This is a genomic window from Paenibacillus sp. D9, assembly GCF_001188365.1.
GTDB classification, from domain to species: Bacteria; Bacillota; Bacilli; order Paenibacillales; family Paenibacillaceae; genus Paenibacillus_O; species Paenibacillus_O humicus.
In genome coordinates this window covers 5,387,346-5,440,356 of record NZ_JZEJ01000001.1, presented here as the reverse complement: position 1 = coordinate 5,440,356, position 53,011 = coordinate 5,387,346, and the positions used below count along the sequence as shown (strand labels likewise).

Sequence of the window (53,011 nt, the reverse complement as noted above, 5' to 3'; positions counted from 1 at the left end):
GGCGAGCAGTACATTCGGGTGAAGAGCGATGATATCCGGCATGACCCGCAGCAGATGATGGACGCCCTTGAGCGGTATGATCCTTCCCATGAACAGAAGCACGTCCCTGTCCTGCCAGCCTCTCGCCAGTCTCAGCGCTTCCCTGCGCGCGGCTCCCTCCGGCTCCCAGCGGGAAAGAAATCGCGCCGTGTCCACGCCGATATGCACGACTCTCAGCTTGTGCGCGGCCTCGGGAACCCGGCCTTCCACCGTATCCCGCAGGAATTCGCTGTTGACGATGATTTTTTCCGCGGCCGCAAAGCTCCTCTTCAGCCTATCCCTGCTGATGGCTTTCGGTCCAATGAAGGAGGAGGAGTGCAGGTTGATCCATATTCTCGCATCGGGATGGCTCCGCTTCATCTTGAGCGCATAGCCGGGACGATTTTCCACTTCGATGAGATCCGGGCGGAACAGGCGAATCGCTCGGCTTACGCAACGGAGGTAAACGGCCTTGTCGCGGGCGGGAAACCGTTCGCAGCGAACGCCTCCAATCTGTCCGACAGCTCCGAGTCCGGCACCCGAGCGGCCGTAAATCCGCGCTTCCGCTTGCCCCGCCACCAGAGGCGCCATCTTCTCGATAACGCGTTCCACGGAGCTACTGCCGGCAGAAGGGATGGGAAAGGATCCCGGCGTGACGAAAGCGACCTTCGGCCTCTGCAACTTGCTTCTCCCCTTCCTGCATAAAGCTTGCTGCTTCAGCATATTCTCCGACTGGAGAACCCGAAAGGGCCAAGCGTCCTGCCATGGCAGCAGCCTCGTCGTCGTAGGCTTCATCACAAAATCGCCGCAAACCCAAAGGCCGGATGCTGTCCGAGCCTGCGTACCGGACGGCTGATGTCGTTGCAAAGGATGGTTGGGCACTTCTCCATACGGTGAATATATACCCACGAGTATAATATTATCATCCCAATCCAGAACCAGTTCCAGATCGCAGTGGATCGAACTGAGCCAAGGAGGAAACCCAATCATGAGTCCATCCCCAACATCCTTTCCCCGAACCAGCCCTGCATGGAAGGCTCTCAACACAATCGCCTTCGCCCTAGTGATCGTCATGAACGCTCTCGCCGTCCTGCTCCCTCTGGGAGGAAAAACGACCAAGGAGCTGTCCGGCCAATACCCGCTTCTGCTCACGCCGCCGGGATATGTCTTCAGCATCTGGAGCCTGATCTACCTGCTCTTGGCCGGTTTCATCGTCTACCAATGGACTCCGCAGGGCAGCTCGCGCAGCAGCGTCCGCTCCATCGGCTTCTGGTTCGTGCTGAACGGGCTGGCCAACTCGGCATGGATCGTCGCCTGGCATTACGAGCATGTCGGGCTCAGCGTCCTCATCATGCTGATTCTGCTCGCGTCCTTGATCGTCCTCTATGCCAAAACACAGCGCCCTTCTTCGAGTGCGGCGGCAGGCGAGCAGCTGCTGGTCCAGCTTCCGTTCAGCATCTACATGGGGTGGATCAGCGTGGCGACGATCGTCAACGTCTCGGCCTGGCTTTACAGCCTGGATTGGGACGGCTTCGGCTGGGGGGATCAGGCTTGGGCTTTGATCGGACTTGCAGCAGCCGCCTTGCTCGGCTTGACCGTCGGCTGGTTTTTCCGGGATCCTTATTATGAGCTTGTCCTCGTATGGGCCTTCATCGGCATTGCCGGGAAGGACGCCCAGCCTGCCGCTGTCTCGACAGCAGCCTGGGTTCTTGCCGCCCTGCTCGCGGCGTGGGCCGTCCTTCAAGCCGTCCGCCGCTATCGCTTCCATTCGCTGAAATAACTCCCTCAAACCCCCGATTTCATTGCTTTGTCCATGCGGATGTGGCACACTAGTCGGGACGGCCTATGCCGGCATAGGTCCGCTAGAGCAGCGGAACCGAGACCGCCGCATGGCTGACAGCGAAAGGACGTGAAGAGCGGAGGCATGTGGACCTGGTTATTCCGCCATATGACGGAGCTCGGATCCCGCAAATGGATTTCCCGCCTGACGGGAAGCTTTGCTAAATCCAGAGCCAGCCGGGGATTTATCCCCCGTTTTGCCCGCACGTACGGCATCCGTACCGAAGAAGCGGAGCGAGCAATCCAAGAATACGCGACATTGAATGAGTTTTTCACCCGCAGGCTGAAGCCCGGCATGCGCCCCGTGGACGATACCGCGGACATGGCGGTAAGCCCGGTCGACGCGCTTGTGACGGGAGCCGGCCCTATCCAGGACGGCACGATGCTGGGCATCAAGGGGCAGGACTATACGGTCGAGGAGCTTCTCAACGGCTCGCCCCGCATCCAGAATTATCGCAACGGCTATTATGCGGTTCTTTATTTGAGCCCGACCGATTATCACCGCATCCATGTGCCGGCCGACGGCGTCATCGTGGAGCGGGAGCATCTGCCTGGACGCGTGTATCCGGTGAACGAATTCGGCCTCACGAGAATGCGCCGCGTGCTGAGCCGCAACGAGCGGCTTGTGACGTACATGACCCACAATGGCGGCGAGATCGCCATCGTCAAGGTCGGCGCGCTCAACGTCAGCAGCATCCGGTACACCGAGCCTCAGACCGCCGATGTCCGGCGCGGCGACGAGCTGGCCTACTTCGAGTTCGGCTCCACTGTCGTCCTGCTGTTCGAGGACGGCACGTTCGAGCCCCGTACAGACCTGGCCGTCGGCCTCAAGGTCAAGATGGGCGAACAGCTCGGCAAGCTGTCATCAACCTGAATGAACGTCAAAAAGCCGCTCCGCTTACGGATTCTCATCCGTGCGGAGCGGTTTTTTGAAGCGGATGGCTTGCGCGCAGATTAGACGCAGGCCGAGAAGAACGCTCAGATCCAGAATGTCGGATACCTTCGATTCGGATCCAGATTATTCACTACCAATGCGGCCAGCACGATGACGATAGACCCGATCAGCACCGGCATGACGAGGAAGCTCCATCCGCTGCCGGCCATGATGACGATCAGCGGATCGGCCCCGGCCGGCGGATGCGTCGTGCGGGTCAGCATCATGAGGCCGATCGCAAGCCCTACGCCGGCAGCCATGACCCATACGCCCCCATGGAACAAATGAGACAGGATCAGACCGATCAGGGTCGACAGCAGATGGCCGCCGACAATATTTCGGGGCTGCGACAAAGGCGCGTCCCAGACGCCGAACGCAAGCACGCAGCTGGCCCCGAACGAAGCCATGAGCCACGCCGACGAGGAGGCTTGCGTGAGCAGGGCGAGCACTGCGATTACGGCAAAACCTCCTGCGGCGCCGATGGCGGCATTTCTGGGGCTTGCCTTCAACGCGCTTCTCCCGCCGCCCTTCATTTTGGACCAAAAAGTTCCCGCTTCCATTGCACACCTCGCTTAAAATCACCATTGCCTCGTCATATGGTTATATTTGAATCCGATTCCCCTGTCAATCTATCATCCCCTTCCTTTATATAGGAGACAAGGAGACTGCCCGGCAAAAAAACGCCCTGAACCGGTAAGCCCGATTCAGGGCGTGCGCATGACCTTATACCGCCGTCAGCTTGACGACCATGCTCTTGAAATCGCCATGCAGCAGGGGAAGCGGAATGCCGTGATGCATGAGCCTGTCTCCGGCCGACGCGTCCTCCGCCGCTCCCGGCAGCTTCGCAGCGGCTGCTTCGGCATCCGCCGCCGTCTGCAGCTCTGCTACCCGGTAGGAAGCGTCCGGATCCAATCCGGCCAGCCGAAGCCTGCGCAGCGGAGCGTTCGGCTCCGCCAGCGTCCGGAACCAGAATACGACCGCTTCGCGGCGGTCCTCCGATACCATCATCCAGGCCGTCTCGTTGCTCTGGAACGGACTTTTCAGCCGGTACAGATCGCCGGTCTGAATCAGGCCGCGCAGCTCCTTGTAGGCCGCTACCTGTCTCTTCACGATCTCTTTTTCCTGCTCGCCGAATTTGGTCAGATCGAGCTCGTAGCCGAAGTTGCCCGACATCGCCACATCGCCGCGCATTTCCAGCGAAGCCGTCCGTCCGACCTGATGGTTGGGCACGTCCGATACATGCGCGCCGATCGAGCTGACCGGATAGACCATGCTCGTGCCGTACTGGATTTTAAGCCGCTCGACCGCATCCGTATCGTCGCTCGTCCACGTCTGCGGCATGTAATGCAGCATCCCGGGATCGAAGCGGCCCCCTCCTCCGGAGCAGCTCTCGAACAGGACGTCCGGGAAGGCGGTCACGATGCGCTCCAGCAGCTCATACAGGCCGAGCATATAGCGGTGGGCGACTTCCATCTGCCCTTCCGCCTCCATGAGCGCAGAGCCGATCTCCGTCATGTTGCGGTTCATGTCCCATTTGACATAAGTGATCGGACAGCTTCCCAGAATGCCGCTGATGGCCTCGAACAGGTAGTCCCTCACATCCTGGCGGGACAGATCGAGAATGAGCTGGGAGCGCCCTTCCGTGCGTCTGCGGCCTGCGGCATGCAGGCACCAGTCCGGATGCGCCTCGTACAGCTCGCTCGCCGGAGAAATCATCTCCGGCTCGAACCATAGGCCGAACTGCATGCCGTGGCCGTTGACGCGCCGGACGAGATCCTCCAGGCCGGCCGGAAGCTTGGCGCGGTCCACGACCCAGTCGCCCAGCGAGCTGTTGTCGCTGTCCCGCTTGCCGAACCAGCCGTCGTCGAGCACGAACAGCTCGATGCCGAGCTCGCTCCCCGCCTTCGCGATCGCCTCGATCTTCTCCGCGTTGAAGTTGAAGTAGGTCGCCTCCCAATTGTTGACGAGGATCGGGCGGGGCTGATCGCGGAACTTGCCGCGGCAGAGCCGGGTGCGGTACAGGCGGTGGTAGGTCCTGGACATGCCGCCGAGTCCTTCGGAGGAATAGACCATGATCGCCTCGGGCGTCTGGAAGCTCCCGCCGGGCTGCAGCCGCCAGGAGAAATCAAACGGATTGATGCCGATGCTTACCCGGGTCATCCCGAATTGATCCACTTCCGCTCCGGCCAGGAAGCTGCCGCTGTAGACGAGGCTGAAGCCGTAGGCTTCTCCCTGTTCTTCCCCCGTATCCGCCCTGACAAGCGCGGCGAACGGATTCTGCTGATGGGAGCTCGACCCGCGGCGGCTTTCCAGGGAAGTCGCCCCGGCCGCGACCGGCCTGCGGACGACATGCCGCTCCCTTGTCCACGCGCCGGACAGATACACGAGTTCATAGTCCTGCTCATGGAAATCGACGCTCGCGCTCAGCGCCCGGAGAATCTTCAGCGGCTTGGCGGACGCATCCAGCTGGAGCCGGGATGAACGGGCCAGGACGCCGGCATCCTTGAACACGGTGTAGGAGAGAATGACATTGAGCCCGGAGTAGTCGTCGCGCAGGACCAGCTCCAGCGTGTCGGCTTCATCTTCCGATTCGGCATAGACAGCAGGCAGCCCCTCCAGACCAGGCTTGCCCTTGGAGATCGAGTACGAATCGTAGCGCAGCTCCGTGATCCGGGTCCCGTCTTCAAGCTGCACCTGGTAGGCCGGAGCGCGGAAGTCGCCCGTTCCGTACTGGGGATATTCCTGCGGCAGCGCGTCCAGGGAGATCGTCCGGTCCTCCGGGAACGGAGTCGGGGAGAAGGAAGCTCTCTCGACCCTGCTCAGCATGCTCTCGAAACCCGCTTCGTCCCGGAGACGGCGGCCCCAATACAGATGGAGAGGGAAGCCGTTCAAAATTTGAATGACATAGCTCATCTTGCTGGAGTAGAGATGAAAAACGTGTTCCTTTTCGTGGTAGGTTACCGGCATGTCTGAGTCTCCTATTCGATTGATTTCGATGCTGCGCCGCAGCTTTCGCGGACGATGAGGCGGGTATTGACCATGAGCTGCAAGGAAGCCTCCCGGCCTCCGAGACGATCGAGAAGCAGATGGACCGCAGAGCGGCCGATCTCTTCCGGGAAGGCTTGGACGGTCGTCAGAGGGGGCTGGAGATACCCCGATATGTCCATGTCGTTGAAGCCGACGAGCGCCATCTCCTCCGGCACCCGGATTCCCCGTTCCTGCAAAGCCTTCAATGCTCCCACGGCGATCGGGTCGCTGCTCGCAAAGCAGGCTGTGGGCCGCTCCCCCGAATCCAGCAGGCTTTGCATCGCCGCATAACCGCCGGCCGGGCTCCATGCCGCCGTCCGTATCCACTCCTGACGCAGCAGCCCCTTCTCCTTCATCGTCCGTTCGAACTGGATTCTCCGGAAGTCATGGCGAACAGGCGGCTCCGGACTTGCGCTCATGCGGACCGGGTACTCTTCTCCCGCCAGTAGGCCGATTTTGTCGCGGCCAAGCCCCAGAAGATGCTCCAGAACGCCATTGACGGCTCCTTCAAAATTCAGCCGGACACTGTCATGCCTGCCGTCGTCGAAGTGATTGTTGACGAGCACCAGCGGCGCTCCCGGAGGAAGGAGGCGCTCCAGATCGTCCGGCATGAAGCTGCCTGCCGCGATCCAGCCGTCGACTCCGGATAGATCCGGCTCTTCTCCGCCCGTATAACGCAGGACGACAGGCTGAGGCAGGCCCAGCTCCTCCGTGCGCAGCTCCATTCCTTTGCGGATGAGCGAGAAGTAGGAATCCTGCTGCTCGTCATCCGAAGACAAAGTCAGCAGCAAGCCCAGCCGCTTCCGGGACGCTGTCGACTCTTCCCGGAGCTTTTTCATCTGCCGCGGCTTGTAGCGCAGCTTTTCGGCGGCGGCAAAGACGCGCCGCCTCGTCTCTTCGCTTACGGAAAGCGCAGCGTCATAGTTCAGCACCCGGGATACGGTGGCGGCGGATACCTTTGCTTCGTCGGCAATTTCTTTTAAAGTGGCCATATACGCACATCGCTTTTAGTAAATTTTTTAGTAAATCTTTACGCAATACTTTACCAAAGATAGAGGGCGGTTTCAATCTCTTCTTTCTCCCGGTCAACAGCGGATCGGACGGAAATCAGGTCAAGCTTGACGGCTGTCTTCCCCATTCCCCGCAATCCCGCTCCACTGTTCGGCGACAGCCTGCATGCCTTGGGCGATCTCTTCCTCCTCCAGGTGGGCAAAGCCGAATAGAGCGAAGTGCTTGTCCTTATTTCCTCCAGGCTCGCCCGCGAAATAGCTGCTCCCGTCATGCCAGGCGACTCCCCCTTTTCGGCAGCTCTGCAGCAGCCGGTCGTAATCGGCGCTGCTGCCCGTCCATTCCGCATATTGATGCAGTCCTGCATCGGAGGGGCGGAAGCGGAACGGAGTTCCCTCCAGCTCGTCGAGTCCCCGGTGGAGAGCTGCCAGCCTTCGTTTGTACTGGCGTTTCATCCTCCTCAGATGCTTGGCATAAGAGCCTTCCGCGATGAAGCGGGCCAGCGCCATCTGCTCCAGCTGCCCGGAAGCGTAGGGTTCATAAAACGCTTTCGCCTGGGCGAGCCTAGGAGCCATCCAGGACGGGACGACAGCATAGCCGATTCTCAGCCCGCTGTACATCGTGCGGGAGAAGCTTCCCAGATAGATGACCCGCCCGTTGCGGTCCATCGCCTTGAGAGGCTCGCCCAGCCTTCCCGAATAGCGGAACTCGCTGTCGTAATCATCCTCAATGATAATCGCGCCGCGGCGCTCCGCCCAAGCAAGCCATTCCTTCCTTCTCCCGGCGGACAGAACCGTCCCGGTCGGGAACTGGCGGTTCGGCGTCAATGCCGCTATCGCAGCATCCCAGTTGCCAGGAATCGCTCCGCATTCATCCACTGCCGCCTGAATGAGCTCGGCCCCGGTTACGGAGGCCGCTTCCCGGATGCCGCCATAACATGGATATTCCAGCACGATGCGCCGGCCCGGCTCGGCCAGAATTTGAAACAGCAAGGCCAGCCCCTGCTTGGAGCCGCTCGTCATGACAATCTCCTCTGGAGAAGCGGCGATTCCCCTCTCCATATAGAGCATAGCGGCCACAGCTTCCCTGAGCCGGAATAGGCCGGAGCCGGGGATCTCCCTGTAGCCGTCAGGAAGATTTTCCTGCATGCATTCCCGAACGGCGGCATGAAGCGCGACCTTCCATTCCTTTACGGGAAACAGGCGAAAATCGGTCTGTCCCGACTGGAACAGCTGCTGACCGAACGTACGGCCTGCTTGCTGGGATTCAGGAGCAAAAGGAGGAGGGCCTTCTTTGTCCGCTTTCAATTCGTCCAGCCTGTTGAACCATGTCGACAGCAGCTCGGAGGGCTGCTCCACGCGCTCCGGCCTTGCCGAAGGATAAGGGATCCGCTGCGAAACATACGTGCCGCTGCCCCGCTCTCCCTGAATGTAGCCTTCCGCATACAGCATGTCATAGACCTGAGTAACCGTCCCTCTCGATATTCCGTACAGCTCGGCAAGAGAACGGGAGGATGGAAGGCGTTCCCCTTCCTTCAGCTGTCCGCTCCGGACGGCATCGCGCAGCGAATCGTACAGAGCCGCTCTTTTGCTCCCGGATTGGAGGAAATAACGTTCAAAAGCCAACCGAATCTCCATACCTCTTCCTACTCCTTGTCAAGTGGTCTATTTGAATGGGCTTTAATTGGATCTTATCTTGTATCCACTTTAGTTGTAATGTTCAGCTAGAGCAAGCCGCACGGCTTCTTTTTCACCCTGCTTCCGAAATGGACTTTGCCTCTGAAAGCCGGCGGTCCAAGGCCGGGATGAAACGGCAGGACAGACTTAACGAGGGGGAATAGACAATGAGAAGGAAAGAATTCGATCAAAGCCGCGATCAGATCGAGCTGGAGGCTTTCTTGAAGGAGATGACATTCGGCTTCATGGCCAGCATCCGGCCGGACGGAACTCCGGGAATTACGCCGCTTAATTTCGTGTACCACAAAGGAAATCTGTACTTCCATGGGAGCAGGGCAGGGGAAAAAATGAAGAGCATCGCGGCTTCCGGGGAAGTCAGCTTCTGCGTGGCCAAGGAATACGCCCTGATCCCTTCCTATTTCTCGGATCCGCTCCTCGCTTGTCCGGCTACAGCCTATTTCAAATCGGTCCTTTTGCGGGGAACGGCGGCTCCGCTGGACAATCTGGAGGAGAAAGCCGAAGCGCTGGAAGCGATGATGGCCAAGCTGCAGCCCGATGGCGGCTACAAAACGATTAGCGCCGAAGATCCCGACTACATTCCTCGCCTCAAAGGCGTTGCCGTCGTCAAGCTGACCGTCTCTTCCCTGTCCGCCAAATTCAAATTCGGTCAGAATCTTGCGGATGAGGAACGGGAGGATGTTGCACTCAAGCTGGAGCTGCGCGGCTGCCCGTTCGATCATGAAACGGCATCGCTGATGCGGCATTATGCCCCGGGAAATAATGAAGAGCTCCAGGACTAGAGACGGTATTTCCCTCATGAGGTCTATGCCTGGAAGAATGGAAGCCTGACATCGATAGACAAATGAATTCAATGCGATCAGAGAATGAAGCCTGCCGACCCGTTCGAAAAGAAATGAAGCTAAAACCCATTCCCGAAAGTCGCAGAATTAGAGAAAAGGTAACCCTTCAGCTTCTGTTCTTGTCTAAAGAACAAAAAAAGTGCGCCCCTGCCATCGCGAGATGACAGAGGCGCACTTTGTTCATGATTGGAGCTTAGGAAGCTTGGAGCAGGCGGGAGATGATGACAGCCGCTTGCGCACGGTTGGCGATGCCTTTCGGTGCGAACTGGCTGGCGTCAACGCCGGTCAGAATGCCCGCATCGGTAAGCTGGGCAACCGATTCCTGAGCGTAGGAAGCGATTTTGCCTTTGTCCTTGAATTTGGACAGAGCGGCGTTTTTGTCGACCTTGGCAAGCTCATGCTGAAGCTTCAGAGCATTCGCAGCCATGATCGCCATTTCTTCACGCGTAATTTCACGGTTCGGCTCGAATTTGTTGTTGCCGGTTCCCTTCACGATGCCGGCTTTGACAGCCGCTGCGATCGCTTCGGTATACCAAGCGTCTTTCTTGACGTCCGTGAACGTTGCCGTTCCCGCATCGTTCAGGCCGTAAGCGCGAACGAGCATCGTGATGAACTCGGCGCGGGTCAGGTTTTTCAGAGGAGCGAATTTATTTGCGTCTACGCCCTTCAGAATGCCTTTTGCCACGAGTTCTTCGATGGCGGACTTAGCCCAAGCGACGTTGCCGAGGTCGGTGAATGCAGGCACCGGAATCGGAGTCGCGCTCGGTGCTGGCGTCGCGGATGGCGCCGGTGTTGCGGATGGTGCAGGCGTTGCGGATGGCGCAGGCGTTGCGGATGGTGCAGGCGTTGGTACAATTACCGGAGGCGTCGTTGTTCCCGAACTCTTGATGTTCGTAATCCGACCTTCAATGGAAGCCGTTACCGCGCCTTTTTTGAACTTGGTGAGAATGTAATCGTAGAAGCCTTTCAAGTCGCTGTCGCCTACAACTTTGTTCGATGCCTGCGTCAGGACTTTGTAGTTGTCCCCGCCGGCAGCCATGAAGTCGTTGACTACAGCTGTGTACGTTTTGTTCGGATCGAGCTGCGTTCCATCTGCCAGAAGCAGGCTGGTTACACGGTTTTCGACAGGCAGACCGAAGTCGGCGATATATTTCAGGCCGGAAATCTGCAGCGTCTTCGTGTTCGGTGTTCCGTCAGCGTTCAAAGCCCATTGTTGTTGAAGCAGGGTTTTGACTTGGGCGCCAGTCAGAGACAGCTTCACGAGCATGTTGCCGAAAGGCTGTACCTTCGCCAGGTCGCCGTAGGTGATCGAGCCTTTCGGCAGGTCGGCGCGGATGCCGCCCGGGTTCATGAACGCGAAGTCCGCAGGACCATTGGATCCTTCGAATGGAGCGTTGCGCATAGCGTCTGCAATCAGGTTGCCCAGCGAGGATTCGCTGTTGTAGGCATCCGTTCTCGTGATGGAGCCGTCCGTCGTGCCTACGGATTCCGTCAGTTCAGGATGCTTGTCGACGTACTTCTTGATCAGAGCGGCCGACTCGGCATCCGGAGTAACGCCTTCTTGGAAGGTTGTCGTTACGACAGCGGATTTCTCTTTGACATCGCCCGTCTTGTAGTCGATAACGAGCTTGATGTCTTCGTATGCGGAACCGTACGAGTAGGCTTGTACGACCAGCTTGCCGTTGATGACTTGGTTGGCATAAGCGTGATCGTCGCCGGCTACGATGACGTCGATCGGGGAGTTCGCAGGAAGCGCGTTCGCCAGATCCACAGCCTCGCCGACTGTAGTCGTCGTGCCAGCCGTCGTCGTCGTTTTGGCCGGGTCATGAGCCAGGACGATGATGGTTTCTACGCCTTGAGCCTTGAGCTCGGCAGCATATTTGTTCAGAGCTTCGACTTCTTCAGAAGCGGAGAGGAAAGATACTCCAGCCGTACCCGATGGGGATACCTTGCTAGGCGTTGCTTTCGTTACCGTACCGATGAAGCCGATTTTCACGCCGCCAACTTCTTTGACTACATAAGGAGTGATCAGCGGTTTTTTGGTCGTGTTGTCGATGACGTTCGCGTTCACGTAGTCGAAGTCGACGCCGCTGTGCACGATTTTGTCGTTTTTAGGATCTTTGCCGCCGTACAGCTGGGCTTTCAGCGCATCGATCCCTTGGTCGAACTCATGGTTGCCGAGGGAACCGACGTCGAACTGCATCATGTTGAGCCATTCCAGGGTCGGCTTGTCGCGCTCGAGAGCGGATACCGGAGCGGATGCGCCCACGGAGTCGCCGTTGTGGAAGAGGATGGAGTTCTCGTACTTAGCGCGGGCATTTTTCAGGTATGTGGCCAGGATCGGCGCCGTACCTGCCGCTTTGTTGCTCACGGTGGAGACGGTGTCCAGCTGTCCGTGCAGATCGTTGATGCCGAGCAGATGGACTTCAACGTCTTTTGTCGGAGCCGGAACGGCCGCTTTCAGACGATCCAGCGTGAAGATGCCGAAGCTGGAAGCGTCCATCGTGTTCGTGTAGGATACTCCCTGCGGAAGCACATCGGCTGCTTTAGGAGCCGAAGTGAACGTAACCTTCACGTTGCCGTTGATAGGCAGGATCGACCAGTTGCCGTCGGCGGAAGGGTTCACCGTGCCTTGCTTCTCGATGTATTCCATCAGAACTTCACGGTTCTCTTTTTGGGTGTCGAGAATCATGTCGGCTCCCTTGACGCCCGGGAAGTTGCCGCCGCCGCTTGCGCGGTAGTTGTTCGTCACGACGATGAATTCCTGGTTCGGGTCGACCGGCTTGCCTTCGAACGTCAGGTCGACGACGCGGCTGGAGTTCGCGTTGGCGATCGAGCCGTCCGGGTTGTATTTCGCCGGTTTCGTCACGTCGTATTTGTAGTTGACGCCATCGATGACATCGAAGTTGTAGACGGCGAATTTGGAGTTCAGAATCGGCTGGGCAGCCGATTTGCGCGGGCTGATCGTGTTGAACGCGCCTGCGCTCATGTCCAGCCAGTCCTTGATGACGGAGCCTTTGACCTTGATCGCCTTGAGCGTGTTGTCGTACAGGTACAGGTCGCTCGCGCTGCGGATCGTCAGGTCGCCCTGGCTGATATCCGTATATTCCGAAGGGCCGTTGCGGCCGGCTTTGAACGGCGCTCCAACGCTCAGAATCGGCAGATTCTTAACTTCAGCCGAAATGTCGGCGTTGCCGGCCAGCTCATTTTCGACGAACCACTTCTGGGCGTTCGTCACGATTTGGACAGTCGGATCATCCTGCACCATGGCGAAGAAGCTGTTCATCGGAGCGGAAGTCGTTCCGAGCTTCTTGCCGGTGTAGTCGATGGTCGCTTGGTGAGCGGCGCCAACGGCATCCTGGACGGCTTTGTCCGGCTCGACCGTAGGAACGTTCACCGTCTTGCCGGCGGAGTCCTTGTCGGTTTTGTAGATGGAGCGGGTCTGGGCTTTGGAAGCCGCTTTGTCGACCGCCCATTTGCCGTCGCCAGCAGGAACCACCTTGAGGTTGATCAGGCCGAGGTACGCGCCTCCGAAGCCCGCTTGTACGGCCGGTGTGCCGTTGATGCGGCCGTTGACATTGTCGACGACGGCTTTGGAGTTGTTGTAAGGCAGCTTCGTATCGGGATCGATGAAGCTCGCATCCAGCGCGCCTGTCGTCGGGAAGACCTTATGGGAGTGGGAGAACGTGACTGCATCGATGCCCGCGACTTTCGTCAGGGCGTTGATAGCATTCTCCTCCATTTGGCCTTCGGTCGAAGTCGCATCGAAGCCCGAATGGGCCATGGCGACGACAACGTCAGCCTCGTTGTTGTCCCGGATTTCCTTGGCGAACTTCGCAGCCGTTTGGGAAATATCCTTCGTTTTCACTTTTCCTTCCAGGCTGACCTTGTCCCACTCCATGATTTGCGGAGTTACGAGGCCGATCAGGGCGACGCGGATCGTTTGATCCATGCCGTTCGCGTCCTTGACATGCTTGTCCAGCACGACGTAAGGCTTGAATGCGTTCTGATCGTTGCTGTCGTCGCCGTCGTGATCGTCGATATAGATATTGGCGTTGACGTACGGGAAGTCTGCGCCAGGGAGGGTGTCGTATTTCGGATTGTACTGGCCGATCGTGCGCTCCAGGAAATCAAGGCCATAATTGAACTCATGGTTGCCGAAGGTAGCGGCGTCGTAGCCCATGGCGTTCAGAGCGGCCATCATCGGATGGATGTCCGTCGTATTGTCCGGAGTAAAATCGGAATGCTGGGCTACATAAGTACCCAGCGGCGTTCCTTGAATCAGGTCGCCGTTGTCCAGCAGCAGATTGTTCGGGAATTCGGCGCGGGCATTCTTGACGAGCGTTGCTGCACGGTCAAGACCTACCGTGAGGGAAGGCGCGTTTTTGAAGTAGTCGTAGCCGTACACGTTGGTGTGTACATCCGTCGTGCTCAGCAGTGTCAGATCGACTGGCGCGGCTGCGGCTGCGGCATGAGCCTTGCCCGTCGTCAGAACGCCTGCCCCGATGACCTGCGCGGACAGCACGGCGGCTGCCAGCACGGAAGCGGTCGGCTTGTTCCATTTCGGCTTCCAATTCATAGAAATATGAGTCCTCCCTTATTGTTTCGTACTTCGACATTATAGCAGTCGAAGAAAAACGAAAATCATAGAAAGCATAAATTATTCCTAAAGGTTATGTAAAGAAAAATATCATGAAGGACCGAAGAAAGTTGTAAGCGCATAAACATGCATGAATTAGTTTGTAAATTTAATGGGATCAATTCCGTTATCACTGGTCGAAAAGAACGTGCCGGCTATGTGCAAAAAACCTTGCAGCGTCCAATGGACGTTGCAAGGTTCAATGGGGCGCTGCCGTCCCGGGGATGACGCCAGGTTCAAATGCGGTGCTGACGACCGGGGGATGCCTGAAGGCTCAAGGGCGACATGCCGTCTACGAAGTCACTGGCGCGATACAGTCCGATGTTCAATTTAGTTCAGAACCGATACGGCCCCCTCCTCGCCCTCACTTTGTTCCATTATAATGGTAACGCTTTGAACCCCCGAATTCCCGAGCAGCCGGATACGCGCTCCGCGACCGTCATCCGGTCCGGGAGACGCTCCGTTGATTGTTGCCCGGCTTTTCGAGGCGGGCAGGCGATGCGGGTTCAGGACGCGGATCTCCGTCCGCGATCCGCCATGGCGGTAGGTGAGGCTTACGGAAGGCCAATCCGCCGGAAGGCATGGCTCGATGATCAGCTCATCTCCCTCGCGCCTCAGACCGAGAATCCATTCCAGGCCCGCCTGGTACATCCAGCCGGAGGCGCCCGTGTACCAGGTCCATCCCGCCTTGCCTCCGTAGATGTCCGTCGTATAGACATCCGCGGCCATGACGTAAGGCTCTCCGCCATATCTTCTGACATCGCCCGGCGACTTGGCATGGCTGACCGGATTCAAGAGCCGGAACAGGTCCGCCGCCTTGTCGCCTTGACCCAGCTTGGCCCACGCCACGATGCTCCAGATGACGCCATGCGTATACTGGGCGCCGTTCTCCCTAAGGCCCGGCGGATAGCCTTGAATATAGCCGGGGCTTGGATGCGTCTTGTCGAACGCGGGAGTAAGCAGGCGCGCAAGCATCAGATGGCGGTCGACAAGCTCGCGGTCGAACGACCGCATAGCCATGGCAGCGCGATCCGGCGGAGCTCCGCCGGAAATGACCGACCAGGACTGCGCGATCGCGTCGATGCGGCATTCGGCGCTGCGGCTGGAGCCCAGCCAGGCGCCCTCGTCGGTGCAGGCGCGCCGGAACCACTCGCCGTCCCAGGCATGCTCGTTGATCGCGCCTGCAATCCGGGTCCGCTCCTTGCGGTAATGGGCAGCGCGCAGCTCGTCCCCGCGGCGCTCGCAGACGGCGCTGAATTTCTCCAATACGACGCAAAGGAACCAGCCCAGCCATACGCTTTCGCCGCGGCCCTCGTCGCCGACCGAGTTCATGCCGTCGTTCCAGTCGCCGATTCCCATCAGCGGAATGCCGTGACGGCCGGAAGTGAGGCCTTTGTCGATGGCCCGGACGCAGTGCTCGTACAGCGTTCCCTCCCGGCCCGAAAGAACGGTCGCTTCGTACCTCTCATGCTCCTCGGGTCCGAGCGGGGAGCTTGCGATGAATGGCGCTTTGTCGTCGAAAACATCCCAGTCCCCCGTATGAACGGCATAACGCGCCGATGCGTATGGAAGCCAGAGCAGGTCGTCGGTATACCGTGTCCGGATTCCCTTATGCGTTTCTTCATGCCACCAATGCTGGACATCGCCCTCCTCATATTGGTGGGAAGCGTTCAGCAGCAGCTGCCGGCGCGTCAATTCCGGCATGGCATGGAGCAGCGACATCGAATCCTGGAGCTGGTCGCGGAAGCCGTATGCGCCTCCCGCCTGGAAGAACGCCGTACGCGCCCACACGCGGCAGCTGAGCGCCTGGTACAGAAGCCAGCCGTTCATCAGCAGGTTCATCTCCTTGTCCGGCGTCTCCACGACCGTCTGCTCCAGCTTCTCCTTCCAGAAGGCGGCTGAAGCCGGCTCCACGGCCGAGCAGCTGTCGGGACTGCGGTAGCGCTGCGCCAGCTCCAGCGCCTCCTGCCTGCTGGCGCCTGCTCCCAAGGAGAGATAGACAGTCCGCGTCTCTCCCGGCGCCAGCGTCAGGGCAAGCCGGACGGCTCCGCAGCTGTCGGCGAAAGCGCCGGTATCGCCGCTAAGAGCCGCGCTTCCCATTCCTGCCGGACAGTATACCGTATGGCCGCTGCCGATGAACTCCTTGCGATTGGCCGTGAAGCTGATGTCTTCATCGAGGTTTCCCGTCCGGTCAGAGCTGATCCTCAGGAAAGCCGACGCTTCCCGGAATGTATCCTGGTACGCGTTTCGCGCAAGCAGCGAGCCGGATTCCTCGTCCCATTCCGTGACGATATAGGAGGCCGAGGAATCCCGGCTCACTCCAAGCACCCAACTGCACATGCCGGTCACGGACAGCCGGCGGCTCCGATCGCTGTCATTGGTCAACCTGACTGCGGTCAGCTTGACGGAGTCGGAAGGATGGACAGAGACGGATATGGACTGGCTCAGCCCTTCCATCGCCGTCTCGAAACGGCTGTATCCGCGTCCGTGAGCGACACGGAATTCCCGCGTATCCGAGGGGGATGGAAATGCCGTCCAAAAACAGCCCGACTCCTCGTCGCGAACGTAGGCGAGCTCGCCCGGAGGATCAAGAACAGGATCGTTCGACCAAGGGGAAAGCTTGAATTCACGGCTGTTGCTCCACCAGGTATAGCCCGTCCCCCGTTCGGTCACGAGCGTTCCGAAGGAAGGGCCTGCGATGACGTTGCTCCACGGCACGGCCAGCGGCTCGCCCGGCTTGAGCCGGATGACGTACTCGCTGCCATCCGCGGAAAAACCTCCCCAGCCGTTGAAAAATTGAAGCTCTCCGGCTTCCGGAGCCAGCGGGAGCGCCGTCACGCAGGCCTTTCTCCGCGTCTGCAGCGAAGCCTCGTCCCAGCCTCCCGCACCGGCTTCCTTCACCTCGCTGTCTGTCTCGCCGGCTTGAACCCCATCATCGCCGGCGGTCCGCTGCGGACGGCTGCGCAGCTGGGCTCCGATGCTCGGTCCCCCCGCATCAAGAGCGACCCGAGAGGAAGCGACCAGCAGGTCGAGGCTCTCCCCGGAGAGCTTGGCCGCATCCAGCGGATACAAGCCGCCCCCTACGGAATAAGGAGGATAGGACACCGCGGCCTGCACGGATGCCGAGAGGGCATGGTGGAGCTCCTGCTGGTAGCCTTCGCTGCTCTCGTTCAGCAGCACCAGATCGCTTGCGATGCCTAGTCGCCGCAAGTATCCGTGACCGTCAATGATTCGATTCGCAAATCCAAGCTGCGACAGATCTCCGATACGGAGCAGCATAATGGGAAGATCTCCGGATATGCCCATGCTCCATAATCCCGGCTGGCCGGACTTGTTGCGCCGGATGGCTTCAGCCCGCTCGCGTCCAAGAGGCGGGACATAGAGCAGCCTGGCCGCCAAAGTCTGCATCGCCGCCGCATCCGCAGGCTGCAGCCTGTGCTGCCGCAGCGAAATTCCCGCAAGCGTCCAGGCCAGGTCGGCCGCCTTGTCCATGCGCGGGATGCCGCGCAGCTCGCGCACCATCTGCAGCGCCTCGCCGCGCGAGCCGGACATGCCGCTCACAGCCTGAAGCACAGCCTGCTCTCCCGGCTGAAGCGTCAGCTTGCGGCGCAGCACAAACGCGGGATCCAGCACAGCTCCTGTCGTTCCGCTGAGCCGTTCTCCGGCGCTCCGCGGAGCGGCGAGAGAATGGCCGCGGCCGATGAACTTCGCCCGGTCCGTCTCATATTCAAGCGGAGCCGACTGGTCTCCATCGACAATCAAGGCATGGACGCCCCAAACCTGCTTCTCTTCGGGCGAGCGGGGCCGCCGGAAGGCGAGCAGCGCGCCGGTATCGCCGTCATAGGATGTTTGGACGAACAGCTTGCTGAATGCGGGATGAGCGTCGTCGACGGCCGGAGGAGCAAGCGCCAGCTCCAGGTAGGTCGTGATTTCGAGCAGCCGCGGCTCCCGGCTTTCATTCACCAGCCGGATCAGCCGGATCTCCGCCGGGTGCTCGGGAGCGGCGAATACCTCCATGACGGCGGCGACACCGCCTTCCTTGCGGGAAAACACCGCCTTATCCAAGCCGAAGCTGGCGGAGGCTCCTTCCCCTTCGGAGCCGACGGGATAGAAAGAAGGCGACCAGAACAGTCCGCCTGTAAGATCCCGGATATATACGGCCGGTCCGTGCGATTCCGTGAGAGCATCTTCGCGCCAGCGGGTCATGTTCACGCCGCCGCTGCGGATGAAGCCGCTGCCTGCCGCCGTCACGATCGTCGTGAAGGAGCCGTTGGACAGCACGTTCACCTCCGGCACGTCCGTGACCGGATGGCGGAATTCGCGGATGTAACGGCCGTCTTCCGCCGGCGCGCTGCGCGCCGACCCCGGCTTGAGCGCCTGAGGAGCGATGACGGCCGCCTTTTCCGGGATGCGTTCCTGCAGGATAAGCTCGGCCGCCTCAACGCGCGGATCGGCGTGGAATCGTTCGGTCATGGGACGCTCCAGCAGCAGGTTGCCGAGCGTAAGCAGGCTCATCCCCTGATGATGGGCCATGAAGCTGCGGACAACGCGGTGCTTGTCTCCTTCCGGCAATCGGGATGCAGTCATGTCCACCGCCTCGCAGAATCCGTATGGACCGACAGCTCCGATCTCCTCATAGCGCCGAAGATTGGCCATCCCGGCCTTGATGTCCCAAGGCAGCGCCATGATAGCCGCATACGGGGCCAGGACGAGCTCCTTTTCAAGTCCCCTCTGGAAGCCAAGCCCCGGCACTCCGAATGCTTTGTATTGGTAGTTCATGTCGTAATCGAAGGCGTAGTAGCCCGACTCCGAAATGCCGTATGGCACTCCGCGCTCGCGCGCATATTCCTTCTGCCTCGCGACTACGGCCTTGAATGTGCTGTCCCATATCGACCCGCGATAGGTTTTCATCAGCAAGGCGGGCATCAAGTATTCGAACATCGTGCCGGACCAGCTCAGCAGAGCCGGATTCCGTCCGATCCGGGTCAGTCCTCGGCCCAGCCTGAACCAATGCGATACGGGAAGCTGGCCGCTTGCGATCGCGAGGAAGCTCGCCTGTCTCGCTTCCGATGCCAGCAGATCGTAGAGGATGTCGTCCCGTCTGTTCTGATCGGCGTTGTATCCGAGCGACAGCAGCTGCGCCTCGCTGTCGTAGAGCGGCCGAAAGTCGGTCTCGGCCGCCATTTTCTCGAGCCTTTCAGCGAGCCGGACAGCCTTCTCCACAGATGCGGATATTCCGGACCCGGCCCTCGCTTCGGGCTCGGCTCCCGATTCCGATCCAACCCCCGGCTCAGACTCCAGCTTAAACGTAGAGCTTGAGTCGGAGAAAGGCATGGAGTCAGACGCAGCCGCGATATTCGCATGGAACCGAGCCCGCCCGTCCGGCCAATCTCCGCTCTCCCTATGCGCCCATTCCAGCACTCCTTGCCTGACCGCGATCAGGTAGGCGACGAGATTGCCGGAATCGACCGTCGATACATACCGGGGATAGAGCGGCTGCAGCGTGCCCGTGTCGTACCAGTTGAAGAAATGCCCATGCCACCGGTCCATCCTCTCCAGCGTGTCGACCGTCAGCGAGATCCGGTCCACCATCTGTTCGAAGGATATGAATCCGAAATCACGGGCCGTAACGGTGCAGGCGAGCAGCAGGCCGATGTTCGTCGGCGAGGTCCGCCTTGCCGCCCCTTTGTCCGGATCGAGCTGAACGTTGTCGGGCGGCAGCCAGTTGTCCTCCGCATTCGCATAATCGGCGTAGTAGGCCCAAATGTTCGCGGCCAGACTGCGCAGCTTGTCCCGGTCCGCATCCGACAGCCTCTCCTCCCGTACCGTCGGCGCGCCGTTCAGCCAGACGACCAGCAGCGGAGCAGCCAGCCAGGCCGCAGCGGCCAGAATGGCGGCAGCCTGCCATCCGGCCGCTGCGCCGGACAGCCAGCCGACAACGGGCAAAAGCAAGGCCAGCACGGTTCCCGAAACCCGGAACGCGATCAGCTTCCCGCCGCTGTTCCTGTCCGTCTCTGCCGCGCTCGTCCATTCCAGAAGCCTCTTGCGGGATACGTTCAGCCGGTAAAGGGTCCGCAAGACGGCATCGGCCATCATGGCCGCCTGATAGGGCAGCAGCAGCACCGAAAGGCTGGCTTGCAGGACGGCGGCCTTCAGCTGTCCGGGATGGCGCACCAGGTAGCCCGGAGCGGCGAGAGCTTGAAGCAGCGGCAGGCAGGCCGTGAGAACAGCCGCTGCCAGCAGCGTCCATCTGGCTCCGGGAGGCAGCAGCAGCCCGATGACGAGAAGCAGGTAAAGCGCGGGCGGAAGCAGGCTCCGCCTGAGATTGTCGACGATCTGCCAGCGGGTGATCGCGCTGAGATCGACGGGCCGCGGCGTGCCGGAGCAGTCGCGCACCTTGGGCTTCAGCCAGCACAGCAGCTGCCAGTCTCCCCGGACCCAGCGATGCAGCCGCAGCTGCCAGGAGCGGAACGTCTTCGGATGCCCGTCGACAAGCTCGATGTCGGAAAGCAGGCCGCTCCGCAGAAATCCGCCTTCCAGCAGATCGTGGCTGAGAACGGCATTGTCCGGAATCCGGTCCGCCAGCAGCCGGCGGAACAGCCGCGCATCGAATATTCCTTTTCCCGTAAAAATGCCTTGGCCGACACCGTCCTGGTAAGGATCCGACACCGCGAACGCATACGGATCAATGCCGGGGTTGCCTGCCCAGAGCGCAGCGAGGCGGGAGCTGGCGGCGGATTCCCTGCTGATCGCGATCCGCGGCTGCAGCACCGCGTAGCCTTCCTCCACCCTCGTGCCCTTCTCATTGAGGCGCGGCCGATTGTACGGAAGATGCATCGTGCCGACCATCCGCTGCGCGCTTCCGATGGGAAGCTGCGTGTCGGCATCGAGCGTAATGACATAAGCGATCCGCGGAAATACGGAAGCATCGGATTCGCTCAGCGAGAATCCGGTCTGCCGATCGCCCTCCAGCAGCCTCGCGAACTCGACGACCTTGCCCCGCTTGCGCTCCCAGCCCATCCAGACGCCTTCCCGCTCGTTCCAGGTCCGCTTCCGCTGGAGCAGGTGGAACGTGCTCCCTTCCGCGCCATAGTGCCGGTTGAGCCTTCGGATTCCTTCCGCTCCGGCTTCCTCAAGCTCCTTGTCCAGCTCTGTATGCTCGCTCCCCGCATCGGGATAGTCGCCCAGCAAGGCAAAGTGGAAGCGCGCATCCCGGTTGGCCAGATAATGAAGCTCCAGCCGATGGACCAGCTCCTTCACCTCGGCGATGCTTGACCAGATGACCGGAACGACAATCATCGTATCCGCTCCCGGAGGAATTCCCGTCGAGAAATCGTATCGGAGCAGCGGCCTGGTCGGCATGACCTTTCCGATCAGCCCGTGCAGCAGGACGACAGCCCATTCCGAGGCCGGAAACGCAAGCAGCAAGGCGGCCGATACCCAGCCTCCGGCACGAAGTCCGCCTGCTTCCCCCGCCCAGATCGTAAGGACGGCGGCGGCAGCCGCGAACAGGACCGCCAGCAGCGCGAGGTATGTGCTTGTCCGATGCCGGAGCAAGCCGTTTTCAGGCAATCTCCGGGCTTTCGCTGTCCGGCACGCCTCCCTGCGCAGCAGCCGCCTGCCTTGAGGCTCGAGCAGATAATAAGCGGCGTACGCGGTCCGGGGGAGCAGGGGAAGCTCCACATAGGCTTTCTCCTCGGCCTTCTTGCGGAGTTCCGCCCTGCTGCCGAGACCCGGAGCATTTTTCCCCGATAAAGGAGCCGCGCCGCCTTCCAGGCCGCCCCTTCCCGGCTGTCCATCGCCGTCCGCTGCAGGCCATCCGGCTTTCCCGGCCTCCGCGTCCGCCAGCCGGACCGCGCAGGACGCGACCAGGCTCTCCGGCAGCCCCAGCCGCGCCGCGAGCCGCGCCGTGCCTGCCCGGAGCGTCGCCCTGCTCTGCGCATCCATAAGAGAATAAGTTCCCGCCGCTTCGCTTTTGAGCATCGCATCGGCCATGCTGAGATCTTCCAGCTCTTTCTCCCAGGAAGTCCGCTCGGCCGCTCTCAGGCTGCCGATCAGACGTCCGGCCTCGCTTTGATACCGGGCTTGAAGCCTCGCTTCGTAAGCGTTCAGCCTGGCCAGGCTTTCCGTTCCGTTGTCCAGGCGCAGCAGCAGCCAGCGCCTCACATCCTCGGAATCGTCCGCCCATTCCCGCAGCCTCGAGGTCAGATGGGCCACGACCGCTCCCGAGAGCATGATGTCCCTTCCAGCTCTGTCGAGCGCCTCCGCCAGAGGGAGCGCTTGCGGCCCTCTGCCGCCGGCCAGCGCCTGCTTCAGGATGCGTTCCGCGCCCATGCAGGCATCATGCCGCTGGCGCACCTCCCTGAACACTTCCGCAAGACGCCTGAAGAGGCATGTCTTCAGAGCGAGCGGCAGCGACCACGTCTCCGCGATCGTAAGCACGGCAACCTCCTGATAAGCCTGGATGAAGGCGACAAACGAATTCCGGTCGTAGCTTCCTCCCGAAGCGTCCAAATACCCGTCGCAGACGGCTTCCACCCGGGCATGGCCCGAACGCCGCAAATAAGGAAGGCCGGCAAGTCCTCCGTGCCTCAGCTCCATCGAAGCATGATAGCCCTGCTCCTCGATGAATTCCGAATGGTCCAGCAGCCATTCGGCGGCAGGCTGCGAGCAGCCGCAGTCGTCCGCGCGCAGCTCCTCGGCGAATTCCTGCAGCTGCCTGAGCTGGGCGGCAAGCGCCTTCCTTTGCCGGGAGGCCTTTCTTCCTCTAGCCGTATCGTGAGTCAGGGCGAGCTGTCTAGCTGCCTGTATATAGGATTCCGTAGTCGTCATGAGTCCCCCTGGGTCGCTTAGCTTAGTCTGTCCGCGCCGGAGTACGCTCCGCTATGCGCTTATCCACCTCAACTAAATATTCCCAAAGGGGCCGTATTTTATGACCTTCTCCTCCGATTCCCCTGCGCCTGCCTTCTTCCCGGACCGCTGCAGCCCCATAAAAAAAGATCCGGCGGCTACCGGATCTCGGACGGGCTCCTGCCCGTGTACTGCTTGAACTGCCTGCTGAAGAAAAAGATGTCCCGGTAACCGAGCGCGTCTGCGACCTCCGTCACATTGAGCCCTCCGTGCATGAGCAGATGCTGGGCCCGCTCGATGCGCGTCCGGATCATGTACGTCTGGACCGGAGTTCCGATGATTTCCTTGAACTTGATCGAGAAATACCGCGGAGACAAGCCGGCTCGTCCGGCCAGATCCTCCACCCGATGGGAGATGCCCGGATTCTGGCGGATGTAGTTGGCGATTTCCTGGATCGCTTCCGTCAGCTGGTTGCTCGCCTTGCGCTCCAGGACCGGCTGCCTGTCCGCGCGCAGCAGGTGGATCATCATCTGCTTCAGGATGAGCTGCGCTTCTTCCTCCGCTGCAAAGGTCCTCACCAGGAAGAGGCGGACATAACGGGAGAGCATGTTCTCGAATTCCACCGTCTCCTCCAACTCGCGGTAGCGTGCCGGAATATCGAGCGGTTCTCCTTCAATGGCAAAGTGGATATAAGTCAGCACAAGCGGCCGCTGCGGATTGTGGACGGCGCTGGTGTAGTCTCCGGGGCGGAACAGAAAGCAGCTTCCCGGTCCGACGGGATAGGGATCTCCATTAAGCGTAAGCTCCCCTTCTCCGCTCCAGACATAAAACAGGTCGAAATTGGCCATCGGCTTCTCCCTGCGCGGCCACTTCCAGCCCGGCTCGCAGACGATCTTGGCGAATGACGGCAACAGCTTGAACGATGAGGGCGGTACTTGCAGCATTCGGCCTCGGATGCTCCTCTTGGGCGGGATTAGATTGAAGGAAAGACCGCCGCCATGGCGCGGATCAACCTAATCAGCCTTGTTTTTCGCCATCATACCCCAGCATCGAGGGGACGCGCAAGCTTCATAAAAAATGTCCGAACCCTCCCTCCGCCGCGCAAATAATGATATAATAGCACCCGAAGAAAGCATGCGCATGACCGGCATTCCACTCGCGGCCCTTCGGGACGGCAACAGGGACGGTCGCGCAGGCAGCGAGCAGTTGATGCATCAGCCCGCCGGGACCCTCAAGCGGCCCGGACACATCGACCCCCGGAAGGACGGAATCGGAATCATGAATCCACTTGCCCAGCAGTTGAACACCGCGCTGGAAAAAGGCAATGCCCATGTGTACGCCATGTTGTCAGGCCTGGGACGCAAGCTTTATTTTCCGAAGGAAGGCATTCTCAGCCAGTCCGCCGAGGCCAAGGCCAAAGCCACGAAGTTCAACGCCACGATCGGAATCGCCACGGAAGGCGGAGCTCCGATGCACCTGAAGGCTATCCAGGAAACGCTGTCGGCCTATGAGCCGAAGGATCTGTACGAATACGCTCCTCCTGCCGGCAAGCCGGAGCTGCGGGCCGCATGGCGCGAGAAGATGATCAAGGACAATCCGTCCCTCGCCTCCAAGCCGTTCGGCAATCCCGTCGCGACCAACGCTCTCACTCATGGCCTGAGCATCGTGGCCGATCTGTTCGCCGATGCCGGGGATGCGGTCATCATACCGGATAAAAACTGGGAGAACTACGAGCTCACCTTCGGCATCCGCCGCGGAGCCGAAATCGTGGAATACCCGCTCTACACCGCCGAAGGACGCTTCAATGCCGACGGCCTGCGCGAGGCGCTGCTCGCCCAGCGGGACAAAGGCAAGGCGATCGTCATCCTGAACTTCCCGAACAATCCGACCGGCTACACTCCCGGCCCGGATGAATGCCGGGAAATCGTCGCCGCCCTCAAGGCGGCCGCCGACGAAGGCATCCTCGTCGTTGCCGTCACGGACGACGCCTACTTCGGCCTGTTCTTCGAGGATTCCGTCCATGAATCGCTGTTCGGCAGCCTCGCCGGAATCCATGAGCGCATCCTGCCCGTCAAGGTGGACGGCGCCACCAAGGAAGAATACGTCTGGGGATTCCGGGTGGGCTTCATCACCTACGCCTCGGATTCCCCCGAGGTTCTGGCCGCGCTGGAGCAGAAGACGATGGGCATCATCCGCGCGACGATCTCCAGCGGCCCGCATCCGTCGCAGACCTTTGTGCTCCGTGCTCTGCGCTCCCCTGATTTCGAAGCCCAGAGAGCGGAGAAATACGCCATTATGAAGGGACGCGCCAACCGCGTCAAGCAGCTGCTGGACAGCGGCCGCTACGACGGCGACTGGACCTATTATCCGTTCAATTCCGGCTATTTCATGTGCCTGCGCCTCATCGGCGTCGGTGCGGAAGAGGTGCGCCAGCGTCTCCTGGACGAATACGGAGTCGGCACGATCGCTCTCGGAGAGACCGATCTGAGGGTTGCATTCAGCTGCACCGAGGAGTCCAGCCTTGAGGAGCTGTTCAACCTGATTCATCAGGCGGTACGCGACTTGAAGACGAACGGATTTCAATAAGGAACAGGCATGCCGAGCCATCTCGAGATGGTCCGGCATGCCTGTTTTTTTTTGTAGTTCCCGGCATGATCGCGGCGAGCCTTCCGCGAGACGAAAAAGCCGCATTCCGGATGGACGGAATGCGGCTGGAGGTCAATCGTCGCCATCGTCTGCAAGCACGCGCTTCGTCAGCCGGCGGGGACGCAGCAGCAGGATGTACCCGGCCCCGGCAGCGGCGGCCGCTGCTGCGGCCAGCGGCTTGCCCTGCAGCAGCAGAGGCAGGCTGCCGGCGAGCCAGAGCAGCAGCAGGATGATCAGCAGCGCGAGCCTGTCCACTTGGATAAGCGAGTGCAGACGCTGCTTCTCCGGCAGAGGATACACATGGCGCCATACCGTGTATTGATGCCACGAACCGAGAGAAGAGGTCTGAAGGCCGGCGATCAGCAGGAACAGCAGCTGCGCGGCAGCCGTTCCCCAGCCACCTAGCCAGGCGGCTTCGCCAAGCCAGTAGCAGCACAGCATGCCGAGCAGCGTCAGGCGCAGCAGCATGCCACCGAGCTCCGTGCGGGCCATGCTGAGACTGTACAAGTACGTATAGGTGCTCTGTCTGCGCAGCGGCACGAGCTTGGACAGCCAGCTCAGATAAGGCCGGGAGCTGACCGCCGAGCCGAGCGCAGGCACATCCGTGAACCAGCCGAAAAACCGGTAATAGCGGATTATCGTCCGGCCTTCCTCGCGAATCAGCGTTTCCCATGGGAATCTCTGGCGGGCCGCCAGCCGAGAAGCCGCCCACCAGAGAGCTCCGGAGACAGCCGTGAAGGCCGCGGCCTTCCAAGGAAGGAAGGCGAGCCAGGCGGCGGCCGCCCAAGCGGTCAGAAACCAGCGCAGCAGCCGCAGCGCCCAGCGGGCCGACGGCCAGGCCGCCTGCCTTTCCCGCCAGGCAGACAGGCTGTTGGCCGCCTTCATGACCAGCACGGCGGCAAGCGTGATCCAAAGATCGGGCTTCCAGGCGGCGGCCGATTCGGCCGCCCCTGTCCGCACCGGCCAGAACAGCAGCAGGACAATGCCGGCAAGCGCAAGCCCTCCCGGAAGATTATGGCGGAACGATCTCCGGATATAAGCGTCCATATGCGCTTCCCTAGGCATCAGAAAGACGATATCGGCAGGCTGCAGCCAAGTCCGCAAAGGGCTCCAGGCGACAACCGGCGTCAGCAGCACAGCGCCTGCGGCGACGGCGGGAAAGTCGGCCGGCACCTGCTTGATGAATTCCGTATAGTAGACGGCGCTTACGATGAGGAGAAGGAAAAGGACGAGCGGAACGCCGCTCCGGAGCATATAGCCGACATAGGGCATGGAGTTGCGGTAAAAGGCGGAAGCCCTCTTTTTCCAGATCGCTTCAAGCGTTTCGCCCATCGGCGTCACTCTCCTCCACGATGCCGTAGAAGATGCTCTCCAGCGATTGTCCTTCGGCTCCGCGCGAGCTTCTGACCTGCGCCAGCGTCCCGAGCTCCTTGACCCGCCCTTGGTGCAGGATCATGAAGCGGTCGCAGTAAGCCTCGACCGTCGAGAGGATATGCGTGCTCATGAGGATGGCCGCTCCGCGCTCCCTCTCTTCCACAAGCCGCTCCAGCAGCGAGCGGATGCCGAGCGGATCGAGGCCGAGAAACGGCTCGTCGATGATGTACAGATCCGGCCGGGCCAGCAGAGCGTTCATGAGCATGACCTTCTGCTTCATTCCTTTCGACAGATGCGCAGCCCGCGAGCCGCGCTTGGGACCCATTCGGAATTCCGCGATCAGCTTCTCCGATCTTTCCCGGTAATCCTCCTCCTGCAAGCCGTAAGCCATCGCCGTCATCCGCAGATGCTCTTCCACAGTGAGCTCCTCGAAAAGCACCGGCGATTCCGGTACATAGGCGAATGCTCCCCGATAGCGTTCCGGCTGCTCCTCCAGCTTGACGCCGCGGATCCGGACCTCTCCCTGCTGCGGCGCCATCAAGCCCAGAATATGCTTGACTGCCGTGCTTTTGCCGGCTCCGTTGAGGCCGATCAGCCCCATCATCTCCCCTCGCCTGACCGTAAAATCCAGATCATGCAAGACCGGCCTGCGCGGACTGTAGCCTCCTACAAGATGACTGACCTGCAGCACATTTTCCTCTGCGAATGCTTCTGCCACTATCGTTTCCTCCCGTGCCTGCAGAATGTGCAGGAACAGGCTTCCGCATCCTACGCTGCGAAAGCCTGTCTGCCTGAAAGCTGGAAATCCCGGCTTGCAACGCCGGAGTCGTTATTGATCGGGCTGGTCCCGCTTGGCTTTCAGCCATTTCGGGGCCCCTTTGTTCTTGTCCGCCTTGGCTTTCCGCGCCTTGGCTGCCGGCCCCGAAGATGCCGCCGCCTTCGGCTTGACGCCTCCCGCGGCAGGCTGCGCCTCGCGCCTGCGGTCCGACTCTGCCGGCTCTCCGCCGGCAGAATCCGGCGCCTTGCTCCGGCTGCCCGCTGCCCGGACTCCGGAGACGGCAGCCTTGGCGGCTGATGCCGGCTTTTGCCCTGCAGTGAAGCCCCGTGCGGATCCCGCCTCTTGTACGGGGCGGGACTGCAGCGGAGCAGATTGCTCCTGAGCGGGAGGAGACTCCAGCGGAGCACGCCGCTTCTGGCCGGAACCGGATCCCGACAGCTGATCCAGCAGCGGCGTCCGCGACGGTGTCGTGCCGGCCCTCTGCGATGAAGCCGCAGCTCCTCTCGACGGTGTCGTGCCGGCCTTCTGCGATGGAGCCGCACCTTCTCTCGCAGGAGACGGCCTGCGGCGGACATCCGCCGGATCGACCAGCTTGCCCTTGTACATGGCCAGCTCCGGAATATCGACATCCAGCTTGCGCTTGTACTTGTCGATCAGATAACGTTCGCCCGGCGCCGCGATCGTGAACACCCGGCCTTCCCGGCCCATCCGGCCCGTACGGCCGGAGCGGTGGACATACTGATCCGCGTCTGCAGGAGGCTCGAGATTGATGACGAGCGGAAGTCCGGGAATATCAAGCCCCCTCGCCGCGACATCCGTGGCCAGCAGCAGCTGGCAGCGCCCTTCGCGGAATCTCGCCAGCGTAGCGGCGCGGCGCTGCTTGTTGGCATCGCCGTACAGCGTCTCGACATTGAAGCCTTCATAGGACAGCTTGGCCTCATAGTTGGCGATCTGGTCCGTATCGTTGATGAACAGCAGCGCCGAGGCGGGGTTGAGCAGCCGGATGAGCTTGCGGGCCGTATCCAGGCGGTCGCGCCATTCGCAGCCGATGAACGCATGCTCGATCGTGCCGGATACGCGCTGGGCAGGCTCGATGTCGACGCGCTCCGGATTTTTCATCCACCGCTTTTCCAGCGTCTTCAGAACCTGCGGATAGGTGGCGGAGAAGAAAGCGACCTGTTTGTCTTTGGGCGCCGCCCACAAAATGGTCTCCACCTCGCTCGTCGAACCGAGCCCGAAAACCTGGTCCGCCTCGTCGACGATGATCGTCCGGGTTTCGGACATCTTGAGCTTTCTCAGCTTCAGCAGCTCATGGATGCGCCCAGGCGTTCCGATGACAAGCTGCGGATTCAGCTTCAGCTTCTCGATCTGCCTTTTGACCGCGGCTCCCCCGATCAGCTGCTGCACGCGGACTCCATAGGCCTCGCCGTACATTTCCGCCACACGCACGATCTGCATCGCAAGCTCCTGGGTAGGGGAAAGGATGACGGCCTGCACCGACTTGCTCGCCGAATCGATCCGCTGCAGCAGCGGCAGCATGTAGGCGAGAGTTTTGCCCGTTCCCGTCTGCGATCCGGCCGACACATCCCTGCCTTCCAGCAGGAGAGGGATGGCCTTCGCCTGTATAGGGGTCGGCTCCCCGATGCCGTTCTCCGCCAGCTTGCCGGCTGCGGCTTCTTCAATTCCAAGCTGCTTCCAAGTATCCAATGACATCTTGTCTAGTTCTCCTTGTTCGCACCGCCTCCCCTTGCTCAGGCGAAGGCGGATGCATTATTTCTTGTTCAGCATCGGTCCGGCGATCCGGTCAGCCAATCTCGGAAACAGCCGGTACAGCCTCGCTCCGGCGGCAGCAAGCCAAGGCAGATCAAGCTCCGCACGCGGCTTCTCGACCAGATGCACAATGCGGTCCGCAACCTTCTCCGGCTTCAGCATGAGCCAGCTTACGTTCTTGACATAAGAACCGTCGGGATCGGCCTGATCGAAGAAAGGCGTATCGATGGGACCGGGATTGACGGCGGACACGAAAATGCCCCGACCTCTTACCTCCTGCCGCAAAGCATCCGTCAAGCCGACGACCGCGTGCTTGCTGGCCGAATAACCGCTTGATTTCGGCGTCGCGAGCTTGCCGGCCAGCGAAGCGATATTGATGATATGTCCGCTTCGATTGTCCAGCATGGAGGGAAGAACGGCCTTGGTGCATCTCACGAGGCCCATATAATTCGTATCCATCATGGATTCAAATTCCTGAACGGTACTGTCGGCAAAAGTCTTGAATAGACCGAAGCCGGCATTGTTGATCAGCACGTCGATTCGGCCGAACTCTCGGAGCACGCTGTCCATCACGGCCTGGACCGCCTCGTTGTCCGTCACGTCCAGCCGCCTGCTGCCGCAGCGGCCCGAAATGGATGCAGCCGCCGCAGCAAGCCTTTGTTCGCTGCGTCCGCAAAGAACCGGAATGGCGCCTTTGGCGGCGAGCCTGCGGGCGATCAGCACCCCGATGCCGCTGGTCGCTCCTGTAACCACGATTACTTTGTCGCGAATCATTGTTATCACCTGCTACAAGTGTACTTTATAAGCGATATGATAGCAAAGCCGGGCGGCTTGCTCCCATCTCGAAGAAGGCATCCGCCCGCTCTCTAGATCCGGTCTCGTCCCCGACCGCTGAAGCCACAAAAAAAAGCTCCCTGGGGAGCTTCCTTTTGGCCTGGAAAAAGCTGTTGCTGCGCTTTCGTCCTTAGCCCTATGTTCCGCCCATAGCAAAAAAAACGGCGCAGCCGGCAGGCTTATGTTACGATGCAAGTAATACCTGGATGTCCAGTTGGCCGATTCCTTCGAGAATCAGAGGCACGGACAGCGCCTGGCGCCTATCCAGGAAATCAAGCTCCGCTCCCTGCAGCAGCGCCGGAGGCGTAATATCCACATGAACTCCCTGGCTGGACAGCTTCGTGCTGGCATTGCCGCTGATCATATTGCTCAGTTCCGATATGGCGCTGCGGCCGATCTCGTCCAGCGCGTCGACCTGGAAACCGCCCATCATCGCCGAAACGATGTTCAAGGCATCCACCTCGCTCATGCCGAACATGATATCTCCGCTCACTTGACCGATCAATTGAATTCGAATCCATAAAAAATCGTTGGCGCCGCTCAGCACCTTCAGGCCGATTGGCCCAGGCATAGGTTTGATCTGGACGACCTGTTCCAATACCATGACTGCGGACTCCAGGAACGGATTGATAAATTCGGCTCTCATCGGCACTTAAGCTCCTTATAGACCAAGTTTCACGTCAACCTTATATTGGTAGCAATTATACTAAATTAACTAGTGCAAGTATACCAATATAACCATTAACGCTACTAAAGACCTATAACGTCAAGGTGAGCTTGGTTCTAATTTTGGAAAGGCGGAGGATGACTCATGCCTGGTATATGGACCCATATCCGGTTCGGCCGATTGGTGCTTGAGACGTCCGGGGAGCAGCGCCTGCTGTCTTCGCCGGAGCTGGAAAGAGGCTTCATCCTGGGATGCCTGGGCCCGGATTTTCTTTATTGCCACCGGCTGATGCCATGGCCGAGACGATCTCTCATGCACGTGCTGGCCGACCGGCTTCATCGGCAGAATCCCCTGCCCGTGCTGCTGGATCTGCTCGACGGAGTCTCCGGACGTTCTCTCGATGGCCCGGAGACAGACGAAGCCGTCGTCTACACGCTCGGTTTCATCCTCCATCTGCTCCTTGATGCCGGCATGAAGCCCGACGGCAGTCTCTCTCCCAACGGATATGAAGCCATCAGACGCCGCTTGAACGTGGATGACCAGTCGCTGGATATGCATGCAAGCCCAGAGTCCGATGCCAGGCTCGACGCATGGATGCTTCAGGCCGCCGCCGGTCCTCTGCCGGACGCTGTAATCGAAAATTATGAGTGCATGATCGCCGTCCATCATGCGGATCTTGCTCCTTACGTCAAAAAGGATGACTGGAACAAGAGCATGCGAGGCATGCTGGCCGTCTTGAGGCATCTGCAGGATCCCCGGGGTCTCAAAAGCATGATCGCCTCGCGCTTCCTCGCCCCTGAAGCCTACTCCAGAGTCCGGAGAGACGGGCTGAAATCCTTGCATTCAGCCGGTTCATCGACTCCGCATTCCGTCGCAATGTCTGGACAGGCATGGGAAGCTTATCTTGACCTTGTGGTTCCAGCCTCTAGCCTGCTTGCCATCGTCGTCCGCTGGCTGAGAGCTTCCGCCATCCGCGACGAAGCGGCGCTATCCATTGGGGCCAGACAATCGGCCGCGGCCGCTGAGGATTTCGGCTGGCGCGAGGCGGAGCTGCGCGCCGCTCTCGTGCGCCGCATGGAGGAATGGTTCCGTGCCCCGCCCGGCCCTCTCTGAATCGGGCTTGGACAACTCCAGGCGTCCTTTTGCTGCCATGAAGGCATCAGCATGACGCCATGCGTCTGCGTTACATCGCTTCGAGGCCGCCGGCTTCGCCGGCGGCGCTGCGGCGAAACCGCATCCGCACCAGGCGAAGCCGGTCATAGATCAGGTCGACCTTGGCGGAGGGTGCCGGCTCCGTGCCATAAACCTTTTGGAGGATCGGCTTCAGGTACTTGTCCCCTTCCTCCTTCAGCGCTTCCCAAATGCGCTGCTGCTCCTCCTGCGATATTCCTTCCAGCTCCTTGGCGATCAAGGGCTCCAGATCATAGCCTTCCTGATCCAGCTGCTCAATCCTTTCCATGAGCTCTCTTCTCTGCAGGCCGGTATCCGCCAGCAGCTGCTCCAATGACCGCTCCTGATTGATTCCTTCCAGAATGAGACGGCTCGACTGCTGCCTGTCCATCTTGTTCTTGAATTTGGTTTCCTTCTGCTTGTAGAGCCACTGGATATAGGCTTTCGGCTCAAGAGCCTCGCTCACCCAGCTTAGCGGGAACGCCCTTGCTTGCTTGCGAGCTCCCGTAAGCTCCAGCACCTCCATTCCATATTCGCGGCTTTTGCCCGGTCCCCATCCCGGAATCTGGGCAAGCTCCTCGAGAGTATGCGGGACATAGGAGCTGATCATGAGCAAGGTGCGGTTCGTCGCCACCAGATAAGCCGATTTCTTCTCGGAGGAAGCCTTGATCCGCCTCCAGTCGCGAAGCGCCTCGAACAGCTCGTGATCGGCATGAAGCTCTCCGTAGCATTGCTGCATGGAAATGACGCCTCCCTTGCCGGCCGGCCGCTCGTCCAGCATGCCGTCGATGAGCGGCGTGAATCCCTCGCCCATCTGCACCGCGACCCCATGCCGGAAAGCGGTGATCATCTCCTCCCAGGAGCTTCCCTCATACCATAGGGAAGAGGGCTCCGCGCTGCCGTGCCGGGCTCCGTTCCATACGACGGACCATGTTCCCTGCTGCTCGCAGATGGACAGCTGGGCGTTGTCGATTCTCCCGTCTCCAAGCGGTTTTTCGAATGAATTCAAAAAGACGATCTGCATTATTCGCGCACCTCCGATTATGGTCCAGATCAAGACTCCTATCGTCTGCAAACGCAAAAAAGCACCTCTCCCGCCCGCAAATGCAGGCAAGAGAGGTGCTTCCTCCCGGTCGTTCGGTTCTTGTTCTGGTACATTCATCCTATCATACGGCCCGGCACCTGTGCAACGCCTTCTTTATCCTCCTTGCAGGCGGCGGCCGCTCAACATCCATGCTATACTGGATCGGACCCGCCTTACATCGGACAAGAAGGAGGTACGAATCCACTTGCAGCTGAAAGATTATGATTTCATGTCCGATTCGACCGAGCAAACCTCGACTCGTTTCGTCACCTTCATTACGCCGGGCCTCAAGCGCTTCGACCTGGCCGTCACGACGACCAACCGCTTCTACGGCAAAAAGCTCGTCACCGATCTGCAGAGCGGCAAGACAGCCATCATCGGCCAGGACGATCTGGAGGAGGAAGGCTATCTGGAGCATACGTTCAAGCTGGACGAGGAAGAAGCGTCCGAGCTTGGCGGTTTCCTGTCGCTTGTCGTCGGCGAAGTGAATTTCACCGACTGATTGGGAAAAGCTAGTACAGCTGCCTTCACGCAGGGGAGCATGATCCCCCGGCAGCAGAGAGGGGCTGTACGAAGGATGGACAACGACATTCGGCGCGGCGACACCGACTTCGCGACAGAAGAATCGCGTCGGGAGAAATATACCGATTTATCTACGGTGGAGTCGCAGCGCAACGACCTTACGTTCGAGGAGTTTCCGGAAGGCCCTTACGGAGCTGTCCTCCATGAAGAGGAGCCGGTAAAAAGCACCCCTTGGCGGCCGGAGCAGAGGCAGCCGAATCGATTCGGCTATGAGAACCGCGCCCTGCACGGCAGCAAGGAACGTGAATATCCCGGAGACGACCGCAGCGGAGCCGACAGCCGGGCTGTCCAGGAGGACAAGTAACCGGAACTCATTGATAAGGCTCGGAAATCCTCGTCCGCCTGCCGATTTCCTATCGGCTCATCGTTCTCCGGCTAGGCGAAGCCGCGCAGGCGGCTGCCGGAAGACTGAGGGAAGCTTGCACGCAGCTTCCGGATCGCAGCCGAGCTTCGCAGCAAGAGCGCGCAAGAAGCCGCCCTCCTGTTCAAGGAAGGCGGCTTCTTTTTTCATGATTTCCTGCTTGGCTTGATCCGATTCAAGCGTACTCCATGCAGCCGCAGAGCCCGCGAGCTTCCGCTTGCCCGCCCGTCTAGACTACCCAGCCGAGCAAAGTCAGCAGAATACCTACCAGGAAACCGCAGACCGCCCCGTTGACCCGGATCCACTGCAAATCGCTTCCCACCTTGGATTCCAGAAGCTCGACCAGCGCCTTGTTGTCCAGGCTGTTCAGGTTTTCCCGGACAAGCAATCCGAGCCGGTAATGGTTGGCCTCGATCGTGCTCACCAGGACGGCCGACAAGCGCTCCTCCCAGCTGCGGACCAGCTCTTCCTCGCGTTTAAGCCGCTCGTTCGCAACGTGGGCGATGCGGACGAGGCTTCGACCGCCTTCTTCCTTGTCCCTTTGCAGCCATTGCAGCACAAAAGCCTTCAGCTCGGACAGGCGGGCGACAAAAAACGCCTCCGCTTCTTCCGAATCGACCTTGCCTTCGAGCCAGCCCTTGACTGCCGCGAGCTTCTCCTCATCCTCCGCAATTCCGATTACGCGCGAGCGGAATTCCAGCAGCAGGTTGTCGCGCTGCCTGCTTCCCGGGGTGCCGAGATCCTTGATGCCGGACAGCAGCATATGCTGAAGCATCGCACCCATTTTCTCCTCGTTCATGAAGCCCGCGAACGCTTGGACGGCAAAGCCCATGAAACCGCCCACCTGCAGCTCCTGCAGCTTCTTCTGAGCGATCTCTCCCAGCATCTTGCCGGTAGACGGCTTGGCCACCCAGTCGACGGCCTGGTCGAGCGCATAGTCCAGCGCCTTCTCGTCGAGTCCGTCGCGGATGATCGCAGATGCCGCTCCTTCCACCGCCGGGCGAAGGTCCACGCCTCTCGCATAGCCGGCCAGCCCGCTGCGCACGGACGCTGACAGCCGTTCCAGCGGCAGCCGCTCCACAACGGCCATCGCGGCGCCGATCACCGCTTCCCGGTTGGACCTCTTGGCCAGCTGCTTGACGATGAACCGGCCCGCTCCCCCGATGAGATTGAGCCGGCGAAGCCGCGCGCTGATGCTTTCCTTGTTGAGCAGCTCGTTTTCCAGCGCCGATACGAGAGCGTTGACCATTTTGTCCTTGTTGCGGATGATGAGGTTCGTATGCGGAATCCGCAGCCCCAGAGGATGGCGGAACAGGGCCGTCACCGCGAACCAGTCCGCGATTCCCCCGACAAGCCCCGCTTCAAAGCCGCCTTGAAGCAGCGACAGCGCGTTGTGCTGCTCGCTGGTAAAGATCGTCGTCAATATAAAGCCGCCCGCCATGACGGCGAGGGACGTGCCGGCGGCATACTTCGTTTTCATGCCTGTTCCTCCGATCGACAATAAACGTTCTCCTTGATTATAAACAATTCGGGCTGTAATCAAAATCTCGCCGAGGTCAGGGCAAAAAAAAGACTGCCTGGCGGCAGCCTCTTCTTTTCCGGGTTACTCGTTGCTTTCTCGGCCCTTTCCAATTGCAATCCAGTTGATGCTGCCGGCCGGCACCGGACCTATGCGGGTACGGACGATCGTAAGGACGGCGCGTTCCCGCTCCTTGGCCTTGATCGCCGCATAGCAGTACGGATGGTCCGCGTTCGCGGCAATGGCATAGGAGGCATCCTCGAACGGCTCGCTGAAGGCCACTTCCAGTTCAAGCTGATCGTCCCGGTCGTTGAAAGCGAAGGGCGTCAGGCCGAATTGCTGGTTGAAATCGCTGCTTTTGCGTGATGGAGCCGGTTCCGGTATCGGCACAGCCGGATGCGACAGCTGACGGAGGACTTCTGCGGCAAGATGCGCTATCGTCACGCTGCCTGCGGCCAGCTGCTGACTTCCCACGCTCGACTCCGCGATGTGCTCGCTTTTCACGCTTCCTTCTGCCAAATGCGAGCTCGTTACGCTCTCCTCAGCCAGTTGGACGGAGTTCACGCTGCCAGGCGACAATTGACGGCCGGTTATGCTTTGCTCCTGGACTAAACTTCCATTTAGGCTCGAAAAGGCAAAATGCTTGCTCGTCACACTGCCTGCCGCCAGCTGCTCGCCGCCTACACTGCCTGAGGCCAAATGCGAGCTGGTCACGCTTTTATCCGCCAGTTGAATGGCGGTCACACTGCCAGGCGCCAACAGGCCGCTTGTTATGCTTTGTTCTGCGAGCAAAAGGCCGGTTAGGCTCGATGGCGCAATATGCTCGCCGGTTATGCTGGCCGCAGCAATATGCTCGCTTCCTACGCTTGACGGCAAAATATGATCTCCGCTCACGCTGCCGGCAGCCAAATGCGCGCTCGTCACGCTCTCTTCCGCCAGCTGGACCGAGTTCACGCTGTTCGGAGCCAAGTGGCGGCCGGCAACGCTTTGTTCCAAGAGCAGGCTGCCCGATAGGCTCGAAGGCGCGATATGCTCCGACGTCACGCTGCCTGCGGCCAGTTGACGGCTTCCCACGCTCGATTCCGCGAGATGCTCGCCCTTCACGCTGCCTTCGGCCAGTTGACGGCTTCCTACGCTCGAAGCCGCGATATGCTCGCCCTTCACGCTGCCTTCGGCGAGCTGCTGACTTCCCACGCTAGACTCGGCGATATGCTCGCCCTTCACGCTGCCTTCGGCGAGCTGGCCGCTTCCTACGCTCGACTCCGCGATATGCTCGCTCTTCACGCTGCCTTCGGCGAGCTGGCCGCTTCCTACGCTCGACTCCGCGATATGCTCGCTCTTCACGCTGCCTTCGGCGAGCTGGCCGCTTCCTACGCTCGACTCCGCGAGATGCTCGCTTTTCACGCTGCCTTCGGCCAGCTGCTCGCTAGTCACGCTCGACTCCGCGATATGCTCGCCCTTCACGCTGCCTTCGGCGAGCTGGCCGCTTCCTACGCTCGACGGCGCGAGATGCTCGCTCTTCACGCTGCCTTCGGCCAGCTGCTCGCTGCTCACGCTCGACTCCGCGATATGCTCGCTCTTCACGCTGCCTTCGGCGAGCTGGCCGCTTCCTACGCTCGACGGCGCGATATGCTCGCTCTTCACGCTGCCTTCGGCGAGCTGGCCGCTTCCTACGCTCGACGGCGCGAGATGCTCGCTCTTCACGCTGCCTTCGGCGAGCTGGCCGCTTCCCACGCTAGACTCCGCGATATGCTCGCTCTTCACGCTGCCTTCGGCGAGCTGGACGCTTCCCACGCTAGACTCCGCGAGATGCTCGCTCTTCACACTGCCTTCGGCTAGCTGCTGGCTTCCCACGCTAGACTCCGCGATATGCTCGCTCTTCACACTGCCTTCGGCTAGCTGCTGGCTTCCCACGCTAGACAGCGCGATATGCTCGCTGTTCACGCTCTCCGCAGCCAGCTGCTCGCTCCCTACGCTCGACGCCGCGATATGCTCGCCCTTTACGCTGCCCGCAGCCAGCTGAGCCGAGCCCACGCTGCCCGGCAGCAAATGGCGGCCGGCGACGCTTTGATGTGCAAGCTGGCCGCCTGTAATGCTGAGCGGCGCGATATGCTCGCCTCCAATGCTTGACGGCGCGATATGCTCGCCGGCCACGCTGCCGGCAGCAAGCTGCCCGCTGCCGACGCTCGACAGCGCGATATGCTGACTGCCCACGCTCCCGGAAGCCAAATGCAAGCCGGTCACGCTGTCTTCCGCCAGCTGCAGCGAATCTACGCTGCCCGGCGCCAAGTTGCGGCCGGTGATGCTTTGCCGCGCAATCAGGTTCCCGGTAATGCTCTCCTGGACCACATGCTCGCCGTCCACGCTGGCTCGGGCGATATGCCTGCTCTCCACGCTGCCCGCAGCCAAATGGCTGCTCCCGACGGCCGAAGGCGCGATATGTCCGCTTCCCACGCTGCCTGCGGCCAACTGCTCGCTTCCGACGCTTGAAGGCGCGATATGCTCGCTTCCCACGCTGTCCCCGGCCAGCTGGCCGCTGCCGATGCTCGAAGGCGCGATATGCCCGCTCCCTACGCTGCCGGTGGCCAGATGGCCGCTGCCGATGCTCGAAGGCGCGATATGCTCGCCGCCGACGCTGCTTGCCGCCAAATGCGCGGAGCCGATGGAACGGGCTCGCAGATGCCGGGCTTCCACGCTGCCTTCATGCAGCTGCTCCGCTCCGACCGCTCCCGCCGAAATGTGGTAGCCGAGCAGCGAAGCCGGCTTGAGATGTTTGCCCGCCAGCGTCTCCAGCCCGACATGGACGCCGCTTATGGCGCCGCCTTTGATATGTTCGGACTGAATGGCGCCCTCCTTCATATGAGAAGCGTCGATGCTTGCCGGAGCGATCTGCTGCTCTCCTACCGAATGCCGGGCAAGATGCTCCTGTCCGACGCTGCCCGGCTCCAAATGCTCGGAGGCGACGGCGCCAGGAGAAATATGGGCCGACTCGACCGCATGCTCCCTGAGTTCCCTGGAGCTGACAGCTCCCGCCTGAAGCTGCTCCTCCCCTACCGTTCCTGCAGCCAGATGCTCCTGACGGATGGATTCCGGAGCAAGGTGGACAGGACGGATGAGCTGCGGCGTCAAGTGCAGCCCAAGAATGCTTTCCTGGGCGATGTGGACGCTTTGCACCGCTTCCGGGGCGATCGCTTTGGCATGGACGCTGTTAGCTTCCAAATGCCTTTCCTTCACGGCCTGGTCGGCCAAAGCATCGGAATCGATAAGGCCGCCTGCGAGATGAATGGATGTTACCGCCCCGGCACGAAGGTGAGAGCTGCCGACGGATGCATCCTGGATATGATCGGCTCCGACGGAGGATGTCTTCAACTGGCTGCTTCCTACGGAGCTGTCGGCCAGCTTCGACTCGGTCACGCTTCCCGGCGCGATTTTGGATTCGGTTACGGAAAACTCCATCAGCTTGTCGGATGTTACCGACTCCGGGGACAGCTTGAGCGAATTCACCATATAATCGGCCAAATGCCTCGCGGTCACGGCTCCTTCGGCCAGCGCCCGCCCGCTCACCGAGCTGTCGGCCAGCTTCGCCTGGCTCACGGAGCCGTCCGCAAGGGACGCTGTCCGGATCGAGCCTTGGGCGATATGCCTGGCGTCGATGCTTCGGTCGGCCAGATGTCTTCCCGCGATCTGGGCTTCGCCAACCGCCTCCGACGTCACCGCCGACGGTCCGATCTGGCGGGCGCGGACGGAACCGGGCGCAAGATGGCTGAATCCGATGCTGTCGTCGGAGACATGGCGGCTCTGCACGCTTTCGGGTGCCAGATGCTCCGATCCGACGGAATCCTCGGCCAGCTTGGACCGGACGACGGAAGCATTCCCGAGCTGCTTCGCCGTCACGGAGCCGTCCTTCAGATGCCCGGTTCCGACGCTGTTTCCGGCGATCTTCTCCTCCGTCACCGCATCGTCCGCCAGATGCCCTTCGAGAATCGAGCCGTCCTTCACATGGAAAGAAGCGATTGATTCAGCGGCCAGATGCCGTTCCGACACACTTCCGGAAGCAAGCTTGGAGCCGTCCACGGCATCGGATGCCAGATGCTTCCTCGATACGGCCTGATCCGCGATCTTGGACTTGCTTACGCTTTGGTCCGCCAGTTTGGACGACGTGACGGCATGGTCGGCAAGCTTGATCGTCGTGACCGAGTCCGGCTGCAGGTTCACGGATCCGACGCCTGCATCCGCCAAATGAACGGACGACACCGCTCCCGGCGAGATATGGTCTCCGGCAACGGCGAAGGGCTGGATATGCTCGGGACCGACCGCATTGCGCTCCAGCGCATTGGAGCCGACCGCTTCATCCGCCAATTCCCTCGAACCGACGGCTCCCGCTGCCAGATGCCTTCCTTCCAGAGATGCATCGGCGACGTGACCTCCCTCCACGCTCTGCGGAGCCAGATGGCTGCCTCCGATGGAAGAAGGGGCGACATGGGAGGCGTTAACCGCTTCCTCGGCCAGCTTGGCTGAAGTAACCGCGCCGTCTCGAAGCTTCGATTCCGTGACGGCTTCGGCCGCAAGCTTGGCGTTGTCCACGGCTTCATTCGCCAGCGCGGGCGTATCGACGGACTCCAGGGCAAAATGGATCGATTGAATCGATGATTCCGCCAGCAGCTCTCCGGAGAAAGCTCCCGCCTTCAAATGCCGCGCCTCCAGGCTTCCTTCGGCGATCTTGTCGCCGCCGATGGAGCGGTTCGCCAGCTTGTCGGAACCGATGCTGCCGGAACGGAGCTTGGCCCCGGAGATGCCTCCGTCCGCGATGATTGCTCCCGAGACGGCTCCATCCGCGAGATGTTCGCGCAGCACCGTTTTATCCGCGATTTTATCCGATGTGACGGCACCGTCCCGGAGCTTGGCGTTGTCTACGGCCCCATCCGCGATCGCCTCCGAGCTTACCGATCCCGGCTGCAGCTTGCTGCGGGACACCGACGCCGACGCCAGCTTGGCTTCGATCACGGAACCGTCGGCCAAATCGGAGGCATAGACAATCGGGCCCGAGCTTCCGCTTCTGCGCCGCTCGGCCAGCCGCCGGTCCGCAGGGGCAGCCGTTTCCTCAGCCGCAGAAGCAGGCGCCGCTTCCTTCGTCTGTGCCCGGCCCTCCGGCTGTTCCATCTCCTCCGAGTCGCCGGACTTTCGCACGTTCGCCGAAGGATCGGCCTTTTCCGGGATCGCCGGAATCGCCTCCGACGGCAGATCCGTCTCCGGCTTCTCCAGCGCTTCCGTGGAGTCGGCTGGTGCAGGAGGAGCTTCGACGCTGCTGATCGCCGCTATTTCGGAGCCGCTGCTGATCTGCTCCTCGCTTTTCAGATCCTTTTCTTCCTGAAGGAGCCCGTTATCCCCGCTGATCTGCGCCGTATCCCCGCCTTGGCCTCCTTCCGCCTCGTCGAGCCAGTTGATTTCCGATATCGAGGAATCTTCCACGAAGAACACTTTTCTGGCTTTTGGCCTTTTCCCTTTTCTGCTGTTCGCCATAACTCTGTCCACTCCTTGTTGCCCGGCTTCATTATCGCTACTATATGCAGAATGCTTGGGCTTTTGACTCCATGTGGGACAGCTGTTCGCAAAAAAATAGGCAGGCTTCGGCAAAATCCGGCGCTTCCCCAAGCACCGCGGCTCCACATGGAAAGGAGGATCGGCATGCCTTTATGCGGCTGTCTGCCGGCTACAAGCCCATTTCCAGCCTGATCCAACGGCGAAGCAGGCTCTTAGCGGATGAACCTGCAAAAAAAAGAACAAAAAAAGGAATCCGGGGTTTCCCCGGATTCCCTTTTTCAACTCCGCCCTGCCGCCATCCAGCGCTCGGAGTGTTGAGAACGCATCTGGAATCAAGCTAAGCCTTCTCCAGCAACAGCTCGTACGTCAAAAAAACGGTGTCGAGCTCATATCCTGCCTGTTCGTAAAGAGATCTTGCCGCCGCATTGCCCGCAGCGGTCGAGAGCTGGACCGACCTGGCCTCTCCCGCAGCCGCGCAGTCTCGAACCGCCTGCAGCAGCAGCTTGGCAGCCCCTCGCCCGCGCCATTCGGCATGCACGTACAGGTCGTTCAGAATGAACACTCTTCTCATGGATACCGACGAGAACACCGGATACAGCTGGGCGAACCCGATTGGAACGCCTTCTGCCGCTGCGGCGAACAAAATCGATTCTCCCCGAACGAGCCTTTCCTGCAGGAATTGGTGCGCCCCTTCCACATCGGAAGGCTGGCCGTAAAAGATCCGGTACTGGTCGAACAGCGGAGCGACGGCCGCAGCCTCGGCTGCATCGCATCGGCTGACGCTGATGGAATCGCTTGTCCTATTCATCTTGGTTCCGCCTCCAGAAGTGTTTTTCCCTACTATAAGGCGTCCGAGCGCCATAGCCCATGGAGGCAGGCGACAAGAATTTGGACTTTTGATGCTAAGCCTTAGGCTGGAAGCCCTCTTCCTGCAAATATTCCTCGGCTTCCTCGAACGTCTCGAAGGCCATCTCCAGGTTCATGCCGGCGTACAAATACCAGAGATCGTCCTCGCTCCTCAGCTCCAGCTCATCGCCCTCCGGGCTTACCCAGGCCGTTCTCGCCATGCGGCGCTTGCGGGCGGCCCTGCTTTGGCCGGGCTCGCGCGCAGGTCCGGACGGCGGGGCGGACAAGGACTCGATCGATGCGGCCGCGAGCTCCCGCAGCTGCTTTTCGTCCAGATCGCGTATGCTTGCATACCCTTTGCCGTCGGTTTCGTACCCCTTCAGCAGGCCGGCGTATATATATCCGCTTCCATTCGGATGGAGCCGGTATCCGACGGTTTTCTTCTCGTGCAGGCTTCCTTCGAAGTGGAAGTTCACCCGTCCCATCGACACGTCGTTGCGCGTCAGCTCCGGGAACGAGGATAGGATGTCTAGCTTTTCTTGGAACGATAACATGTGAAACCTCCGGTAATGGGATTGTAATGTGCATTATAGCATAAGATGCCGGCTGTCGGCCTTGCAAGCCTGTCCGAAGTCCCGTGTCCGTGATAGAATGGAATGTTGCCGCTGGATGAGAGGGCCCCGCCATTCGGAACCTTATCCATAGCAGGCCAGGAGAGGAGAGCGACAATGAACATCAGCGAATACAGCCTGGACAGGCTGGCGTCAGGAACGCCGAGACAGCGCTCGGCGGCTGCCGCGCTGCGCGAGCTGGATCTCTTCGCCATTCTGGAGGCGTATTCCCCGGTGCTTGCGGGCACGGTCCCTATCGACGTGGACATCCCCTCGAGCGATCTCGATGTCATCTGCGAAGCAGGCGACCTGGAACGTTTCCTTCGAGAGACGGAAGCCAATTTCGCTCATTTGGATGGGTACTCTTCCCGAAGGCATCTCTCTCAGGAGCTGCCTTCCGTCACCGTGTCCTTCCGCTGGAAGGATTGGGCGTTCGAGCTGTTCGCGCAGCCTCGCGAGGCTGTCCGGCAAAACGCCTGCCGCCATATGGTTGCAGAGGGCAGGCTTCTGAAGCTGTCCGGAGCCGAAGCGCGCTCGGCCATCCGGAGGCTGAAGGAGCAGGGCATGAAAACGGAGCCGGCGTTTGCACGCCACTTCCGTCTCAGCGGCGATCCTTATGCCCGGCTGCTGGAGCTGGCGGATGCAGGCGACGAGGAGCTGCAGGCGATTGTCGAGGCAAGGATGGACTGGGGTCTTGAAGGAAGCCTCGAAAAGCGGAAGATGGTGGAGCAGACCGAGGCATATGTGAAGGAGCAGCTGAAGGACGACTTCAGCGGCCACGACTGGTTCCATATCAGCCGGGTCGCCAGGACGGCCGATGCCATCGGAGAGGAGGAGCAAGCCAACCGCTTCGTCTGCCGGCTGGCAGCGCTGCTGCATGATTTGGCCGACGACAAGCTGCGGGATGGAGAGGAAGCCGGGCTTCGGGAAGTCGGAGACTGGCTGGAACGCCTTCAAGCCGACGAAGGTACGATCGCCGCCACCCTGGAAATCATTTCGACGATTTCCTACAAGGGGGGCGGAAGGCCGCCCATGGCGACCCTCGAGGGGCAGGTTGTCCAGGATGCGGACAGGCTGGACGCGATCGGAGCCGTCGGCATTGCCCGCGTATTCGCTTATTCCGGCGCCGTAGGCAGGCCGATCCATGATCCCGGCTTCTCTCCTCGGGCTGCCTTGACGCCCGAGGAATACCGCGGCCGCGAGGGAACGGCGATCGCGCATTTTTATGAGAAGCTGCTGAAGCTGAAGGACGGCATGAATACGACGGCAGGCCGCCGCTTGGCCGCGGAGCGCCATGCCTTCATGCTGGAATACCTGGAGCAATTTTACGGGGAATGGGACGGCCGGCGCTAAGAGGACACGCGCAGCTGAAGCCAGAGAGAATAGAGCCGCCGGGCTTCCGGCGGCTCTATTGCGGCTTCATGCGCGGCGGCCGGATGTTCGGGCTTGCATCCGGACAGTTGCGGCCGCCGACATGCTGCGCAGGGACACGCGAGGTGCAGCACGGTCAGCTCCCCGCGCCGGAAGCATGCATATGCCGTTCAAACCCTTTGTACCGCGTTCCCTGGTAAGTCAGCTCTCCGACGTCTCCGGCGACGGGCAACCCGAACTCGTCCGCAGGCATTCTCAGCTCCACAAGGCTGCCGTCGACGAATTCGAAGGCAGCGTAATAGGCGGTGCCCGCGCTGAAGTCCCCCGCTTCCTCCCGAAACTTTCGTTCTCTTGTCGACGACTTTGCAGCTGATCGTAATCATTTCGGCTGCGTTGTCGCTTCCCCAGGCGAACACCCCCTTGCCGATGACAAGGACGAAGACGAAGCTTCCGATTAGGAGGACAAGAACGATGGCAAATAAAAAAGGACGCCATCCGGCGTCCACATCGGTTCGTTCAACTGATCAGGCTGATCAGGCTTCTGAATTCCAGCTCTTCGAATTTCTTCTCGACGAGAGCGCGATTGACGGACCAGCAGCAATCGTCCATCGCCAGGGCGACCGGAGCCTCGCAGTGGATCGTCGCGAGCCTCCGGGATAAATGGAGCATGTCCAGATCGGCCTCGATCTTGGCCCGGACCGTCTTGGACAGCAGCTCCAGGCTGGCCAGGATGCCTTCAACCGAACCATGCTCCTGAACGAGCTTGTGGGCGGTCTTCTCGCCGATGCCCTTCACCCCGGGATAGTTGTCGCTTGCATCGCCCATGAGCCCCTTCACGTCGATGATTTGCGCCGGCGTCAGTCCGCGCTCCTCCAGCAGCGTCTGAGGCGTGTACACCATATAATTCCCGTGGCCCTTCTTCATGATGACGACCGACACCTTCTCATCCACCAGCTGCAGCATGTCGTGGTCTCCGGTCAGCACGAACACCTCGTGCTCCCGGCCGTGCAGCTTCGCCAGAGTGCCGATGCAATCATCCGCCTCGAAGCCGGGAGCGCCGATGTTCGGCACGCCGAAGCTCGCCACGACCTCCTTGACGAGATCGAACTGGGGGATCAGGTCATCCGGCGCATCCGGCCGGTTGGCCTTGTACAGCGCGAACTCTCCCGTGCGGAACGTGGTGCTCCCAAGATCCCAGCAGCAAGCGACATGGGTAGGCTGGAACTTGCGCACGGCATCCATGAAATAACGGACGAAGCCATGCACCGCGTTGACCGGCAGACCGGAACTCGTGCGCCGGACGCTGCCGCCGTAAGCGGTGGCAAAGTAAGCCCGGAATAGAATGGCCATGCCGTCGACGAGCAGCAGCCGCGAACCCGCCTTCTCCTGCAGAACGGGCGGTTCCTCATTCCATGTGAATAAATCCATTTTCCTTATTTCCCCTCTCCCAAGCCCTGCTTTTTCAGCCAGGCTCCGATTCTCTCCGCCGCCTCTCCCAGACGGTCCGCGCTCTCGACAAGCGCGATCCGGACATAACCCTCTCCCTCGCTCCCGAACGCATCGCCGGGCACGACGGCTACGCCCGCGTCCTGCAGCAGCCGCCGGGCAAACCGGCGGCTGCTCCAAGCGGCGGCGCCTGCTGCCGGCCGAGGCACTGCCGCCCACAGAAACATCGTCGCATCCGGCTTCGGCACGCTCCAGCCCGCCCTTGACAGCGCTTCGGCGAACCGGTCCCGTCGCTCCTCGTAGATGTCGCGGAATCCAGAGTAGCCGGGATCGTCCATCGCCTCGCGCAGGGCGGCCGATGCTGCTTCCTGCACAGCGGGAAAGACGCCGTAATCGATGTTCGCCTTGAGCTCCTTGAGCGCTCCCACGGCATCTGCGCTGCCTGCCATGAAGCCGATGCGGCAGCCGGCCATATGGAAGCTTTTGGACATCGAATGGAATTCGACGGCGATTTCCTTTGCGCCCGGAAGGCTCAGAACGCTGAAGGGGCGATAGCTCCCATATCCCATTTCCGAATAGGCCAGATCAAGGACGAGCAGCGTCCGGTGCCTGCGCGCCTTGTCCACGAGCCGCTCCAGCACGTCCATCCCTGCCGCTGTCCCGATCGGATTGCCCGGCAGGCCGATGAGCACGAAGCGCGCCTTGTCCCAGACGTCTTCCGAGAGGAAATCGGGATCGGGCAGAAACCCGCCCTCCGCCCTCAAAGGCAGGAAGGCGGCCTCCACTCCCGCTACCGCAAGCGAAGCGGCGTAGATAGGGTAGCCGGGATCCGGCACGATCGCCGTGTCGCCGGGATTGCAGATCGCCGTCGCCAGATGCGCCAGCCCGTCCTGGGAACCCATCAGCGTCACGACCTCCGTCTCCGGATCCACCTCCGTCCCGAACCGATGGCGCAGCCACTCCGCCGCCGTCCGCCGGAATTCGATGCTCCCCTCGGACGACGGATACCGGTACGCCTCCGGCCGCAGCGCCGCTTCGGCGAGAGCTTGGCGCACCGCGGCGCTCGGAGGCAGATCCGGGCTGCCGATGCTGAGGTCGATCACGTCTAGACCGGCTGCGGTGGCTTCCCGTCTCCACCGGGCCACTTCGCTGAAGATCGACGAGCCGAGCCGGTCCAGCTTGTCCGAGCGCCAGGAGCTACTCATGCCAGGCAGCCTTGTACGACTCCGGCTTGAAGCCTACGGTGACCTTCTCTCCGTCCGTGGCGATCGGCCGCTTGATCAGTCTGCCGTTCGAGGACAGCAGCTCCAGCTGCTCCTCCTCGCTCATCGTCCCGAGCTTGTCCTTGAGCCCAAGCTCCTTGTAGACTTCGCCGGAGGTGTTGAAAAACTTTTTGAGCTCCAGCCCGCTCTTCTTGACCAGGGAGCGGAGCTCATCCTTGGAGGGCGGCGTCTCGAAGAGGGGAATCCGCTTCACGCTGCGTCCCGCTGCCTCCAAATCCTTGAGAGCCGAGCGGCAGGTGCCGCATTTGCTGTATTCGTACAGGATCATTTCCTTTTTGTCGCTCATCTTGTCCGTCCTTCTCCTTCATCATGTCTTTGTCCGCCTTCCTGCTGCAGCAGCCGCTCCAGCCGCTCCAGATCGGGCGGCAGCGGCGCCGTGAATGTCATCTCTTCCCCTGTCATGGGATGCTCGAAGGAGAGCATCTCCGCATGGAGAGCCTGCCGTCCGGCGGCTTCCTCCCAGCTGCCGACGCCAGCTCCGGCCGCGGCCGGGCCGTACATGAGGTCTCCGATGAGCGGGCAGCCGATCCAGCCCATATGGACCCGGATCTGATGCGTCCTTCCCGTCTCCAGCCGCAGCCGGACTTTGGAGGCGCGTCCGCCGTAGACGGCCAGCGTTTCATAGCGGGTAGCGGAAGCATAGCCGGACGGAGTCACGATCCGGTGATGGGGAGAGTCCGGATCCCGGTCGATCGGCGCGTCGATGCGGGCGGCCGGAATTTCCGGCACTCCGTACGTATAGGCCGCATATTGCTTGCGGATGCGTCCGTCCCCGTGCTGCTCGGACAGCTGCTGATGCACATAAGGGTTTTTGGCGAGCAGCACGAGCCCCGACGTATCCTCGTCCAGGCGGTGCACCGGCCGGAACCTGACGTTCTCGCCGGCCTGCTGCCAGTGGTGCACGGCCGCATTGGCCAGCGTGTTCGTATAATGGCCGTGGGTCGGATGCACGACCATGCCGGCCGGCTTGCTCGCGAGCAGCACCCATTTGTCCTCATACACAATTTCCAGGGGCAGGTCCTGCGGCAGGATATCCTCGGAGCGCTCCTGCTCCATGCGGATTTCCGCGATATCCCCGGATGACACCGGGTCGCCGGAGTAGGCGCGGACGCCGTTGATCATAAGCCCCTGCTCGGTCAGCTTGAGCCGGGAGAGAAGCTTGCGGGAGACGCCGAGACGCCGCTCAAGCAGCTTGCTGAGCCTCCAGCCGTCCTCTTTCTCTCCGGCCTCGATCCGGATCGGCTCATAATAACCGAATGGCGGGGCGATTCCTTGCGAATACCGTTCCGAAGTTCTAGCGGTCACCACGAAATACATCCGCTCCCCGCACGTATTCGGTATCGGCCGTTCCCGTCCGGAAGTTCGCCGCCCGCGAAGCGGCGAAGAAATAATCCGAAAGCCTGTTCAAGTATTGCAGGACGCCCGGATTGATTTCCTGTGCCGCAGCCAGTGCCGCTGTCCGCCTCTCCGCCCTGCGGCATACGGTCCGGCATACATGCAGCGCGGAAGCCGCCGCCGTCCCGCCCGGCAGGATGAATCTTCTCAGCGGAGGCGTCTCGGCGCTGAGGTCGTCGATCCAGCCTTCCAGCTTCAGCGCCATCGTCTCCGACACCTTGAGCTGCTCCGGCCTGGGATCGGCATAGCTGAGATCCGAGCCGCAGTCGAACAGCTCATGCTGGATCATCTCGAGCTGCCCCGTCAGATCGTCCAGCCTCGGATTGCGGGCCGTTTCCGCTCGGGCCGCCCCGGTGAAGGCATTAAGCTCGTCAATCGTTCCGTACGCTTCCACGCGGGCGTCATGCTTGTCGGCTCTGCCCCCGATCAGCGAGGTCTGACCGGAATCGCCGGTTCTTGTATAGAGCTTCATCGCCAGCCTCCTGCACTTAGTGGGATAGGTTCCATTATACCATACCGGGCGGCTCCCTCTCATTGTGCGGCTGCTTCCAGCTTCAAGGACGAGCGGCAGCTTCGAATCTTCTATTTTGAAGCCCCCTTAAGCGTCCCTCACAGGGAAGAAGAAACGGATGCATGCAAAAAAACCCGCTCCGGCAACGCCGGGGCGGGTGGGTCGGTGGATCAGCTCAGCTGGCAATGGAGAAACTCGTTGATCTTCAAGTCCAGCCTTTGGCTCGCGGCCAACAGCTCCTCGGACTGAAAGCCTGAAATATCCTCATAGATGGTCTCCATCTCTTTGCGAAGCGCGTCGATTTCTTCGGAGAGACTTCTCAAAAGCGGGGACCAGTCGGGAATCGTTCGTACTCTTGGCTTCGCTTCTGCCGCTGATAGACCATTCATGCCTGCCGCCATGCTGACATCCCTCCCCGCTTGCAATTGCAATCTTTTTCAATCCGGAATGCCGTTCAATCGACAGGATGTAAAAAAATTGAATTTTTATTAGTCCTGATTATAGCAAATCATCTTCCCGATGCCTACCTGATTTTATGGACGAACGCTCCCATTCGATCCAGCGCTTCGTTGAGCTGCGTGACGGAAGTCGCGTAGGAGCATCTCAGATGCCCCTCTCCTCCCAGTCCGAACACATTGCCCGGAACAGCCGCCACGCCATGCTCCTGCACGAGCCGTTCCGCGAATTCCTCCGAGCTCAGCCCTGTCGAGGCGATCGACGGGAAGGCATAGAAGGCTCCCTGCGGCTCGTGGCATTGCAGGCCGATGTCGCGCAGCCCTTTGACGACGAGGCGGCGGCGCTGGTTGTACGACTCCATCATGCGGTACATCTCTTCCATGCCGTTCGTCAGCGCCTCCAGCGCGGCGACCTGCGCCATGTTGGAGGCGCACATGACCGTGTACTGATGGATCTTGAGCATCGTGCCGATCAGCTCGGGATGGCCGCATGCGTAGCCGATCCTCCAGCCCGTCATGGCGAACGCCTTGGAGAAGCCGCTGACCAGAATCGTGCGGTCCTTCATTCCCGGCATGGAGGCGAAGCTGACATGCTTGCTTCCATAGGTCAGCTCGGCATAGATCTCGTCGGAGATGACGACCAGATCATGCTCCTCCACGACCTTGGCGATAGGCAGCCAGTCCTCGTAGGTCATGATGCCGCCGGTAGGATTGCTCGGATAGCTGAGGATCAGAATTTTGGAGCGGGGCGTGATCGCCGCCCGCAGCGTGTCGGCCTGAAGCTTGAAGGCATGCTCCGCGAATGTTTCCACCCCGACGGCGACTCCGCCGGAGAGCGTCGTAATCGGCGAATACGAAATGTAGCTCGGCTCCGGAACGAGAATCTCGTCACCGGGACTGATCAGAGCCCGCAGAGCGAGGTCGATCGCTTCGCTGCCGCCGACCGTTACGAGAATTTCCTTGGCCGGGTCGTACGCGACGCCGAACGAGTCGTTCAGGTATTGGCCGATCGCTCCTCTGAGCTCAGGCGTGCCGGCGTTGGACGTATACTGCGTCTTGCCCGCTTCCAGCGAGGCGACGCAGGCGTCGCGGACATGCCACGGAGTGACGAAGTCCGGCTCGCCTACGCCAAGCGTGATCACATCCTTGCGGCTGTTCGCCAGATCGAAAAACCGGCGGATTCCGGATGGCTTGATCGCCCTGGCGCTCGGGGACAGGTAGTCGGACATGGAACGGCGGACAGAAGGTTCGGACGGACTTGGAGTCTTGCTGGAGATGGTCATGATCCGTCAACCTCACGGAGTGACCAGCAGCCGCTGATCCCCTTCTTTTTCTTCGAAAATGATGCCGTCCTGCTTGTATTTCTTCAAGATGAAAAATGTCTTGGTCGAAAGCACCGAGTCGATCGTCGACAGCTTGCTGGAGACGAACGAGGCCACTTCGTTCAGCGTGCGGCCCTCCACCTCGACGAGCAGATCGTACGCTCCAGACATCAGGTAGACCGTCTTCACTTCCGGATACAGGTAGATCCGCTCCGCAATGCCTTCGAAGCCGCGGCCGCGCTCGGGCGTAATCTGAACCTCGATCAGAGCCGTCACTTTCTGGTCGTCCACCTTGCTCCAGTTGATTACGGGCGCATATTTGACGATGACGTGATCCTGTTCCATTTCCGCGATCGCCTGCTCCACCTCTTCCTGTGGCTTATCAAGCATCGTGGCGATCAGTTCGGGGCTCCTGCGAGCATCTTCCTTAAGCAGCTCGAGCACCTTGAATTTCATTTCGTTCATCGTCTTTGACTCCCTTCCTGAAGCGTTATAAAGAACATTTTACACCGTTAACAAGCTATTTGGAAAGCGAAATCGCAAGCTTGTCCGCCGCATGTAAATCATCCCCGCGCTGCTCGCCCCGGCCTCCAGCGTCGTCCCGCTACCGGTTCCGCAGACTCCCCCTTCGCGGCAGACTTTCCGGCCGCAGCAGAGCCGTGCGCCGGAGGCCGATCGCGAAGCAAGGTCCGGCGCAAAAAAAGACAGGCAGGGAACATGTCCCCGCCCGCCTTCTTCCGGCTGCTCAACTATAGAAATGCTGGCGCTGATGATCCTGCAAGGGCTGCGGAATCTGAGGCTGCACATACTGCTGCGGAGAGTGCATCTGCGGCTGCATGTAAGGCTGCTGCGATTGCGCCTGAGGCTGCATAGGCGGCTGAGCCGCCTGGCCGCTCATCCGCTGATGGAGAAATTGCTGCGTCTGCTGCTGCTTCTGCTGGAACGAAGCGATATTCTTCTGGATGTCCTGGCGCAGCGCAGGCGAAGGCTCCGTATACATATTCGCCTGCTGCATGGCGTTGAACAGCTCACCCTGCATCTGCAGGGTGCTGTTCGTCAGCGACGTGAACATCTTGCGAACTTCAGGACAGGAGCTCTCCGTCGCGGCCGTCGCATATTCGCGCACGACCCGCTTCAGGTCGCACAGGACGGTATTGGCCCATGCGTCTTCAGGGAACGGTGTCTGCTGCATGGCGGTTTGATTTTGCTGCTGAAACATGTATTAGCCTCCCTTTTCGATTGGATCTCAGCTTTGCGGCGAGGACGGAGCCATCGTCTGATGCTGGTACAAGCTGTTCAAGAGCGTTGCGTAATTTTGCTGATGGTTCATGACCATTCTCGACGCGAGCTGGCTGACGCCGGCGTTGCCGACGCTTGTCGCCATGCAGGCGCATTGCTTCATCAGCAGATCCTCATTGGTCATGGAATCCGAGATGTATTGAATTTCCTTGCCCGTCAACGGTTGCAGCATAGATGCCCACTCCCTTGGTTTTGAATTGCTTCCAAGCTGTAGGATGCCCGGACGGACTGTCAATATGTACCCTCGGCGCCATCTGCGGCAGAAGTACGAATGGCCGGATTCCGAGGTTAGAGATGCAGCGCTTCGATAGCGGAGAAATGCAGGCAGACGCTGCTGCCGGAGGCATCCGTCAAGGTGACGAGCTGGCCTTCAATGGCGGTAAGAACGCCGGACAGATCCGGCAATTCGCCTCTTCCGGCAACGATGAACTCCCCTTGCAGCTTGGCCAGCTGCTGGGAGAAGCTGCGCGCCAGGCCGAGCGAAAGCGGGCGCAGCGGGAACTGCTCCGGCGTCAGATGGTACGGCGCCAGGCCGGGAGGGTAGGGCGAAAGGCAGCGCAGGCTGCCGAGCGGAACAAGCACGGCCCCGTTCATCGGCACGCAGAAGATCAGGAAATCGTTCATGACTCCGGCCAGATAGCCGTGGAGCTGCCGGTTGGAGGAAAGCTTGATTTCGGAGAACGAGCCTTTGGAGGCCAGCAGCATCTTGCGGTAGGTCATGCGCTCGGACGGGGTGCGGTAAGGATGGTCTTCGACGATCGGGGAGACTTCGGGGGCGGGCACGGGGGAAAGGGACAGCTCTTTGACCTGCACCAGCGGAATGTAGCCGTAGCGCCGGGACGGGAGGATGAACATGGAGAGCATGTCTTCGCCCATCTCGCATAAAAGTCCCTCCAGCCTGCCGCCTCCTTCCAGAATGACGGTTACGAAGCGGTTCTGCCAGGGATGTTCGGGTTTCATGGATGCTGTTGGATCGCCTCCTCCTTGAAGGAAGACTCTTGGACGGATAGCCGCTCTTCCTGTTCCCAGTATATGCAGCCTGTCTTCCCGGCGACAGGGAGGTTGGCGGAGCGGGAGAGCTGCCGCTGCCGAACCATCCTGCCGTATTCCGAATAGGGTAACGCATGGGCGGATACGCCGCTGGCGGAAGGCGGCAAGAGGAGGATGGGCATATGCGGGCAGGAATTCCGGAGCGGTCGGTGTTGATGGGACCGGATCAGAGGTCGGAGCTTGACCGGGATATATGGAGCCGCAGATATGTGCCTGCGAAGCTCGGCATCGGCGGGCGGGTATCA

37 protein-coding genes and 1 pseudogene are annotated in these 53,011 nt (G+C 60.7%); 8 read left to right on the top strand and 30 right to left on the bottom strand.

The window, feature by feature from the left end:
- A partial coding sequence (locus tag VE23_RS27555) for a glycosyltransferase (RefSeq protein WP_232317032.1) occupies positions 1-630 on the bottom strand: 630 nt, incomplete at its 3' end.
- 376 nt (positions 631-1,006) lie between these two features.
- Here VE23_RS27555 and VE23_RS24320 point away from each other — a divergent pair.
- Together VE23_RS24320 and asd are read left to right on the top strand one after the other, a co-directional pair.
- Positions 1,007-1,798 (top strand): TspO/MBR family protein, encoded by a 792-nt coding sequence (locus VE23_RS24320; RefSeq protein WP_069202522.1) that lies wholly within the window; start codon positions 1,007-1,009, stop codon positions 1,796-1,798.
- A gap of 144 nt (positions 1,799-1,942) precedes the next feature.
- Positions 1,943-2,731, top strand: coding sequence for an archaetidylserine decarboxylase (gene asd, locus VE23_RS24315; RefSeq protein ID WP_049869425.1), 789 nt, complete (start codon positions 1,943-1,945; stop codon positions 2,729-2,731).
- A 104-nt stretch (positions 2,732-2,835) separates the two neighbouring features.
- Here the strand turns inward: asd and VE23_RS24310 are convergent, their stop codons facing one another.
- The 4 genes from VE23_RS24310 to pdxR form a co-directional block, all read right to left on the bottom strand.
- A complete protein-coding gene (locus VE23_RS24310) occupies positions 2,836-3,351 on the bottom strand; it encodes an HPP family protein (RefSeq protein ID WP_021878286.1) in 516 nt (171 codons plus the stop codon).
- A gap of 163 nt (positions 3,352-3,514) precedes the next feature.
- Complete coding sequence (locus VE23_RS24305; RefSeq protein WP_049869424.1) at positions 3,515-5,758, bottom strand: alpha-galactosidase; 2,244 nt, start codon at positions 5,756-5,758, stop codon at positions 3,515-3,517.
- A gap of 11 nt (positions 5,759-5,769) precedes the next feature.
- Positions 5,770-6,810: a LacI family DNA-binding transcriptional regulator gene (locus VE23_RS24300; protein WP_049869423.1), complete on the bottom strand. Its 1,041-nt coding sequence runs from the start codon at positions 6,808-6,810 to the stop codon at positions 5,770-5,772.
- 120 nt (positions 6,811-6,930) lie between these two features.
- Positions 6,931-8,463: a MocR-like pyridoxine biosynthesis transcription factor PdxR gene (gene pdxR, locus VE23_RS27160; protein ID WP_049869422.1), complete on the bottom strand. Its 1,533-nt coding sequence runs from the start codon at positions 8,461-8,463 to the stop codon at positions 6,931-6,933.
- Positions 8,464-8,669: 206 nt separating this feature from the next.
- Between pdxR and VE23_RS24290 the strand changes: the two genes are divergently transcribed.
- Positions 8,670-9,302, top strand: coding sequence for a pyridoxamine 5'-phosphate oxidase family protein (locus tag VE23_RS24290; RefSeq protein WP_049869421.1), 633 nt, complete (start codon positions 8,670-8,672; stop codon positions 9,300-9,302).
- Positions 9,303-9,555: 253 nt separating this feature from the next.
- Here VE23_RS24290 and VE23_RS24285 read toward each other — a convergent pair whose 3' ends face one another.
- The 3 genes from VE23_RS24285 to VE23_RS24275 all read right to left on the bottom strand — a co-directional run bounded on the left by VE23_RS24285 (position 9,556) and on the right by VE23_RS24275 (position 23,795).
- On the bottom strand, positions 9,556-13,941 hold the full coding sequence (locus tag VE23_RS24285) for a bifunctional 2',3'-cyclic-nucleotide 2'-phosphodiesterase/3'-nucleotidase (protein ID WP_048746848.1): 4,386 nt from the start codon (positions 13,939-13,941) through the stop codon (positions 9,556-9,558).
- A 390-nt stretch (positions 13,942-14,331) separates the two neighbouring features.
- Complete coding sequence (locus tag VE23_RS24280; protein ID WP_049869420.1) at positions 14,332-22,833, bottom strand: GH36-type glycosyl hydrolase domain-containing protein; 8,502 nt, start codon at positions 22,831-22,833, stop codon at positions 14,332-14,334.
- Positions 22,834-23,009: 176 nt separating this feature from the next.
- Complete coding sequence (locus tag VE23_RS24275) at positions 23,010-23,795, bottom strand: helix-turn-helix domain-containing protein (RefSeq protein ID WP_049869419.1); 786 nt, start codon at positions 23,793-23,795, stop codon at positions 23,010-23,012.
- Between the two features lie 334 nt (positions 23,796-24,129).
- On the opposite strand from VE23_RS24275, the gene VE23_RS24270 reads away from it, so the two are divergent.
- On the top strand, positions 24,130-25,437 hold the full coding sequence (locus tag VE23_RS24270; RefSeq protein WP_048746971.1) for an aminotransferase class I/II-fold pyridoxal phosphate-dependent enzyme: 1,308 nt from the start codon (positions 24,130-24,132) through the stop codon (positions 25,435-25,437).
- Between the two features lie 132 nt (positions 25,438-25,569).
- On the opposite strand, the gene VE23_RS24265 is transcribed toward VE23_RS24270, so the two are convergent.
- From VE23_RS24265 to VE23_RS24245, 5 genes are all read right to left on the bottom strand, one after another.
- Complete coding sequence (locus tag VE23_RS24265) at positions 25,570-26,829, bottom strand: ABC transporter permease (RefSeq protein ID WP_049869418.1); 1,260 nt, start codon at positions 26,827-26,829, stop codon at positions 25,570-25,572.
- The gene (locus VE23_RS24260; RefSeq protein WP_048749286.1) at positions 26,813-27,589 is read right to left on the bottom strand and encodes an ABC transporter ATP-binding protein; all 777 of its coding nucleotides are present in this window, start codon (positions 27,587-27,589) and stop codon (positions 26,813-26,815) included. Before VE23_RS24260 ends, VE23_RS24265 begins: the two co-directional genes overlap by 17 nt.
- 111 nt (positions 27,590-27,700) lie before the next feature.
- Complete coding sequence (locus VE23_RS24255) at positions 27,701-29,362, bottom strand: DEAD/DEAH box helicase (protein WP_048749284.1); 1,662 nt, start codon at positions 29,360-29,362, stop codon at positions 27,701-27,703.
- Positions 29,363-29,419: 57 nt separating this feature from the next.
- Positions 29,420-30,193 carry an SDR family NAD(P)-dependent oxidoreductase gene (locus VE23_RS24250; protein ID WP_049869417.1) on the bottom strand — a complete coding sequence of 258 codons (774 nt, stop codon included), beginning with the start codon at positions 30,191-30,193 and terminating at the stop codon, positions 29,420-29,422.
- A 244-nt stretch (positions 30,194-30,437) separates the two neighbouring features.
- Positions 30,438-30,899, bottom strand: a complete 462-nt coding sequence (locus VE23_RS24245) for a chemotaxis protein CheX (RefSeq protein ID WP_048749281.1) — start codon at positions 30,897-30,899, stop codon at positions 30,438-30,440.
- Between the two features lie 165 nt (positions 30,900-31,064).
- Here VE23_RS24245 and VE23_RS24240 point away from each other — a divergent pair, with 165 nt between their 5' ends.
- A complete protein-coding gene (locus VE23_RS24240; RefSeq protein WP_021880879.1) occupies positions 31,065-32,033 on the top strand; it encodes a hypothetical protein in 969 nt (322 codons plus the stop codon).
- Between the two features lie 70 nt (positions 32,034-32,103).
- Here VE23_RS24240 and VE23_RS24235 read toward each other — a convergent pair whose 3' ends face one another.
- Entirely contained in the window at positions 32,104-33,114 is a 1,011-nt protein-coding gene (locus tag VE23_RS24235; RefSeq protein WP_049869415.1) for an HRDC domain-containing protein, read from the bottom strand.
- Between the two features lie 289 nt (positions 33,115-33,403).
- Between VE23_RS24235 and VE23_RS24230 the strand changes: the two genes are divergently transcribed.
- Both VE23_RS24230 and VE23_RS24225 read left to right on the top strand, forming a co-directional pair.
- Entirely contained in the window at positions 33,404-33,676 is a 273-nt protein-coding gene (locus tag VE23_RS24230) for a DUF3055 domain-containing protein (protein ID WP_174806355.1), read from the top strand.
- A gap of 75 nt (positions 33,677-33,751) precedes the next feature.
- Positions 33,752-34,060 carry a hypothetical protein gene (locus VE23_RS24225; RefSeq protein ID WP_048749280.1) on the top strand — a complete coding sequence of 103 codons (309 nt, stop codon included), beginning with the start codon at positions 33,752-33,754 and terminating at the stop codon, positions 34,058-34,060.
- 286 nt (positions 34,061-34,346) lie between these two features.
- Here the strand turns inward: VE23_RS24225 and VE23_RS24220 are convergent, their stop codons facing one another.
- The 4 genes from VE23_RS24220 to VE23_RS24205 form a co-directional block, all read right to left on the bottom strand.
- Positions 34,347-35,597, bottom strand: a complete 1,251-nt coding sequence (locus tag VE23_RS24220) for a DUF445 domain-containing protein (RefSeq protein ID WP_069202657.1) — start codon at positions 35,595-35,597, stop codon at positions 34,347-34,349.
- A gap of 123 nt (positions 35,598-35,720) precedes the next feature.
- Positions 35,721-41,156 (bottom strand): WIAG-tail domain, encoded by a 5,436-nt coding sequence (locus VE23_RS24215; protein ID WP_049869414.1) that lies wholly within the window; start codon positions 41,154-41,156, stop codon positions 35,721-35,723.
- Positions 41,157-41,514: 358 nt separating this feature from the next.
- Positions 41,515-41,964 (bottom strand): GNAT family N-acetyltransferase, encoded by a 450-nt coding sequence (locus VE23_RS24210; RefSeq protein WP_232317087.1) that lies wholly within the window; start codon positions 41,962-41,964, stop codon positions 41,515-41,517.
- Positions 41,965-42,079: 115 nt separating this feature from the next.
- Positions 42,080-42,577 (bottom strand): hypothetical protein, encoded by a 498-nt coding sequence (locus VE23_RS24205; RefSeq protein ID WP_049869412.1) that lies wholly within the window; start codon positions 42,575-42,577, stop codon positions 42,080-42,082.
- A 174-nt stretch (positions 42,578-42,751) separates the two neighbouring features.
- Here VE23_RS24205 and VE23_RS27775 point away from each other — a divergent pair, with 174 nt between their 5' ends.
- Positions 42,752-43,987, top strand: coding sequence for a DUF4269 domain-containing protein (locus VE23_RS27775; RefSeq protein ID WP_198156211.1), 1,236 nt, complete (start codon positions 42,752-42,754; stop codon positions 43,985-43,987).
- A 154-nt stretch (positions 43,988-44,141) separates the two neighbouring features.
- On the opposite strand, the pseudogene VE23_RS27540 reads toward VE23_RS27775, so the two are convergent.
- The 12 genes and pseudogenes from VE23_RS27540 to VE23_RS24145 form a co-directional block, all read right to left on the bottom strand.
- Positions 44,142-44,297 (bottom strand): annotated as a pseudogene (locus VE23_RS27540) (DUF2500 family protein); the annotation flags it as partial.
- 224 nt (positions 44,298-44,521) lie between these two features.
- Entirely contained in the window at positions 44,522-45,433 is a 912-nt protein-coding gene (locus tag VE23_RS24195) for a 5'-3' exonuclease (protein ID WP_049869411.1), read from the bottom strand.
- A 5-nt stretch (positions 45,434-45,438) separates the two neighbouring features.
- Entirely contained in the window at positions 45,439-46,656 is a 1,218-nt protein-coding gene (locus tag VE23_RS24190; protein WP_049869409.1) for an aminotransferase class I/II-fold pyridoxal phosphate-dependent enzyme, read from the bottom strand.
- Positions 46,649-47,020, bottom strand: coding sequence for an arsenate reductase family protein (locus VE23_RS24185; RefSeq protein WP_049869408.1), 372 nt, complete (start codon positions 47,018-47,020; stop codon positions 46,649-46,651). Before VE23_RS24185 ends, VE23_RS24190 begins: the two co-directional genes overlap by 8 nt.
- Positions 47,017-48,039 carry an RluA family pseudouridine synthase gene (locus tag VE23_RS24180; protein WP_232317031.1) on the bottom strand — a complete coding sequence of 341 codons (1,023 nt, stop codon included), beginning with the start codon at positions 48,037-48,039 and terminating at the stop codon, positions 47,017-47,019. The genes VE23_RS24185 and VE23_RS24180 overlap by 4 nt, the downstream gene beginning before the upstream one ends.
- Entirely contained in the window at positions 48,029-48,601 is a 573-nt protein-coding gene (locus tag VE23_RS24175) for a cob(I)yrinic acid a,c-diamide adenosyltransferase (protein ID WP_048747412.1), read from the bottom strand. The genes VE23_RS24180 and VE23_RS24175 overlap by 11 nt, the downstream gene beginning before the upstream one ends.
- Before the next feature lie 209 nt (positions 48,602-48,810).
- Positions 48,811-49,041 (bottom strand): aspartyl-phosphate phosphatase Spo0E family protein, encoded by a 231-nt coding sequence (locus VE23_RS24170; protein ID WP_049869407.1) that lies wholly within the window; start codon positions 49,039-49,041, stop codon positions 48,811-48,813.
- Positions 49,042-49,163: 122 nt separating this feature from the next.
- Positions 49,164-50,378: an aminotransferase class I/II-fold pyridoxal phosphate-dependent enzyme gene (locus tag VE23_RS24165; RefSeq protein ID WP_048747414.1), complete on the bottom strand. Its 1,215-nt coding sequence runs from the start codon at positions 50,376-50,378 to the stop codon at positions 49,164-49,166.
- A 12-nt stretch (positions 50,379-50,390) separates the two neighbouring features.
- Positions 50,391-50,882 carry an Lrp/AsnC family transcriptional regulator gene (locus tag VE23_RS24160; protein WP_048747415.1) on the bottom strand — a complete coding sequence of 164 codons (492 nt, stop codon included), beginning with the start codon at positions 50,880-50,882 and terminating at the stop codon, positions 50,391-50,393.
- Positions 50,883-51,162: 280 nt separating this feature from the next.
- Positions 51,163-51,636 (bottom strand): spore coat protein, encoded by a 474-nt coding sequence (locus VE23_RS24155; protein ID WP_021879497.1) that lies wholly within the window; start codon positions 51,634-51,636, stop codon positions 51,163-51,165.
- A 27-nt stretch (positions 51,637-51,663) separates the two neighbouring features.
- Positions 51,664-51,888, bottom strand: coding sequence for a hypothetical protein (locus VE23_RS24150; RefSeq protein WP_021879498.1), 225 nt, complete (start codon positions 51,886-51,888; stop codon positions 51,664-51,666).
- Positions 51,889-52,004: 116 nt separating this feature from the next.
- Positions 52,005-52,676 carry a hypothetical protein gene (locus tag VE23_RS24145; RefSeq protein WP_049869405.1) on the bottom strand — a complete coding sequence of 224 codons (672 nt, stop codon included), beginning with the start codon at positions 52,674-52,676 and terminating at the stop codon, positions 52,005-52,007.
- Between the last annotated feature and the right edge of the window lie 335 nt (positions 52,677-53,011).

Coding starts and splice junctions, on each gene's coding strand:
- VE23_RS24320 (WP_069202522.1), top strand. CDS start 1,007: ATGAGTCCATCCCCAACATCCTTTCCCCGAACCAGCCCTGCATGGAAG.
- asd (WP_049869425.1), top strand. CDS start 1,943: ATGTGGACCTGGTTATTCCGCCATATGACGGAGCTCGGATCCCGCAAA.
- VE23_RS24310 (WP_021878286.1), bottom strand. CDS start 3,351: ATGGAAGCGGGAACTTTTTGGTCCAAAATGAAGGGCGGCGGGAGAAGC.
- VE23_RS24305 (WP_049869424.1), bottom strand. CDS start 5,758: ATGCCGGTAACCTACCACGAAAAGGAACACGTTTTTCATCTCTACTCC.
- VE23_RS24300 (WP_049869423.1), bottom strand. CDS start 6,810: ATGGCCACTTTAAAAGAAATTGCCGACGAAGCAAAGGTATCCGCCGCC.
- pdxR (WP_049869422.1), bottom strand. CDS start 8,463: ATGGAGATTCGGTTGGCTTTTGAACGTTATTTCCTCCAATCCGGGAGC.
- VE23_RS24290 (WP_049869421.1), top strand. CDS start 8,670: ATGAGAAGGAAAGAATTCGATCAAAGCCGCGATCAGATCGAGCTGGAG.
- VE23_RS24285 (WP_048746848.1), bottom strand. CDS start 13,941: ATGAATTGGAAGCCGAAATGGAACAAGCCGACCGCTTCCGTGCTGGCA.
- VE23_RS24280 (WP_049869420.1), bottom strand. CDS start 22,833: ATGACGACTACGGAATCCTATATACAGGCAGCTAGACAGCTCGCCCTG.
- VE23_RS24275 (WP_049869419.1), bottom strand. CDS start 23,795: ATGCTGCAAGTACCGCCCTCATCGTTCAAGCTGTTGCCGTCATTCGCC.
- VE23_RS24270 (WP_048746971.1), top strand. CDS start 24,130: ATGAATCCACTTGCCCAGCAGTTGAACACCGCGCTGGAAAAAGGCAAT.
- VE23_RS24265 (WP_049869418.1), bottom strand. CDS start 26,829: ATGGGCGAAACGCTTGAAGCGATCTGGAAAAAGAGGGCTTCCGCCTTT.
- VE23_RS24255 (WP_048749284.1), bottom strand. CDS start 29,362: ATGTCATTGGATACTTGGAAGCAGCTTGGAATTGAAGAAGCCGCAGCC.
- VE23_RS24250 (WP_049869417.1), bottom strand. CDS start 30,193: ATGATTCGCGACAAAGTAATCGTGGTTACAGGAGCGACCAGCGGCATC.
- VE23_RS24245 (WP_048749281.1), bottom strand. CDS start 30,899: ATGAGAGCCGAATTTATCAATCCGTTCCTGGAGTCCGCAGTCATGGTA.
- VE23_RS24240 (WP_021880879.1), top strand. CDS start 31,065: ATGCCTGGTATATGGACCCATATCCGGTTCGGCCGATTGGTGCTTGAG.
- VE23_RS24235 (WP_049869415.1), bottom strand. CDS start 33,114: ATGCAGATCGTCTTTTTGAATTCATTCGAAAAACCGCTTGGAGACGGG.
- VE23_RS24230 (WP_174806355.1), top strand. CDS start 33,404: ATGTCCGATTCGACCGAGCAAACCTCGACTCGTTTCGTCACCTTCATT.
- VE23_RS24225 (WP_048749280.1), top strand. CDS start 33,752: ATGGACAACGACATTCGGCGCGGCGACACCGACTTCGCGACAGAAGAA.
- VE23_RS24220 (WP_069202657.1), bottom strand. CDS start 35,597: ATGAAAACGAAGTATGCCGCCGGCACGTCCCTCGCCGTCATGGCGGGC.
- VE23_RS24215 (WP_049869414.1), bottom strand. CDS start 41,156: ATGGCGAACAGCAGAAAAGGGAAAAGGCCAAAAGCCAGAAAAGTGTTC.
- VE23_RS24205 (WP_049869412.1), bottom strand. CDS start 42,577: ATGTTATCGTTCCAAGAAAAGCTAGACATCCTATCCTCGTTCCCGGAG.
- VE23_RS27775 (WP_198156211.1), top strand. CDS start 42,752: ATGAACATCAGCGAATACAGCCTGGACAGGCTGGCGTCAGGAACGCCG.
- VE23_RS24195 (WP_049869411.1), bottom strand. CDS start 45,433: ATGGATTTATTCACATGGAATGAGGAACCGCCCGTTCTGCAGGAGAAG.
- VE23_RS24190 (WP_049869409.1), bottom strand. CDS start 46,656: ATGAGTAGCTCCTGGCGCTCGGACAAGCTGGACCGGCTCGGCTCGTCG.
- VE23_RS24185 (WP_049869408.1), bottom strand. CDS start 47,020: ATGAGCGACAAAAAGGAAATGATCCTGTACGAATACAGCAAATGCGGC.
- VE23_RS24175 (WP_048747412.1), bottom strand. CDS start 48,601: ATGAAGCTCTATACAAGAACCGGCGATTCCGGTCAGACCTCGCTGATC.
- VE23_RS24170 (WP_049869407.1), bottom strand. CDS start 49,041: ATGGCGGCAGGCATGAATGGTCTATCAGCGGCAGAAGCGAAGCCAAGA.
- VE23_RS24165 (WP_048747414.1), bottom strand. CDS start 50,378: ATGACCATCTCCAGCAAGACTCCAAGTCCGTCCGAACCTTCTGTCCGC.
- VE23_RS24160 (WP_048747415.1), bottom strand. CDS start 50,882: ATGAACGAAATGAAATTCAAGGTGCTCGAGCTGCTTAAGGAAGATGCT.
- VE23_RS24155 (WP_021879497.1), bottom strand. CDS start 51,636: ATGTTTCAGCAGCAAAATCAAACCGCCATGCAGCAGACACCGTTCCCT.
- VE23_RS24150 (WP_021879498.1), bottom strand. CDS start 51,888: ATGCTGCAACCGTTGACGGGCAAGGAAATTCAATACATCTCGGATTCC.
- VE23_RS24145 (WP_049869405.1), bottom strand. CDS start 52,676: ATGAAACCCGAACATCCCTGGCAGAACCGCTTCGTAACCGTCATTCTG.